57 protein-coding genes and 3 pseudogenes are annotated in these 52,401 nt (G+C 70.5%); 23 read left to right on the top strand and 37 right to left on the bottom strand.

What is annotated here, in order from left to right; all coding sequences use genetic code 11:
* Positions 1–612 precede the first annotated feature (612 nt).
* Entirely contained in the window at positions 613–801 is a 189-nt protein-coding gene (locus AB0P35_RS32010; protein WP_363517870.1) for a hypothetical protein, read from the bottom strand.
* 164 nt (positions 802–965) lie between these two features.
* On the opposite strand from AB0P35_RS32010, the gene AB0P35_RS32005 reads away from it, so the two are divergent.
* Positions 966–1,280: a helix-turn-helix domain-containing protein gene (locus AB0P35_RS32005; protein ID WP_363517867.1), complete on the top strand. Its 315-nt coding sequence runs from the start codon at positions 966–968 to the stop codon at positions 1,278–1,280.
* Positions 1,277–2,224, top strand: coding sequence for an integrase core domain-containing protein (locus AB0P35_RS32000; RefSeq protein WP_363517864.1), 948 nt, complete (start codon positions 1,277–1,279; stop codon positions 2,222–2,224). The genes AB0P35_RS32005 and AB0P35_RS32000 overlap by 4 nt, the downstream gene beginning before the upstream one ends.
* A gap of 15 nt (positions 2,225–2,239) precedes the next feature.
* Here the strand turns inward: AB0P35_RS32000 and AB0P35_RS31995 are convergent, their stop codons facing one another.
* The 3 genes from AB0P35_RS31995 to AB0P35_RS31985 are packed head-to-tail and all read right to left on the bottom strand — an operon-like array spanning position 2,240 to position 3,760.
* Positions 2,240–2,608 carry an MFS transporter gene (locus tag AB0P35_RS31995; RefSeq protein ID WP_363517882.1) on the bottom strand — a complete coding sequence of 123 codons (369 nt, stop codon included), beginning with the start codon at positions 2,606–2,608 and terminating at the stop codon, positions 2,240–2,242.
* Positions 2,609–2,615: 7 nt separating this feature from the next.
* Positions 2,616–2,909: an MFS transporter gene (locus AB0P35_RS31990; RefSeq protein WP_363517879.1), complete on the bottom strand. Its 294-nt coding sequence runs from the start codon at positions 2,907–2,909 to the stop codon at positions 2,616–2,618.
* 5 nt (positions 2,910–2,914) lie between these two features.
* Entirely contained in the window at positions 2,915–3,760 is an 846-nt protein-coding gene (locus AB0P35_RS31985; protein ID WP_363517861.1) for an SGNH/GDSL hydrolase family protein, read from the bottom strand.
* Positions 3,761–4,302: 542 nt separating this feature from the next.
* Here AB0P35_RS31985 and AB0P35_RS31980 point away from each other — a divergent pair.
* Positions 4,303–4,581, top strand: coding sequence for a hypothetical protein (locus AB0P35_RS31980; protein ID WP_363517858.1), 279 nt, complete (start codon positions 4,303–4,305; stop codon positions 4,579–4,581).
* A 58-nt stretch (positions 4,582–4,639) separates the two neighbouring features.
* On the opposite strand, the gene AB0P35_RS31975 is transcribed toward AB0P35_RS31980, so the two are convergent.
* The 7 genes from AB0P35_RS31975 to AB0P35_RS31945 form a co-directional block, all read right to left on the bottom strand.
* Positions 4,640–4,984, bottom strand: coding sequence for a hypothetical protein (locus tag AB0P35_RS31975; RefSeq protein WP_363517855.1), 345 nt, complete (start codon positions 4,982–4,984; stop codon positions 4,640–4,642).
* A complete protein-coding gene (locus tag AB0P35_RS31970; RefSeq protein ID WP_363517852.1) occupies positions 4,948–5,655 on the bottom strand; it encodes an ATP-binding protein in 708 nt (235 codons plus the stop codon). Before AB0P35_RS31970 ends, AB0P35_RS31975 begins: the two co-directional genes overlap by 37 nt.
* Positions 5,649–6,515: a hypothetical protein gene (locus AB0P35_RS31965; protein WP_363517849.1), complete on the bottom strand. Its 867-nt coding sequence runs from the start codon at positions 6,513–6,515 to the stop codon at positions 5,649–5,651. Before AB0P35_RS31965 ends, AB0P35_RS31970 begins: the two co-directional genes overlap by 7 nt.
* A 24-nt stretch (positions 6,516–6,539) precedes the next feature.
* Positions 6,540–7,943, bottom strand: a complete 1,404-nt coding sequence (locus AB0P35_RS31960; RefSeq protein ID WP_363517846.1) for a hypothetical protein — start codon at positions 7,941–7,943, stop codon at positions 6,540–6,542.
* 578 nt (positions 7,944–8,521) lie between these two features.
* A complete protein-coding gene (locus tag AB0P35_RS31955) occupies positions 8,522–9,316 on the bottom strand; it encodes a transposase (protein ID WP_363517843.1) in 795 nt (264 codons plus the stop codon).
* 18 nt (positions 9,317–9,334) lie between these two features.
* Positions 9,335–9,718, bottom strand: coding sequence for a hypothetical protein (locus AB0P35_RS31950; RefSeq protein WP_363517840.1), 384 nt, complete (start codon positions 9,716–9,718; stop codon positions 9,335–9,337).
* Between the two features lie 102 nt (positions 9,719–9,820).
* Complete coding sequence (locus AB0P35_RS31945) at positions 9,821–10,216, bottom strand: transposase (RefSeq protein WP_363517837.1); 396 nt, start codon at positions 10,214–10,216, stop codon at positions 9,821–9,823.
* 410 nt (positions 10,217–10,626) lie between these two features.
* On the opposite strand from AB0P35_RS31945, the gene AB0P35_RS31940 reads away from it, so the two are divergent.
* The 3 genes and pseudogenes from AB0P35_RS31940 to AB0P35_RS31930 all read left to right on the top strand — a co-directional run bounded on the left by AB0P35_RS31940 (position 10,627) and on the right by AB0P35_RS31930 (position 12,441).
* Complete coding sequence (locus AB0P35_RS31940) at positions 10,627–11,550, top strand: site-specific integrase (RefSeq protein ID WP_363517834.1); 924 nt, start codon at positions 10,627–10,629, stop codon at positions 11,548–11,550.
* Positions 11,537–11,872 (top strand): annotated as a pseudogene (locus AB0P35_RS31935) (cupin domain-containing protein); the annotation flags it as partial. The gene AB0P35_RS31940 and the pseudogene AB0P35_RS31935, both read left to right, overlap by 14 nt.
* A gap of 251 nt (positions 11,873–12,123) precedes the next feature.
* Complete coding sequence (locus tag AB0P35_RS31930) at positions 12,124–12,441, top strand: DUF6087 family protein (RefSeq protein WP_363517831.1); 318 nt, start codon at positions 12,124–12,126, stop codon at positions 12,439–12,441.
* Between the two features lie 247 nt (positions 12,442–12,688).
* Here the strand turns inward: AB0P35_RS31930 and AB0P35_RS31925 are convergent, their stop codons facing one another.
* On the bottom strand, positions 12,689–12,949 hold the full coding sequence (locus tag AB0P35_RS31925; protein WP_095878543.1) for a winged helix-turn-helix domain-containing protein: 261 nt from the start codon (positions 12,947–12,949) through the stop codon (positions 12,689–12,691).
* Between the two features lie 225 nt (positions 12,950–13,174).
* Between AB0P35_RS31925 and AB0P35_RS31920 the strand changes: the two genes are divergently transcribed.
* Positions 13,175–14,029, top strand: coding sequence for an ATP-binding protein (locus AB0P35_RS31920; protein WP_363517827.1), 855 nt, complete (start codon positions 13,175–13,177; stop codon positions 14,027–14,029).
* A 174-nt stretch (positions 14,030–14,203) separates the two neighbouring features.
* Here AB0P35_RS31920 and AB0P35_RS31915 read toward each other — a convergent pair whose 3' ends face one another.
* Together AB0P35_RS31915 and AB0P35_RS31910 are read right to left on the bottom strand one after the other, a co-directional pair.
* Positions 14,204–14,752, bottom strand: coding sequence for a Uma2 family endonuclease (locus AB0P35_RS31915; protein ID WP_363517824.1), 549 nt, complete (start codon positions 14,750–14,752; stop codon positions 14,204–14,206).
* A 274-nt stretch (positions 14,753–15,026) separates the two neighbouring features.
* Positions 15,027–15,596: a Uma2 family endonuclease gene (locus tag AB0P35_RS31910; protein WP_363517821.1), complete on the bottom strand. Its 570-nt coding sequence runs from the start codon at positions 15,594–15,596 to the stop codon at positions 15,027–15,029.
* Between the two features lie 655 nt (positions 15,597–16,251).
* On the opposite strand from AB0P35_RS31910, the pseudogene AB0P35_RS31905 reads away from it, so the two are divergent.
* Positions 16,252–16,995: pseudogene (locus tag AB0P35_RS31905) on the top strand (transposase); the annotation flags it as partial.
* A 59-nt stretch (positions 16,996–17,054) separates the two neighbouring features.
* Positions 17,055–17,315, top strand: coding sequence for a hypothetical protein (locus tag AB0P35_RS31900; protein ID WP_363517818.1), 261 nt, complete (start codon positions 17,055–17,057; stop codon positions 17,313–17,315).
* Here the strand turns inward: AB0P35_RS31900 and AB0P35_RS31895 are convergent.
* Together AB0P35_RS31895 and AB0P35_RS31890 are read right to left on the bottom strand one after the other, a co-directional pair.
* On the bottom strand, positions 17,263–18,147 hold the full coding sequence (locus AB0P35_RS31895; RefSeq protein ID WP_363517815.1) for a zeta toxin family protein: 885 nt from the start codon (positions 18,145–18,147) through the stop codon (positions 17,263–17,265). The two genes, AB0P35_RS31900 and AB0P35_RS31895, sit on opposite strands and share 53 nt — an antisense overlap.
* 700 nt (positions 18,148–18,847) lie before the next feature.
* A complete protein-coding gene (locus tag AB0P35_RS31890; RefSeq protein WP_363517812.1) occupies positions 18,848–19,069 on the bottom strand; it encodes a hypothetical protein in 222 nt (73 codons plus the stop codon).
* A 315-nt stretch (positions 19,070–19,384) separates the two neighbouring features.
* Between AB0P35_RS31890 and AB0P35_RS31885 the strand changes: the two genes are divergently transcribed.
* The 4 genes and pseudogenes from AB0P35_RS31885 to AB0P35_RS31870 form a co-directional block, all read left to right on the top strand.
* Complete coding sequence (locus AB0P35_RS31885; protein WP_363517809.1) at positions 19,385–20,266, top strand: hypothetical protein; 882 nt, start codon at positions 19,385–19,387, stop codon at positions 20,264–20,266.
* Positions 20,267–20,356: 90 nt separating this feature from the next.
* Positions 20,357–21,355: a diaminopimelate epimerase gene (gene dapF / locus AB0P35_RS31880; RefSeq protein WP_363517806.1), complete on the top strand. Its 999-nt coding sequence runs from the start codon at positions 20,357–20,359 to the stop codon at positions 21,353–21,355.
* A gap of 73 nt (positions 21,356–21,428) precedes the next feature.
* Positions 21,429–22,490 (top strand): fatty acid desaturase, encoded by a 1,062-nt coding sequence (locus tag AB0P35_RS31875; protein WP_363517803.1) that lies wholly within the window; start codon positions 21,429–21,431, stop codon positions 22,488–22,490.
* A 339-nt stretch (positions 22,491–22,829) separates the two neighbouring features.
* Positions 22,830–22,955: pseudogene (locus AB0P35_RS31870) on the top strand (hypothetical protein); the annotation flags it as partial.
* Between the two features lie 79 nt (positions 22,956–23,034).
* Here the strand turns inward: AB0P35_RS31870 and AB0P35_RS31865 are convergent.
* Positions 23,035–23,304 carry a hypothetical protein gene (locus AB0P35_RS31865; RefSeq protein ID WP_363517800.1) on the bottom strand — a complete coding sequence of 90 codons (270 nt, stop codon included), beginning with the start codon at positions 23,302–23,304 and terminating at the stop codon, positions 23,035–23,037.
* 741 nt (positions 23,305–24,045) lie between these two features.
* On the opposite strand from AB0P35_RS31865, the gene AB0P35_RS31860 reads away from it, so the two are divergent.
* Positions 24,046–24,495, top strand: coding sequence for a hypothetical protein (locus tag AB0P35_RS31860; protein WP_363517797.1), 450 nt, complete (start codon positions 24,046–24,048; stop codon positions 24,493–24,495).
* Between the two features lie 226 nt (positions 24,496–24,721).
* On the opposite strand, the gene AB0P35_RS31855 is transcribed toward AB0P35_RS31860, so the two are convergent.
* Positions 24,722–26,692: a DUF2637 domain-containing protein gene (locus AB0P35_RS31855; RefSeq protein WP_363517794.1), complete on the bottom strand. Its 1,971-nt coding sequence runs from the start codon at positions 26,690–26,692 to the stop codon at positions 24,722–24,724.
* A 66-nt stretch (positions 26,693–26,758) separates the two neighbouring features.
* On the opposite strand from AB0P35_RS31855, the gene AB0P35_RS31850 reads away from it, so the two are divergent.
* The 3 genes from AB0P35_RS31850 (at position 26,759) to AB0P35_RS31840 (ending at position 29,109) form a co-directional block, all read left to right on the top strand.
* Positions 26,759–27,157 carry a hypothetical protein gene (locus AB0P35_RS31850; RefSeq protein ID WP_363517791.1) on the top strand — a complete coding sequence of 133 codons (399 nt, stop codon included), beginning with the start codon at positions 26,759–26,761 and terminating at the stop codon, positions 27,155–27,157.
* Between the two features lie 132 nt (positions 27,158–27,289).
* Positions 27,290–28,264, top strand: a complete 975-nt coding sequence (locus AB0P35_RS31845; protein WP_363517788.1) for a hypothetical protein — start codon at positions 27,290–27,292, stop codon at positions 28,262–28,264.
* 242 nt (positions 28,265–28,506) lie between these two features.
* Positions 28,507–29,109, top strand: a complete 603-nt coding sequence (locus AB0P35_RS31840; RefSeq protein ID WP_363517785.1) for a hypothetical protein — start codon at positions 28,507–28,509, stop codon at positions 29,107–29,109.
* Positions 29,110–29,379: 270 nt separating this feature from the next.
* Here the strand turns inward: AB0P35_RS31840 and AB0P35_RS31835 are convergent, their stop codons facing one another.
* The 13 genes from AB0P35_RS31835 to AB0P35_RS31775 form a co-directional block, all read right to left on the bottom strand.
* Positions 29,380–29,622 (bottom strand): hypothetical protein, encoded by a 243-nt coding sequence (locus AB0P35_RS31835; RefSeq protein ID WP_363517782.1) that lies wholly within the window; start codon positions 29,620–29,622, stop codon positions 29,380–29,382.
* A gap of 269 nt (positions 29,623–29,891) precedes the next feature.
* Positions 29,892–33,683 carry a LysM peptidoglycan-binding domain-containing protein gene (locus tag AB0P35_RS31830; RefSeq protein ID WP_363517779.1) on the bottom strand — a complete coding sequence of 1,264 codons (3,792 nt, stop codon included), beginning with the start codon at positions 33,681–33,683 and terminating at the stop codon, positions 29,892–29,894.
* A 34-nt stretch (positions 33,684–33,717) separates the two neighbouring features.
* Positions 33,718–34,713 carry a hypothetical protein gene (locus tag AB0P35_RS31825; protein ID WP_363517776.1) on the bottom strand — a complete coding sequence of 332 codons (996 nt, stop codon included), beginning with the start codon at positions 34,711–34,713 and terminating at the stop codon, positions 33,718–33,720.
* On the bottom strand, positions 34,695–35,363 hold the full coding sequence (locus AB0P35_RS31820; RefSeq protein WP_363517773.1) for a hypothetical protein: 669 nt from the start codon (positions 35,361–35,363) through the stop codon (positions 34,695–34,697). Before AB0P35_RS31820 ends, AB0P35_RS31825 begins: the two co-directional genes overlap by 19 nt.
* A gap of 26 nt (positions 35,364–35,389) precedes the next feature.
* Positions 35,390–35,827 (bottom strand): pilus assembly protein TadG-related protein, encoded by a 438-nt coding sequence (locus AB0P35_RS31815; RefSeq protein ID WP_363517770.1) that lies wholly within the window; start codon positions 35,825–35,827, stop codon positions 35,390–35,392.
* Positions 35,827–36,264: a TadE/TadG family type IV pilus assembly protein gene (locus AB0P35_RS31810; RefSeq protein ID WP_363517767.1), complete on the bottom strand. Its 438-nt coding sequence runs from the start codon at positions 36,262–36,264 to the stop codon at positions 35,827–35,829. The genes AB0P35_RS31815 and AB0P35_RS31810 overlap by 1 nt, the downstream gene beginning before the upstream one ends.
* Entirely contained in the window at positions 36,254–36,691 is a 438-nt protein-coding gene (locus AB0P35_RS31805; protein ID WP_363517764.1) for a TadE family protein, read from the bottom strand. Before AB0P35_RS31805 ends, AB0P35_RS31810 begins: the two co-directional genes overlap by 11 nt.
* Before the next feature lie 38 nt (positions 36,692–36,729).
* Positions 36,730–36,993: a hypothetical protein gene (locus AB0P35_RS31800; protein ID WP_363517761.1), complete on the bottom strand. Its 264-nt coding sequence runs from the start codon at positions 36,991–36,993 to the stop codon at positions 36,730–36,732.
* A 107-nt stretch (positions 36,994–37,100) separates the two neighbouring features.
* On the bottom strand, positions 37,101–38,033 hold the full coding sequence (locus tag AB0P35_RS31795) for a type II secretion system F family protein (protein WP_363517758.1): 933 nt from the start codon (positions 38,031–38,033) through the stop codon (positions 37,101–37,103).
* Positions 38,030–38,905, bottom strand: coding sequence for a type II secretion system F family protein (locus AB0P35_RS31790; RefSeq protein ID WP_363517876.1), 876 nt, complete (start codon positions 38,903–38,905; stop codon positions 38,030–38,032). The genes AB0P35_RS31795 and AB0P35_RS31790 overlap by 4 nt, the downstream gene beginning before the upstream one ends.
* Positions 38,905–40,242 carry an ATPase, T2SS/T4P/T4SS family gene (locus AB0P35_RS31785; RefSeq protein ID WP_363517755.1) on the bottom strand — a complete coding sequence of 446 codons (1,338 nt, stop codon included), beginning with the start codon at positions 40,240–40,242 and terminating at the stop codon, positions 38,905–38,907. Before AB0P35_RS31785 ends, AB0P35_RS31790 begins: the two co-directional genes overlap by 1 nt.
* A complete protein-coding gene (locus tag AB0P35_RS31780) occupies positions 40,239–41,057 on the bottom strand; it encodes a hypothetical protein (protein ID WP_363517752.1) in 819 nt (272 codons plus the stop codon). Before AB0P35_RS31780 ends, AB0P35_RS31785 begins: the two co-directional genes overlap by 4 nt.
* A 21-nt stretch (positions 41,058–41,078) precedes the next feature.
* Positions 41,079–41,612 (bottom strand): hypothetical protein, encoded by a 534-nt coding sequence (locus tag AB0P35_RS31775; protein WP_363517749.1) that lies wholly within the window; start codon positions 41,610–41,612, stop codon positions 41,079–41,081.
* Positions 41,613–42,600: 988 nt separating this feature from the next.
* On the opposite strand from AB0P35_RS31775, the gene AB0P35_RS31770 reads away from it, so the two are divergent.
* The gene (locus AB0P35_RS31770) at positions 42,601–43,248 is read left to right on the top strand and encodes a hypothetical protein (protein WP_363517746.1); all 648 of its coding nucleotides are present in this window, start codon (positions 42,601–42,603) and stop codon (positions 43,246–43,248) included.
* Here the strand turns inward: AB0P35_RS31770 and AB0P35_RS31765 are convergent.
* Entirely contained in the window at positions 43,185–44,537 is a 1,353-nt protein-coding gene (locus tag AB0P35_RS31765) for a helix-turn-helix transcriptional regulator (RefSeq protein WP_363517743.1), read from the bottom strand. The two genes, AB0P35_RS31770 and AB0P35_RS31765, sit on opposite strands and share 64 nt — an antisense overlap.
* 267 nt (positions 44,538–44,804) lie before the next feature.
* Between AB0P35_RS31765 and AB0P35_RS31760 the strand changes: the two genes are divergently transcribed.
* Both AB0P35_RS31760 and AB0P35_RS31755 read left to right on the top strand, forming a co-directional pair.
* Positions 44,805–44,963 (top strand): hypothetical protein, encoded by a 159-nt coding sequence (locus AB0P35_RS31760; protein WP_363517740.1) that lies wholly within the window; start codon positions 44,805–44,807, stop codon positions 44,961–44,963.
* Positions 44,964–45,045: 82 nt separating this feature from the next.
* Positions 45,046–46,626 (top strand): asparagine synthase-related protein, encoded by a 1,581-nt coding sequence (locus AB0P35_RS31755; protein ID WP_363517737.1) that lies wholly within the window; start codon positions 45,046–45,048, stop codon positions 46,624–46,626.
* Positions 46,627–46,677: 51 nt separating this feature from the next.
* Here the strand turns inward: AB0P35_RS31755 and AB0P35_RS31750 are convergent, their stop codons facing one another.
* The gene (locus AB0P35_RS31750) at positions 46,678–47,211 is read right to left on the bottom strand and encodes a GNAT family N-acetyltransferase (protein ID WP_363517734.1); all 534 of its coding nucleotides are present in this window, start codon (positions 47,209–47,211) and stop codon (positions 46,678–46,680) included.
* Positions 47,212–47,348: 137 nt separating this feature from the next.
* On the opposite strand from AB0P35_RS31750, the gene AB0P35_RS31745 reads away from it, so the two are divergent.
* A protein-coding gene (locus AB0P35_RS31745) for an IS5 family transposase (RefSeq protein ID WP_363517873.1) occupies positions 47,349–48,145 on the top strand; the annotation gives its coding sequence in 2 pieces (ribosomal slippage) (positions 47,349–47,694 and positions 47,694–48,145; 798 coding nt in all).
* A 465-nt stretch (positions 48,146–48,610) separates the two neighbouring features.
* Here the strand turns inward: AB0P35_RS31745 and AB0P35_RS31740 are convergent.
* The 4 genes from AB0P35_RS31740 to AB0P35_RS31725 all read right to left on the bottom strand — a co-directional run bounded on the left by AB0P35_RS31740 (position 48,611) and on the right by AB0P35_RS31725 (position 50,287).
* Positions 48,611–48,910 carry a hypothetical protein gene (locus tag AB0P35_RS31740; protein WP_363517731.1) on the bottom strand — a complete coding sequence of 100 codons (300 nt, stop codon included), beginning with the start codon at positions 48,908–48,910 and terminating at the stop codon, positions 48,611–48,613.
* Positions 48,911–48,983: 73 nt separating this feature from the next.
* The gene (locus AB0P35_RS31735) at positions 48,984–49,223 is read right to left on the bottom strand and encodes a type II toxin-antitoxin system HicA family toxin (protein ID WP_363517728.1); all 240 of its coding nucleotides are present in this window, start codon (positions 49,221–49,223) and stop codon (positions 48,984–48,986) included.
* Positions 49,224–49,241: 18 nt separating this feature from the next.
* On the bottom strand, positions 49,242–49,796 hold the full coding sequence (locus AB0P35_RS31730) for a hypothetical protein (protein WP_363517725.1): 555 nt from the start codon (positions 49,794–49,796) through the stop codon (positions 49,242–49,244).
* The gene (locus tag AB0P35_RS31725) at positions 49,796–50,287 is read right to left on the bottom strand and encodes a hypothetical protein (RefSeq protein ID WP_363517722.1); all 492 of its coding nucleotides are present in this window, start codon (positions 50,285–50,287) and stop codon (positions 49,796–49,798) included. Before AB0P35_RS31725 ends, AB0P35_RS31730 begins: the two co-directional genes overlap by 1 nt.
* A gap of 674 nt (positions 50,288–50,961) precedes the next feature.
* On the opposite strand from AB0P35_RS31725, the gene AB0P35_RS31720 reads away from it, so the two are divergent.
* A complete protein-coding gene (locus AB0P35_RS31720; protein ID WP_363517719.1) occupies positions 50,962–51,351 on the top strand; it encodes a hypothetical protein in 390 nt (129 codons plus the stop codon).
* 431 nt (positions 51,352–51,782) lie between these two features.
* Complete coding sequence (locus tag AB0P35_RS31715; protein WP_363517716.1) at positions 51,783–52,349, top strand: lytic polysaccharide monooxygenase auxiliary activity family 9 protein; 567 nt, start codon at positions 51,783–51,785, stop codon at positions 52,347–52,349.
* Positions 52,350–52,401 lie beyond the last annotated feature (52 nt).

Here is a 52,401-nt window from a genome sequence, read left to right as displayed (position 1 = left end):
CCGGGCCCTCGGCATGCCCACCGTCCGACGGCAACCCCACGACCTTCAACCTGGAGATCACCCCAGATCAGCCGACGCGAAGCGAAACACGGAGGTTAGGGCGTTTCTGCAGGTAGGGGCGGGTGCCAGGCCACTTTGAGGGTGTACTGCACGTGACCGGGAGTGCGTGGCTGGTCTCGCTTCTTGGTTTCGAAGGTGTTCTTGGGCGGCTTCTTGACTCGGTCGCACTGTCGGTCGCGTCGGGCTGGGAGGAGGCCGTCCAAGAGCTCGCGGACGACCTCGCTTCGCGCTGCCACCAGCGTGATGGCGTCCGCGGCCGCTTGGCTGGCGACCTTCAGCCGGGCGAGCTGCACGGTCACGGTGAAGGAGATTCGGTCGGGGTCGATGTCGCCGCACTGTGCGGCGGAGGCGGGCCGGCCTTCAGGTGGACCGTCACGGTGTACTGGATGATCCTCACGGTGTGGCCCTCGGGCGGCTGGGCCAGGGTGCGGCCGGCAGCCCGTGCCTGGCCGTGTCGGACGGTCTCCTTCGGAGTCGGCATGACCGAGATGAACGAGCCGTCGGGTAGGACCCGCAGGGGCACGAATACCTGGTTGCCCTTGATCCGCCAGGTCAGGTGAGCGCCCGTCGAGCGGGCGTGGCCCACAGTTCGTAGCCGTTGAAGCTGCGGTCGGCCAGCAGGAGCATGTCCGGCTGAAGGCTGGCGACGAGCTGACGGGCGAATGCGTGCTCACTGGCCCGCGCCACCCCGTCGAAGGCGCCGTCGACCAGGCCGTGGGTGCCGCATTCGGCCAGCACCATCAGCCTGATCTGAGGGTTTCCGCTCTGGTTGACGCCACCGCGGCCGGTGAACCCGAACGCCGCGGCGTTCTCCGGGGTATCGGCACGTCCAGCTGTCGCGCGTCAGACTTTGTGGCAGGGCTCGTTTCTTGCGGGTCCTGCTGCTTGAAGGAGTCTGATCGATCATGGTGAGGCCACCGGCGCTGCCGCCGGAGGAGAAGGTCCGGATCGTGCTGTCGATCCTGGCCGGTGAGATGACCGTTGCCGAGGCCGCGCGCCGGGCGAAGGTGTCCGAGCAGTCGATCGGGACCTGGAAGCGCCAGTTCCTGGAGTCCGGCCGGGCCGGCCTCGCGGGCAAGTCCGGCCCCAGCACCCGGGAACAGCAACTCGAAGCCCAGGTCGCCGACTTGACCCAGGCGCTGGGTGAGGCCGCGGTCGAGCTGCGGGTGTGGAAGAAGTCCGCGGAGGGCCGGCTGGGCCCTTCGAGGACCTCGAGGTGATCCGCACCGGGGCGGGCATGCCGACCGCGAGGTTCTGCCGGCTCATCGGCGTGCCCGAGCGGACCTGGCGTCGCCACCAGGCCCGCGCCCAACAGGGCGCGCAGGCCAGAGGACCGTGGCCGCGCCCGACCCGCGAGAGCGTCCGGGAGACCGCCCGCCGGCACGCGCTCGCGCACCCGGCCTGGGGCCACCGCAAGGTGTGGGCGATGTGCCGGCACGACGGCCACCGCGTCTCCCAGGCGACCGTGCTGCGGCTGCTGCGGGACGAGGGCCTGCTGCTGGAGGCGAACTACCAGCGGGAACGGCGCCGGCTCGCCGCCCGCCGCAAGGCCGCCTTCGCGACCGAGCCGACCGGCCCGAACCAGGTCTGGCAGCTCGACTTCTCCGAGTTCGAGACCGCCTCGGGCGGCACCTGGCGGCTCGCGGGCTGCCGGGACTACTGGTCGAAGTACGAGCTGGGCTGGCACGTGTCGCCCACCGCGAACCAGCACGACGCCATCGCCGCGATCGAACTCGCCATCAAGGAAGCGGAGTTGCTGGCCGGAAAGCCGCTGGCCGAGCTCGCCCCGCGCGACGCGAACGGGACCGTGAAGCCGCTGGTCACGATCGTCACCGACAACGGCGGACCGTTCCGCTCGTTCCGGTTCGAGGCGTTCATCGCCACCCGACCGGAGCTGCGACACGTCCGCACCCGGGTCCGCACGCCCGGGCAGAACGGCTCACGCGAGCGCGGCTTCGGCTCGCTCAAGTACGAGAAGCTGTTCCTCGAGGAGATCCCCGACGCCCTCGACCTCGTCCGGCACGCCGAGGACTACCCGCGCGACTACAACACCGTCCGACCGCACGAGGCACTCGCCTGGAACCGGCCCCACGACGTCCACACCGGCGCCGCGGACCCGCTCGTCCCCAACTTTCCCGAACCCGAAAACCTGCCAACTGCTTGACGCGGGACACACCCATCAGGGCGAAGGCCCCGGTGCTTCCGTCAATGCATAAATCGCGGCCGCAATGCCCGCGGCCCAACAGAGTTGCCCCCGTGAGCAGAGCCTACCCGTGCGCTCGGCGAAATCTGGCAGCACTTTCATTCCGACGATCAGGCTGGCCGTACTGACAGGAACGCTGATCCAGAACGCGCAGGCCCAGCCGGAGATACCGACGAGAAGTCCCCCGATCACGGGCCCCAATGCCAGGCTGAGCGACGACATGCCTCCCCACACGGCGAGGGCGCTGGTGCGCTCCTCGGTTCTGGCGAAGACATGTCGAAGGATCGGCAGGCAGCCGGGAGCGATCAAGGCAGCGCCGGCTCCCCGCACGATCCGCGCAGTGATCAGCCATTCAAGGCCGGGCGTAAGTGCGCAGCAGGCGGATCCTGCCGTGAAAAGCCAAGCCGGCCAGGAACACCTTCTTGGAACCGAAACGGTTCCCCAGCGCAGCGCCGGCCAGCAGCAGCGCGGCATAGGCCAGGCTGTAGGCCTCCACCACCCATTGCAACCCCGTCAGCCCGGTGTGTAGCTGCGCGCCGATGCTGGGCAGTGCCACGGCGACAGTGACCGTGTCGAGCATTGTCATCGACGAACCGGCACTCAGGACGGCCAGGATGAGGTACTTGCGGTGTGGTCGAGGAGTCATCATCGTTACTTGTGCGTGGCGGTGCCGAGCGCGTTGGCGAAGGCTTCGGCGATGGCCTGGTAGCCGGCATCGTTGGGGTGGATGTCCGGCCCGGTGGGCGGGGGGGTGCAGGCCCAGGTCAGTTGGCAGACCGTGGCGACGTTGCGCGGGAGTTCGCCGACGCCGGGCACGGGGACGGGGGTGGTGTCGTGGGTGGCGAAGCCCGACGCGACGGGGGTCACCAGGAATCCCGCCCGGCTGTAGACGGTGCGCAGCAGAGTGTTGGCGATGTCGGCGCCCTGGAGGGAGGCCCTGGCTGCTGACTGTCCTTCGGGGCCCAGGAGTGAGGCCGCCAGGAAGGGGTCGTAGTAGTCCATTGCGGCGAAGCGGACGTCGGCGGCCGGGTCGGCGACCCGCAGCCTGGCCGTGATCACGGGCAGGTTCGCGGCGATGTCACGCAGGCCGCTCTGCGCGCACGTCGCGTCGATGCTGCTGGCGTTCTTGGCGCAGCGGAGGATGTCGTTGGCGCCGATGTCGAGCGTGACCAGTCGGACTGAGCCGCGGTGCGTGGCAAGGAAGTTGACGGCGGCGTCGATCTGCGAAGCGGCTCCGCCGTAGTGGCAGATCCCGCCCGACAGCATGGTCGTCGTGCTCTCGCCGGAGCAGCCGAGCTTGACCAGCTGCAGGCGGGGACGGACGTGCTGCTGCGCGGTGTACAGGCGATCCACGTATCCGCGGTCGGTCGCAATGAGATTCCCGTCGCTGGTGGGTTGCGCGCCGACGGACAGGGAGTCTCCCAGCGCGAGGTAGTACTCGGGTGCCGGCGGCGGGATCGGGCAGGCGAAGACGCTTGAGGCACCGATGGTCGCCATGACCGCGATCGACGCTGCCGCCGATACCAGCAGCCTTCGGAACTTTGGTACACGCATAGATGTACGCCCATCTTGAGGATTCGAAAGCGCCTATGAGCCTATGAATCCAGGACGGTGCTCGGCAGGCCCAAGAAATCCTGGGCCCCTCTGGGGCCGCCGGGCGGGAGCCGCTCTCGTCCGCGGCGCGGCGGGCGCCGCCGGTCGAGCCGTGCGTCAGACCAGCTGCTCCCATGCCAGGCCGTGGCGGCGGAAGAAGCGGGTGCGGACAGCCGCCGGTGCCTGCTCCCAGATGCCGCCAGGCCGCCGGTGCCTGCCTCCCTGTCAGTCCGGCCCACCCCGGCTCACTCACCACGCTCTGCGACGCCCCGGGACAGCTCCTGCATCCCCAGACAGCACCCAACGGGCAGGCCCCGTACTCTCCGGGCCCGGCCGGGGCGCCGCAGGCGCACCTCCCCACCCCTGACCGGATAGCGTGTTGGGCTGCTGAGCGGTCCGCCCTGCTCGGGGATCCTTCATCCGCCCATCCGCTCCTCCAGCCGCCTTTGGACAGCCGCCGCACCCGGGTACGCCCGGACTCCGCCGGGTACGTGCGCGCCGCGGGCAACGACTACCTGGTGGGCGCGTGGGGAGCGCGGCGCAGGCTCACCGTGGAGGTCACCGATGCCGAGGTGGTGATCTGCAGCGGCGGCTACCACACCGGTGGCTTTCACACCGTCGTCTACGCCCGGTCCTGGGCCGAGGAGGCGCAGATCACGGTTCCGTTGTGCCACGAGCTGGTGGAGCACGGCAGCGGCGTGCGCAGGGAAGTGGACGGCCCGTGAGTACGGGGCGAGGCCGGCCCGGCGACCGAGCCGGCCGAGGGCATGGGCGGGCGGGTGTTCATCGTCGTCTGGCCGGTTGGCGGACCGGTCGGTGGTGTTGTTCGGCGATGTGGTCGAGGGTGATCGCGTCCAACGAGGTCTTGGTGATCTTTTCGGTGCCGTCGAGGATGGCGGTGATCGCGGCCTGGCGGATGAGGCGGGAGAGGCTGCCGATCCGGCCGGCGGTGCGCTGGTGGAGGTAGGGGGCCAGGCGTCGTAGGGAGCCGGGCCGGTGTGCGGCGAGGCCGAGGGCGTTCTCGAACGCGGCGACGGTGGACCCGAACGGGGTCTGGTGGCCGACGCGGGCGGGCAGGGGATCGCAGTCGATCAGCGAGGCACGCCCGGCCAGCTGCGCGCCGCGCACGCCGCTGGACAGCGGGGTGTCGGTGACGTCGACGCCGGCGTAGACGAAGGTGGCGGGCAGGCGTTCGGTGAGGTCCTTGAGAAGTCGGCAGCTTCCGCCCCGTTGGTGGTGCGGGGGTTGAGGCGGTGGATCTCGTCCACGAGGACCAGGCGCACCCCCAGGCTGATGTACATGCTGCAGACGGTGGCGGTGAGTAGCGCCTGGGTCATGCGGGGGCCGACCGGCAGGCCGACGAAGCGGGCGAACTCGGCGGCCAGGTTCTTGGCGCTCGCGCCGGGCGGCACCAAGATGTACGCGACCGGAGCCTGCCCGGGGACAGGACCGTGGGACAGGGACCTGTGGTGCAGCTCGTAGGTGCGGCCCACTTCTTGCAGGGCGGTGCTCTTGCCGGTGGTGGGCGGCCCGGTGACGATCAGCCCCGGGCGGGCGGTGCCCTCCTGATGGCGCCCGAGCAGCGTGAGGGCACGCAGACTGGTGGTGATCTTGTCGAGGGCAGGGGTGCGTACGACGACGAACCGGGAGTGGTAAGCCAGGCGCTGGTCGGCGGGGCGCCTGGGCGCGTCGGGCGCGGGCGGTGCAGGTCGTTTGCTGTCGACGAAGCGTTTCCATTCCTCCCAGGTGGTGGGCGTGGCGGTACCTGCCTGGGGCGGAGCTTGAGATGGGGTCACCACTGCTGAGCCTCCTCGGCCGCGTCGAACAGCCCGAAGCCGGCGTCCACGGCATCGGCGTCGTCGTCCAGGCGGGGACCGGCGGTGTCGAGGCCTTCCTCGTCATCCTTGCCGCCCGGGTTCAGGCTTCCCGGGGGCGGCGTTGGCGTCCGCCACTGCGCGTCGGCGTCGAACAGTGCTTCGGGGGTCTCTTCTTCCCCGGTCGCTGCCCCTGCCCGCGAAACGCTGGCCCGTCGTGGCCGTGGAACGGTGTGCTTGTCACCGCCCGATTGCTGCCCGGGGCCGGAGTTGCCTGGGACCGTGGTCTGCTTCTGCCGCCTCGTCCTTTTGCGCTGCCTGGCCCGTCCGTCGGGGTCCTCCCCGAGGCCGGGTCCGGCAGGCCCGTGGGTGTCGTGGGGGAGGGCGGCGGGTGCCTGACGGGTGACCAGGGCGTGTTCGCGCGGCCTTGCGGTGCCGCCTCGGGCTCGGCGCAGGAGGTCGTCGAGGGCCTGGGCGAGGTCGGCCTCGTGCCGGTCGCGCTCCCCACGGCGGGCGACGGTGTCCTTGAGGTGCTGCCACAGCTGGTCGCCGAAGGGTTGGTGGGCGTGGTCGGCGTGGATCCACGGGATCGGCGTGAAGTCGCCGTCGCCGAGGCGGATCCAGACCTGGCGGGCGTCGTGGGGGTTGTGGTGGACCTCCCACCGGCCCTGCTGCGCCGTGATGCCGGAGGGCCGGCCGCGGTAGTCGCCCAGCACGTGGTGGTCGTAGGTGCGGTGGTTCAGGCGGATACCGCGCCCGGTGATGGGCTTCCACACCACGGGCAGCAGTTCGACCCAGTTGTCGCCGCTCAGCGGGAGCGGCACGTACCCGGCGGCGCCGAGCATCGCGCCCCCACATCTCGTTCGGGGTCAGGGCGCAGGCGGGCATCGACGGGTGCCGCAGCCCCTCGGCGGGGCGGTTCTGCCGCTCGGTGGCGATCCACTGGTCGAGCATGTCCTGCAGTTGGGCGACGCTCCACAGGGCTTCGCGCTGGCTGTCAGATCCGCAGCGGGTGACGTCGGAGCCGGTGTGGCCAGCGACGTGCTGGCAGAAGAGGGTGTTGATGGATCCGAAGGCGCGCTCGACGTGGCCCTTGGCGGCGGGGCGCCGGGGCGGGGTGGGGTGGGGTGCACGCTGATGCCCAGGCTCTCGCAGGCGGCCAGGAACGCGGACGAGAGAAAGATCCGGCCGCGGTCAACGACCACGGTCTCCGGCACCACGACCGGCCGGGCGGCGGCAGCCTCCAGACGCGGGTCCGCTTCCAGGAGGTCCCCGTACGGCACAGGCGCGCGGGACATCGCCAGCGCGGGGGGCCAGCCCGGGCGCAGCGGGTGCGGGACGGCCATCTCGGCGAGCAGCAGCGCGGCGTCGACGGACTTGGTGCCGGCCGGGCGCAGAACGGCGGCCAGGATGGAGCGGGTGGCGACATCCAGCGCGATGGTCAGCTCCGGGCGGCCGGCGGTGCCGTCGGCGAAGACGGCCATAACGTCCAGCCGGGTGGAGTCGAGCATGACCTGCTCGCCCGGCCGCAGCGCCACCGCCGGAGTGAAAGGCCGCCCCGATGAGGCGGGGGCGGTGCGCGCCGGCCGGCCGGGCAGCTCGGCGGGATCGGCCAACGCTTTCACCAGCCGGTAGAACGTCGCCTGCGCCGGCAGTGTCACCGCCCCGGGCCCGTGCCGGTCGTCCAGCACCTGCCTCGTGAGCCGCATCAGCCCCTTCGCCGTGCCCTTGGACCGGCCACGCTGCAGTCGTAGCGCCTCCAGCACCGCAGCGACGACGTTCTCGTCGCTGCGCCTGGTGCGACTGGCGGGCTTGGTGGTGCGATGGTCGACCAGCCCCCACAGCCCCTGGCGCCGGTAGTTCAACCGCATCCGTTGCACTGTGCTCGCCGCCACGTGGCCCCACCCCAGGCCCGTGAGCTCATCGGCCTTGGCATGCTCCCGCTGCGCGAGCGTGGGCGAGAGCGGGTCGTGCTGCGGCTGCGGCACCCCCGCCGCTCCCTCCCCGCCGGTGAGTCTGTACTCGACCTCCTGGATGTGCCGCTGCCAGGCCAGCGCCTTCCCCTGCTCGCGCACCGGCACCGTCTGGAACAGCCCCCACTGCGGCACCCCCACCTGCGGCCGCGCGCTGGTCACCGCGAAGTCCGGCGCCGCCACCAGGTGCCCGGCCAGCACCGTCGCGACCTCTCCCCGCTCGCCGGCCAGGCGCACCAGCTGCCCCGCTACCCCGACCACCTGCCAGGCGCGTCCGTCGAAGACGATGTGCGCGCCCACCGCCAGCACCCGGCGGCCCGACCCGCCGTTCACGCCGCCACCGCCCGGCTCACCACGGTCCCGGAGTCCAGCGGCCGCTCCTCCAACCCAGCGGTGAGGACGCCGGACCACAGCAGATGGAAGGCCATCGGCCCCGCCCGCAACGGCCCGCTCGAGCAGCCCTCGGCGCGGGAACCTCGGCGGGCGCGTTCGTGGCGGGCTCCGACACAGAGGGCTCACCGGCTCCAGAGCCGACCTCACCTGCTTCCGAAGTCCGCCGCACGGACAGAAGCTCGCCGACGCGCTGCCTGGCGATCAGCCACTCGCGCCAGGCCGTCTCCGCTTCCGCGAGCTCGGCGAGCACCCGGTCGGCCACCTCCCGAAGCTCTTCCACGCGCTCCCGCGCGGCCAGTTCCCGTTCCTCGAGAAGACCCACGACCGACGCCATCCCGGCACCTCCACCAGCGAGACAACCCAACGGCCCGAGCATGCCTCGCCCATGCCGACGTCATGCCTGAGCTGCGGAAACACGCCGATCAAGTTCGGTACAACAACGGCTTCTCAGCTTGACTCTGTCGGGGATCTTGGTTGCTTCCGCGTCAGCTGACGGCGCGCCAGGAACGTAGGCGCGGGATGCCCTGCTGGTCGAGGTAGTCCTGGAAGGCTGTCGGTGGTCGTGGGGGCACGTTTTCGCTGACTGGCTGCTTGCTGAGGCGTTCGATATTGACGGCGATGGCAGTGAGCACGTGCTGTAGGTGTGCCTTGGCCTGCCCGCGGTAGCGGCAGTGGCGTATGCCGTGGCCGTGGGCGAATTCGCAGATGGTGCCCTCGATGCCGGAGCGGACCGCATATCGCTTGTGCCAGGTCGGATCCTGCTGGTCGGCGCGGTTACGCACCTGCAATTCGAACAGCTCACGCGGAGGGAAGCCCACGGAGCGGTGGGCGTCGCGGGAGCTGGTGCACTTGGCCCGGACCGGACAGGGCCGGCACTGGCTCTTGGTGAAGCGGGCGATGATCAGTGGGGCAGCGGTCGGTGAGGAGGTCGGGTAGGGGCCATGCCAGCCGGCGCTGACCTGGCCCTGGGGGCAGGTGACCTCCTTGCGGTCGAAGTCGATCCGGAAGTCGTCGCGGGCGAAGCCCTCGCCGCGGCCGTGCTGGCGGGTGGGGTTGCCCGGCAGCGGTCCGACGACGGTGACACGGTGTTCGCGCATCGCCTGTTCCAGGTGGGGCAGGGAGGTGTAGCCGCCGTCGACCAGGTGCTGGTCGGGCAGCAGGCTCCGGCGTTCCAGCCGGGTGTGGATCGCGGGCAGGACCTCGGTGTCGGCGCTGGTGGCGGGCATGGTGGCCACGTCGGTGATGACGTTCGCTCCGTCGCCGGAGCAGGTCTCGGTCACATGGGCGAGGAAGCCCGTCTAGCGGGTGACCTGTCCGCGGCGTGCGTAGCGGGCTGTCGGGTCGTAGGGCGAGACGATCCGGTGAGCTGAGGGCGGCAGGCCGCTCTCGTCGTCCTCGTTGCGCCAGCGCAGGCGCCCGGCGGGATCCCAGTAGTAGTTCTGCATCAGGATCTGCCGAAGGATCTCGACTCGGGGCCTGCGCAGCAGGGACGGGTGGTTGCGGTCGAGGTGTTCGAGCAGGCGGCGGGCGTCTTCGCCGGTGGTGTTGATCCTGGTCATGGGCCGGGTGGGGTTCTTGCCCAGGCGCACCGGTCGGCCGTAGCGGCGGCCCCAGTCCTCGCCGACCAGGCCGTCCAGCGCGTGGCCGGCGATGCGGGCGAGGTCTTCCAGGGCCGCGCGCACGGCCTCGGTGACCAGTTCGAGGCGGGTCAGGTCTCGGACGGTGGCCAGGACATGGGTGGAGTCGGTGCGTTGGGTGGTGCGCTCACGGACCAGGCCGGCCTCTTACAGCCGGGCCAGCGTGAGGTCGAGGAGGCGGTCCGCCCGGCCGTCCCGCAGCAGGCGGTCGCGGAAGTCGGTCAGCACGCTGTGGTGGAAGCCGGGGTCGTCGAGTTCGAGGCCGAGCGCGTACTTGAAGTCGATACGGCAGCGCACGGCCTCGGCGGCATCGCGGTCGGACAGGCCCAGCAGGAACTGCAGCACGCTGACCGTGGCCAACTGCGCGGGCGAGAGCCCCGGACGTCCGTCGCGCGGGTACCAGTCGGCGAAGTCCTCGTCCCGCCACAGGCCGTCGAGACGGTCACGCACCCACATCGCCGTCGTGCCAGCAGGGTTGCTGGCCCTCGCCATCTGCGCCGTCAATACCGGGACCTCGGCGCCCGGACGGGGACGGACCGACATCTCGCACTCCTCGGAAATCTCGTGGTCATCGTGCACCCGCGAGACTGGCGCACCACCGTGATCACCTGCAGCCGAACGCCAAGATCCCCGACAGAGTCAAGCTCAGAAGCCAAGGCCGTACTCACCCTCGAGCTTCAACGCTGAAGACGCTCACTGCCCGCTGTAGGCCTGTGGTCTCAAATGCGAGCCTGGGTCTGCGTTGGGATCGAACTGCCCCCGCTAGGTTCCTTGATCCGGTGATGGATGCATTCGAGCTGCAGAAGTTCTGCGACCGTCCTGACGGCGAAGTCACCTTGCGGGGGCGAATCGGAGTGTGCGGAGGGCTGAAGGGCCGCGCCGGTTCGGTCCTCTGAGGGGAGGACTGCTGTGCTGGCATCCCAGTACTTTCGGCATTGCGGGGAGGGTGTGCGGTGCCAACCGGGAAACTGCTGACCGTTCGGTCGGCGGCCGACGTCTTCCTGGACTCGTTTGCCAGCCCGAGCACCGCGCGGAGCTACGGTATCGCTGTGGGCAGGGCTGCTGAGAGGCTCGGCGAGGCCCGGCCATTGGCATCGGTTCTGGACGACGAGATCGGCGAGGCTCTGGAGCTGCTCTGGGGCGCAGCGGCGGTGAACACCTGGAACGCGCGGCGGGCAGCGGTGCTTTCCTGGCTTTCCTGGTGCGGAGATCGCGGCTTCGATGGACCTGCGGTGCCGGCCTGGGCGAAGCGGCGCACCGTTCCGGACTCCAACACCCCTGCCCGCTCGCGGATCGCGATCGACCGTCTCATCGGCAGACGGGAGATCCATCTGCGGGAGAGGACCCTGTGGTGGATGCTCTACGAGACCGCCGCCCGGGCCGAGGAGATCTTGTCCGTGAACATCGAGGACCTGGACCTGCCCGGTCGTTGCGGCTCGGTGAGGGCGAACAGCGCCCGCCAGGACTTCGTGCTGGAGACCGTGCACTGGGGCGCTGGCACGGCGAGCCTGCTGTCCCGGCTGTTGACGGGACGCACGCGCGGGCCGGTGTTCGTCACCCACCGGCGAGCCGGCCCGGGCAAACTAGTGAACCCCCGAGACATCTGTCCGGACACCGAACTCACCCGGCTCTCATACGGCAGGGCCCGGGCCTTGCTGGACGAGCATACGTCGGTGAGCGGGCCGGGAACCGGCTGGGACCTGCACGAGTGGCGGCACTCCTCCCTGAGTCACCTTGGCGAGGCAGGGGCGAGCCTGTCGGAGCTGAAAGCGAAGTCCCGGCACAGGAGCATCCAGAACGTCCGCCGCTATTTCAAATCCGCCCCCGAGGCGATCAGCGGGGCTGCCGGCCCGCTCGCGTCTGGTGACGGCCACTGATGAGTTGCCCGCGGTCACCGACCGGTGCGGTGGTCACCCGGCGGGCTGGCCGCCAGCCAGCTGCGTTCCTCGGCGTAGCCTTCAGCGTCTTCAGGGCGAGGGAGCCAAGATCTGGCGCCTCCACCCGCCGCTCGTCATCGACCCGCTGGACCGACACCGCTGGACCGCCGTCGGTTTCACCCCGGAGCAGCTGGACCAGGTCCACGACCAGGTCCGCACCGTGGTCCTGCGCGCCGGCCAGGTGCTGTTCATCCCCCGCGGCTGGGTCCACTTCGGCCACACCACCGCCGGACACTCCCTGCACATCACCCTCGGCGTGCAACTCTTCACCCAGCACTGGCTGCTCCGGCAGCTCATCGACCAGGCCGCCGAGGACCCGGAGCTGCGCGCCGCACTGCCACCCGAGCTCAGCTCGTACGCCGTGGAGGACCTCGTGGCCCGCGGCCGGTCGGCGCTGCTGCGGTACTCGGTGGCCTCGACCTGTCTGAGGCCGGCCGGTATACATGGCGCAACAGCGCGCCGTGGTGGGCGTCGGCCGCTAACCTCACGTGTGGAGGTCTCGCCTGCGAGAGGATGCCTGCACGTGCTCTTCCCCGACGAGGAACGGCTGGACTGGTATACCAGCCGCGTCGGCCTGAGGCCGCCAGTAGGCACCCGGGACGCACTCGTGATCGCGACGAGGACAGTGTCAGGGGACACCCGCTGTTCGGCGACGTGCCGCGGATGGTCGTCGAGTGGGACGGCCGGACCTGGCAGCCGGTGGCAGTCGCCGACAACTACGCCGCCGCCTACGAGATGATCACGCAGCCCGGCCGCCCCCCACTCTTCCCACAGCCCCACACCCCGGTGCCGCTGCTCCGGGCCGGCACCGGCCGACACCGCAGGAAGTAGGAAGATCCCCGCACGCGGTGGCGTGTGGGGATCTTCGGCTCAGCAGGCCTGCGGGCTCCAGGCCCAGCGGCCGCCCGAGGCGGTGCTCCCAGTCCTGTGTGAGGAGGTCGTCCACCGGCAGGCGGTGGACGAGGCTGGCCATGGAGATCCTCCACCGCTTTGTGTCGTCGAGCTCGCACCGGGCGTCCGCCCGGTTCTGACGCTCGGTCTGCTGCGATGCCGTGAGCTGGAGTTTCGAAGCCGCGCCCTACTCCGTGGTTCGCTCCACGACGTAAGTTCCCTTCGCCGGTAGGGTGACGACGAGGCCTCGCTCGCGTAGCTCTCGCACCGCTCGTCGCGCCGTCAGGTAGGCCACCCCGTATTGAGCCGCGAGATCCCGTTCCGCGGGGAGCATCGCCCCCGGCGCCAGCCGACCTGACACGATCTGCTGCGCGATGTCGTCGGCCACCTGCGCGTACACGTAAGCGGGGCGTGTCGGGTCGACGACGTGGCTGCGGTCTTCGTCCATCCTTTGAGCGTGATGCGGTGTGCTGCATCACGCTCCACTGGAGAGCTGTGCATTGCCATACACTGCTATATATAGCAGTGTATGGCGTACGGTTTCGGCGGCCGCCGGCGGCCGAGGGGCGCAGGGTGTAGATGACTGGGAAGGGGGCGACGTGAACGGAACGGAAGCACCCACGAGAGGAGCCGCCGCCATTCGCTGTTGTTGGCATGTGGTGATGGGCTGGACGTGCTTCTCACCGATGGCGCAGCCGAGCAGAACGGATTCGGATCGGTGACCGAGGCCCTACTCTCGCGCGCCGGGACGGCTGTTGACCGGGAGGTTTGGGTGCCGTGCCACCCTCGATCAGCGGGCGTTGCCCGTGTGGAGCTGGATCACTTTCTCGCTGGCGTCGAGGGCGGTGAGCAGTACCTGGAGGATGGTGGATTGGTGCTGTCCGAGTTGGTCGCCAACGCTGTCCGGCATGCTGGCATGGCGCCGGACGCGCACATCCTCATCCGGCTCGCGCTGGTCTTGGGAATGCTGCGGATCGAGGTGCACGATGGCTGCGATCGGCTGCCGGCCATGCGTGCCGCAGATGGTCGGGGCGAGGGCGGTCGCGGGCTGTGGATGGTCGAGCAACTGTCGGCCGGATGGGGATGCGAGCCCCGTATGGGCGGAGCCGGCAAGTCGGTCTGGTGTCTCGTGGCGCCGGTTGGCCAGGGCGATGACGCGGGACTCAGCGACCGGACGGGGGAGGGCAGCGGTGTGATCACCGGCGGGGGCCTGATGGGCGTGGGTGCCTGGGATGGGCCCGTGGCGGCCGAGATCGAGAACGTGACTTCTCCGGCGATGTTCGACCAGCTGCCCGACGCCGTGTCAGCGCTCTGGGAGGCTGTGCGCAGACTGCCGATGGGGAGCACGCAGTTCGAGGCGTACAGGTACTTCTTCACCCGTGCCGATGCGGTCGAGCGCGTCAGTGAGTTCATCCGGCGCGACGGCGAACTGAGTCTTTCGCTCAAGATGGACGGGCGGTTGTGCCGAGTGCGGATATGGCCACGTCTGCCCGGCGGTGTCCGTGAGACCGCCATGCTTCGTGCGTAGGTCATTCGGTGTGGAGAGGCGGCTGGTCGAGACCGGCCGCCTCCCGCGTTTCCTCCGGCCGGGTCTGCCGCAGCCCGTCGTGTGTACTACCTGTCGGATACCCAGGTCCTGCGGTCACTGTGATCCGCCCCTGTGAGGGGCCCTGGTCCGACTTGGTCGGATGAGAGCCGGGGATCACCTGTAGGGAAGGAGGACGGAGGTGTCCAGGGTGAACCCGAAGGGTTGCGGGATGTGGATGGTCTCGCCGAAGTCGGCGTCTTCCCTGGCACGGTAGCGGCCGTTCTCGGCTTCGCTGAACAGGGTGACGGTCTTCTGGGAAGGGTCGACGATCAGGTACAGAGGGATCCCCATCAGAGGGTAGTCCCGCGGCTTGCCCACCCAGTCGTTCTCAGGGCTGGAGCGGGAGACGACCTCCACTGCGATCAGTGCGGAGTCAGCTGGGAGCTCGTTGTTGTCGCCCTCTGATACGTCCTCGGGAAGGACGGCCAGGTCAGGGGTACGGGACTTGCGGACCTGTGGGGATGCCAGGCCGCTGTTCTGGCTTGCGAAGCATCCCGAAGGGATGTAATTGACGAACTGTCGCGCCACATGGTCGAGGTTGCGTTGGTGAATGGCGGACGGGGCAGCCTGCATGATGATGACTTCGCCGGAGAACTCGACCTTGACGTTCTCGGGGGCGATCCGGCGGACTTCCTCGATCAGTGCGAGGTGGTTCGGGTCCATGGTGCTCTCCAGGGTAGGCGCCCACAGTGCAGAAGACCGACAGCAGACAGAGGCGGAGCGCTTGGTGGGGGTTCGGATGACTGTCGTGCCCAGCGGAGCCCGTGGCCGCTAGGGCATCGGCTGTTTCGGTGCCTACGACAGGGGCCCGTCGTCTGGATGATTTGCGGCCGGTGAACGTTGCGGACCACCGGCACTGCGGTCGATGCCGGGGGCATCCCGATACAGGTGGGGTGCCCGGTGGATGCTTTGGCAAGTAGCTGTTGCGGGCCGGCGGTCACTTCGCGTTCGGGTAGCGTCTGAAGTCGGCGGTGTCGACGGTCCAGTCCAGGACGGGAACCGGATCGCCGAAGGTGTGGTCGTAGCGGCGGTGGTACTGCGGTCCGTCGGGGGAGGGGCCAGGTTCGGTGTGGACCTGGATCCGCCCGTCGTTCGGGTCCACCAGGAGGTAGGCGGGGATTCCCATCGCGGGGTAGTCGCGCATCTTGTCGACGTAGTCGCTCGTCCGGTGCGACGGAGACACGATCTCCGCGACGAGCCGGACGTCGGCGGGGTGCAGGGGATCCATGGTGTCTTCCTCGAAGGCTTCGAAGTCCACGACGAGGACGTCGGGGCGGCGTAGCCGTCCTAGGACCGGGTCCTCGACGTCGCCAGCCGTGAGGGCGGCGAGCGTTGGGGGGATCTGCTGCTCGAGCTGGTGGCGGATCTTGAACGCAAGGAGATCGTGCGCCCTGGAGGGGGACATCATCATCACGATCTGATCCGCGCCGATTTCCAGGCTCTTGGCCTCGTCGGGCATGACCTTGGCCAGCTCGTCGGCGATGGCGCGCATCCGCTTGTAGTCCATGCATGTCAGCCTATCGGCGGTCCGACCGGGTGAAGGGCTGGGAACTGGCGCGGGCACGACCTCGTGCTCTGCGTGTGAGGTCTGCTCCTGGTGGTTGCGGCGGGTGACTGGCCGGCGGCGGGCCCGGTTCCGACGGCGGGACGAGCCCAGCGAGGACGAGGGCGTACTACCGTCTGGTCGGCCGGTTCTGCACGCGCCTGTGCGCCGGTGTTCTCGGGAGCGGGCGACCGCATGTCCTGTCCGCGTTCGCGGGTCGAGCCACCGGCTCCGCCCGGTGTCCCCTCCGATGGGGCCCACGTGGTTGCCCGAAGTCGGCGTCTCCCCGTCGTCCGGGCCGAAGGCCGATGCCGACGCGAATTCCAGGACCACCGCATCCTGCAGGCCCGCGCGCTCCACCAGCGCCACCAGCTCCCGGGCCCCTGCTCGTTGATCAGCCTTTTGGACCATTCGGGCCACCACGGCGAGCCCAACCCGATGTCCCTCGAACACCTCGCCCGCCCGAGGCCCCTTGACTAGCTTGATCTTTAAGCAATCGCCTCGAACGAGCCGTCGTACTTGATCACTCGTATCGGTATCCGCCGCACACGGAAGCGGCGTTCGTCTGATCATGTGCTCCGACCAAGGAACACACACGATCAGTACGAAGGCCGTGGGGATGAGGCTGCTGCAGGACGGTGTCCGACAGGACGCGTTCGCTGAACTGCCACGCTTCCGGGGGGAGTTCTACGACTGTTTGATCCGGCGAGGGGATGCCCTGTTCGAGCTGGCCGATGCAGTGCTGTGCGCCGACGGGCCGGTCCGGTCACTGGTGGAACTCTCGCTGGTGGGCGAGCACCGGCGAGGCCACGGCGGGCTCTACGACGCCCTGGCTCGTGGTCGCCTGGACGCCGATGGGCTGCGGCGGGCGCTGGCAGCAGTGCCGCTGCCCCGCGCGGCGGACGGCCGGCTCGTCCTGGCCGTCGATAGCACCTGCTAGCTGCGGCCCGACGCCCACGCCTCGTCGGAGCGGATCCTGTGCCACACCTACGGACGGGGCAAGGACCAGCACATCGCCGTCCCGGGCTGGCCCTACTCGGTCATCACCGCACTTGAGCCCGGCCGCAGCTCCTGGACCGCGCCACTGGACGCGATCCGGTTGACGCCAGGAGACGACGCAGCCCAGGTCACCGCACGGCAACTGCGCGACCTGATCGAGCGGCTGATCTCGGTCGGACAATGGCAGGCCGGTGACCCGGACCTGCTCGTCGTCGCGGACGCCGGCTACGGCGCGCCCCGCCTGGCCTTTCTCTTGAAGGACCTGCCCGTTCAGATCCTGGCCCGGATGCGCTCGGACCGCGTCCTGCGCAGGGCCTGCCCGCCGCGGCCGCCCGGGACCATGGGCCGACCGCCCCGCCACGGCGCTGCGGCCAGCGGCGCCGCCTTGGCCGAGACCGTTCGAAGTCCTTGAGGTGGTTCGCCGTGCACATTCCCCCGCCCCCGTCGTTCCCAGAAGACGAGGCCGCGAAGGAAGCGGTGGGTGCCGTCATCGCCTGGTACGGCCGCCAACTTCTGGATGCGCGGCGCGCCGGAGACCAGCAACGCCTAGAGGAGCTGACCGGGCAGATGCAGGCCTGCGCCGAGGACCGGCGCCGGCTGGTTGACGCGGCGCCCGAGGAGATCGAGCGCATCAAGGGCCTGTATGCCGAGCGGCTGAGGAACCTGGAGGTCGGCGGCAGCTGAGGCCTGCGGCGGGCTTGAGGGCCGGTGAGGGGATCGGCTGGGGACGGGCGGTCACGCGCGCGGGCAGCGCGGTCGCAGTGGCGGGCGCGTCGAGCCGGCGCGGCTGCAGAGCAGCGGGCATGAGCGGGACGGCCAAGGCCCCGATGGCGGTCAGGTCGTCGCGGTACTGGGGCATCACGGCGTGCAGGGCGCGCTGGACGGCCCAGAACGCGGCCGCCTCCTGGTCGGTGTAGGGGCGCGCCTGCTCCGCGAGCAGGGCCAGCGCCGCCGCCGGGTACCCGGGCCGCATGCGGGTCGGCTGGCTGCGGTACAGGCCCGTGGTGTCGCGGCGCATCACGGTGATCTGGTCGACCACGGCCAGTTCCTCAGCGGCCTCCACGACGTCGGGCACGTGGAAGTGGGCGTCGTGGCCGGCGGCAGTGGTGAAGCGGGCGGGCAGGCCCAGTCGGCTGACTTCGGCGTAGCGCTGGGCGGTGCCCTGCCGGGAGTCGGCCGCGCGCACGGCCAGGACGAGCAGCTCCACCCGGTACCCGGCCCGCCGGTAGGCCTGCGCGTCGGCGGCGAACCGGTCGGCGCCGGCCGGGGTGGGCTCGATGACGAGGTTCCCGCGCCGCTCGCGCACGTAGGCCTCGGCCCGCTCCTGCCAGGCCCGGTAGTCGGCGCGGATCCTCTCCGAGGCCCGGCGCGGATCGGTGCGCAGGAGCTGCAGATAGTCCGGGTGCAGGGTCTTGAAGTCGCCGCCGGCCAGGTGAACCGGGCTGCGCAGAGACCTGTGGGCCAGGCGGGCGGCCCTCGTCTTGCCGCTGCCGGGCTGCCCGGCGATGTAGACCACGACGGGCGGTCCTGGGCGGTGACCGGCTCCAGCATGGACGGCACGATCACCGCTTCGAAGACGAACTCATGCTCGTCCGCCGACAGCCGGTGGTAGTCCACCCCCGGGGGCTGACGGAGTGGTTGGGCGATGCGGCGCACCGGTTCGGCCAGCGCCGCGGCCCGCTCGGCGTCGCGGCTCACGGCCAGCGCCCAGTCCATGGGGACCCGGGGGTGGTGCACGCGCCGCTCGCAGGCGGCCAGCTGCTGGCGGAACCGGCCGGTCTCAGCAGCACCCCACGGGCGGGTGCGCTCGGCGAGGACCGCCTGGGCCGCGCGCGCCGGGCGGACCCAGTGCCCGCTGGCGTCGAAGAGCGCGGCGAACCCGAACAAGCCGATCAACAGGGGCAAGCGGAACTCCGCGCCGCCCAGGCCGATCATCCCGCCGAGCACGCCAATGCCCGCTCCGGCACCGAACACCAAGGGCATCACGTGCATCGAACGCTGCGGTACGAGGCCCGTGTCGATCGTCATGACACGCATCCTCGCGGATCGCTCCCATCGCCTGCTATGGCAAGTCCTACAAGGACGGGGCCGCCCCCAGACGTGCAGGTCGAGCTTCTCCGCGATCCGCCCGAGAAGCTCGACCGACTCCGTGGTCAGCCCCCTCAGAATCTGAACAGAACAACTTGACAGGAACAGCACGGCCCTCCTGCCTCACATCAGGGCTGGCCTGCTTGCCCGCGCCCGCTACTGGCAGCGCTCCTGTGGTGCTGTTCGAGGTCTCCCTCGAGCGCCGCTGCGCACAGAACGCCGCCCGAGAACGCGTCGTACCCGACCACGTCCTGGTCGACCAGGAGCGCCTGGAGCCCACCGCGGCGCAGCTGCTCGGCTTCGCCCACGTCGACCACGTCCGGGGCGCCGGCCCGGTCCACCTCGAACATGACCGCCTTGACACACCGCCACCCAGACCGCGCCGCGCCCCCCGCTGCGCACCTGCGCAGCCCTGGCGCAACGCTCACCGGTCCGTGCGCAGTGCCGCTGCGAGGCTCCCTGCGCACCTGCGCATGCCCGTGTGAAGGGCTGAACTGATTTCGTGTCACGTCGCCCTGCCCGCCGGCGAGTTGCCGTGGCTTGCTTTGCGCAGGTCAGAGGTGGCCGCCTTGTCCCGGTGGGTCGCGGTCCGGGATCATGCAGGGGTTGAGGGGCTACATGAGGGGGACGTCGAGCACATGACTACTGCTGCACCACGCCGGGACATGACCACCCAGGTCGCCGACCTACTGGCCTCGCCCGTACTGAACGCGGTGATCGGCATCATCGGCGTAGCGACCCCGCTCATCGGCTGGGCCAGCAGCGCGGTGAGCCTCAAGGCTGTCGTCGTGGTGGAAGCCGTGCTGGTGCTGCTGCTTGTGGTCAACCACATCTGGATGCGGCAGGTCTACATCCACCTGCGGCGCGCCAACAACCGAGACATGTCGGACGCCAAGTACTTTGACCTGGTGCGCAGCCAGCTGGAACAGGAACTGATCGCAGACTTCGGCGAGATCGCGGACGGCCACCTGCAGGTGTATGCCACCGAGGTTCCCCGCCTGTCGGTGCTGCTGTTCCAGGTACTGATCGACTCCAGGTCCGAGCCCAAGCGGGTTCTAGCCGCGGACCTGACGACCAACCCGAACCTGCTCACACAGCGCCGGGAGTACCTGGCGGTCAACCGGCGCCTCATCGAGGCGGGCGGCACGATTCAGCGCCTGTTCATCTGCTGGGCGCGCGACCTGATGCGCGAGGACTACGCGCGCTCCCTGCTCCAGCTGATCGACCACCATCGCTCGCTTGGCGTCACCTGTGGCATCGCGGTCCGCGACCGGCTGCGCGCGGACCAGGCGATCGACTTCGTGGTGGTCTCGCGGGCCGCCGTGCTCGTGGAGGAGGACCAGGGCGACGCTGACTACACCCGCGGCCGTTCCTCGGTGTACTTCAAGCAGGTCGACCGGTGGACCGGCCGGTTCGAGTCGATCTGGGGCCACGGTGCCGGCGCCGCCCCCTTCACACTACAGTCCTACGAGTCCGCCGCCCGTCCGATGCTGGATGCCGGCACCTGGGAGCAGAGCCGGGCCACCGAGGCCGTCGACAAGCTCTGAAGCCCGCCGCCCCGTCGGGGGTGATCAACGTCTCGGTACGATGACTGCACGAGCCGGTCGGCAGGGCCGGCGCGAGGCGGAGAGCGGCCCATGTCCCATCTTTCGATTGTCAAGACCCACGGGTCGCGCAACGACATCTTCGTGATCGACGGCGCCCCGGAGGACCACTTCGCCTCCGCCGACATCGCCCGAGCCGTGACGAAGCTCTGCGACCGCAAGACGGGCCTCGGCTCCGACGGCGTCTACTTCGTCGCCGACCACGGCGACGGCACCGCAGACGCCTGGTTCTTCAACCCTGACGGCTCCCAGGCCCTGCTGTGCGGCAACGGCATGCGTTGCGCCGGCCGGCTGCTCCTGGACCGCCACGCCGCAGACAGCTACGTGGTCAACACCGGCCCGTACGCCTTCACCATCCGCAGCGCGGACTTCACCCCGCAGGGCGTGCGACAGGTTTCGGTCGAGCTTCCGCCGGCGAACTTCCTGCCCTCGGATGCGATCGTGGCCGACGTCGCCTCGCCGCTCATCGGCAAGATGCTGCCGGCTTTCCACCCGTCGCTGACGGTGTCCGCGGTGGCGATGCCGAACTCGCACCTGGTCTCCATCATCGACGCCTACGACAAGAGCGACCTGGTCGCGACCGGCACCCGCGTCGCCGACACCCCGGAGGCGTTCCCCATCGGAGCGAACGTCTCCTTCGTCATGCCGATCGGCGAAGGCGAAGCGTTCGTGCGGACCTTCGAGCGGGGCGCAGGCCTGACCCCCTCGTGCGGATCGGGCAACTCGGCCTCCCGCGCGGTCCTGTCCCAGCTGAACCTGGCCGACCCGGACCAGCCGGTCGTGGTGCGCAACGCCGGTGGACCTGCCCGCAGCTGGCTGCAGGAGCGCGAAGGCGGCTGGCAGCCGGTCCTGGAAGGCAACGCCACCATCGTCTACCGCGTCGAGACGGATACGGACGCCCTGCTGGCTGACGGACCGCTGGACATGGTGGTCGGGGAGGCATATGGCGCCGAAATTGACGCGTTCGACCTGCTGTACCAGGACAATCTGAAGGCACTGCAAGCAGCCGGAGTCAGCCCGGACCAGCTCTGATGTCATCGTCCCAGCACCCTTCGGGCCCGGGGCCGCGCAGAGCGCGAGGCCGGGCCCGAGGGGGAGTTGGGACATGCTTACGTTTTTAACGATCATTGCCGCCGCCATTGCGGTGCGCCAGGCGGACCGCTGGTGGTTCAGCCCCCGGCGCGGCCACGCACCCACCGCCACACGCCGGGACCTGGTGGCCCTGCAACGAGCCCGGGCGAACAACGTCACGCCGGTGCTGCTGATGGCCGGGCACTGGGTGGAGATGGCCGGCTGGTGGATGGTGGCCGCGCACAGCGGAGCGGTCGGCTGGGCGGTGGAAGCGCTCGCGGTGGCCGTGAAGTTCCGCCACCTCCAGGAGGTCAGCCACTTCGCCGTCCACGGCGTCCTCACCCGATCCCCGCGCCTGAGCACTCTCCTGGCCGAGGCCCTGGTCCATGTTCCGATGGGCCTGGGGCCGGTTCCGGTGCGACGTGAGCGGCACGTGCGCCAGCACCACCCGAATGCGACCGTCGCCGGAGTGGACCCCAACCTGGTCGACCTAGAGCAGGCCGGCTTGGTGCCCGGTGCCGGAGGCTGGCGGTTCGCTCGGGGCCTTGTCTTCCCGCTCACCCCGGCCGGCCTCGCGGCCACCTGCCGTTCCCTGGCCGCCAACCTCGCGCCCCGCGCCGGTTGGTGGCGCCTTCCCGCGTTTGGCGCGGCCGCGGCCACCGCGTTCCTCGCCGGCGGCTGGCCCGCCGTGCTGTTCGCCTTCGTGCTGCCCCGCCTGCTGCTCTACCCGCAGCTCGCCTGGATGTCCCTGATCGTCGAGCACCGCTGGTTCGACGCCGAGCCCGTCTCGGGCAGCCCCGCCGCGGTGGAAGCCGCCCGCTGCCTGCGCCTGTACCCGCAGAGCGCCGCACTCGCTCTGCTCGCGCGCGGCACCTGGCTGCCCTACGGCGACCTGTTCCACTACGCGCACTCGGCGCACCCCGCGGTGCGCTGGAACTACCTGCCGACGCTGGAGCGCATCATCGGACTGCCCCACTACACGCCGTCCGGGCTGCTGGCCGGCTCCTCCGCCGTGATCGGCCACCATCGGCAGGCGCTGCGCGAACCGGCATCCGCTGCGCCATCGCCCGCCCGCCGTTCCCCGGCCGCCGTCTGAGAGACCTCCCTGCCGGACCCGAGTACTCACGCAACCGCCCCCTGGCCACCGGGCCAGGGGGCGGTTGTGCTGTCCGGCCCGTGTGGGCCGGTTCGCTCAGAGGCCGGCGAGCTCCGGCTCCCGGTTGCGCACGCCGTCGAGGAAGCAGTCCCATTCGAAGGCCGTGAAGACGTGCGGCCGCACACCGCCGTGCAGATCGTGCAGGACGACGGCGTCACCGGTGACGTCGATCCGGATCCGGTCGGTCGTCAGCGGCACCGCGCCGAGTAAAGAGCCACCTTCCGGGAGGCTGCCTTCCAGGGCCTCTCCGGGTTCACCAACGCCACCTTCCACCACAGCGCAGACTTCGCCATGGCCACTCTCAAGGACGGCGCCTACTTTGAAGACGCCACCTTCCACCTCGACGCCACCTTCACCCACGCCAGCTTCCGCAAGACCGCCTACTTCGATCAGGCCACCTTTGCCGATCGCGCCCGGTTCGACGGCTCCCACTTCCACGGACCGGCCAGCTTCCAAGCAGCGACCTTCGCCTCAACCGCCGGATTCACCTCGACCACTTCGCCCACCAGGCGGTGTTCAACAGCGCGGTGTTCTCCCGGACCGTCGCGTTCAGCGCCACCACCTTCACGGGCGACGCCCACTTCAACAAGACCCGCTTCGCCGACAGCGCCTGGTTCGGCGCAACAGCCTTCACTGCCAACGCCAACTTCGAGAGTGCCACCTTCGAGGGAATCCAGTACCTGGGCCCGATGACCTGCGCCTCCATGCTCAGCTTCACCAGCGCGCGGTTCACCGACCCGCAGACCACGATCATGGCCGCCGCCCGGCAGGTCGCCTGCAGCGTGACCTCCTTCGAAGGCTCCGCGACGCTGCGCCTGCGCTACGCCGAACTCCACTGCGCACTCGCCACGCTGACCGCCTCCACCGCCGTGCAGACCTGGCCCGCTCCCTTCACCACGCCGGAAGGCGACCCCCTCGACGAAAGCCTTCTGGCGACTGGAGGCGCCTCGCCCGGCGTGCAGCTCGTTACCTTGGAAGGGGTGGACACCACCCACCTGGCGCTCACCGATGTCCTGGAGCTCAGCGAGGCGCTGCGCCGCCACGACGAGCGCTTCCTTCTCCAGCTGGAGCGCGCGGAGCGCGAGGCGACGGAGCCCTTGCCCGCCAGGCCTTGGACGACGTCCTCCGTGCCGCCGACGGCCTGGCCGCGCGCCACCGCGAGCTTGCCCGAGCGGATCCTGATCGCCATCCGACCCAGGCCACCACCCCCGGCGAGAGCGTCCCGCCGCCCCTTCTTTCACCCCGGGGCGAAACTGCGGCTCCCGCCGACGCGTCCCCGGCGGCGGGCACGCCGGTGCCCACGGCCGTGCCCGTGCCGGCGCCGGTGGCCGACGGCTCCGGCCCCGCGGACCGGCCCCGCGCCGGTAGCACCCCGGGTGAAACTCCTCCGCTCTCGGACCCCGTGCAGGACCGCTCGCAGGCCTCGCCGGCGCCCGTTCCTCCCCGGGGGGAAACGCAGCCCTCCGGGGCGCGTCCGATCGCCGCGGCGCCCGTTGTGCCCCGGGGCGAAACCCCGCCATCCGGCGGCGAGCGGCTGCGCGAGCTCGTCGGCCAGCGCCTCGCCCAGCAGCAGACCGCACCCCGGCCTGCACCCGTCCCGCCCACCCTGGCTGCGCCGCAGCGGCCCACCGCGGCGCCCGTCCCGGCCGACCCGATGCACCGTCGGCTGCCCCCGAGTGACGTGCGCGTCGCCCTCGATCCGGGACTGTTCGGTGACTGGTGGGCGCTGGCCGGCTGGACGGTCAACCCGGACGTCTACCTCGTGACGGGCGAGGGGCCCCAGATTGGCTGGGCCGAGCGCGGCCTGACCGGCATCGGCGACTGCTGGGTGGCCGTGTACGAGGGCTACTTCATCGGCGACGTCCGTACCCAGGAAGCGATGCTCCACGACACCCCCGAGCAAGCCGCGTTCACCGTCCACACCGCCTACCTGCAGAACCTCTGACATGCGCCGCCCTTCCGGCGCCCGGCCCCGACCCCAGCGATGGCGGCGACCAGGCCGCCGACCACCTGCCGGCACCGCGCGCCGCACCGCGCACCGCCCGCCGCGCTGAGGAGAGCCGCGCCCCAGTGCCTGCTGCGTCTGGAGGATGGCGGTCGCTCTCGGAGGACGCCAGCACGCCGTTCGACTTCGGAGAGCGTCACTCGCATGAGCCCTGGGCGCCGGGCAGCTACGACCTGGCGCCGGAGGCGGCGAGCTCTCCCGTTGCGTGCCCTCCGGGGCGGGTCACGATGGGGCCGAGCTCGTCCTCAAGCTCCTTGTAGACCGTGCGCGCGCTGCCCTCGTGGGCGTATCCGGCAAGCCTGGCGAGCGTTCCGCGGGACAGCTCCCGTCCTTCGCGCTGGTACTGCTCGTAGATCAGACGAGCCCGATCCTTCTTCGAGAGGGGCCTGCCGTTGACCTGCTGCTCCCCTCGCGGCTCGCCCTCCGGCTCCGAGCCCACCGGTACAGGCTCCGATGTGTCGACGGGCGGACCCTGCGGGCCGTCCAGCGGTTGCGGCTGCTCGGCGCGGAGGTGCACCGAGCTGCTGCGCTGGATTGGAGCGAACGGCGTCATCTTCTCGGCATTCGCCACTGGGACAGGCTGCGGCAGCGGCTCGTGTATCTCCGCCGCTGTCGAAAGGGGAGCCGCCGTGAGTGACTGGATCACCTGCAGCAAGCCTCCCGGGTCGGTGCCCGGGTCGCGCTCGTACTCGGCGCGGAGCACCGCTGCGGCCGGCGCCCCGTCATCCAGCGACCCTGAGGCGGCCAGCTCCTGCCACCCGGGATGGACCGGATTGACGTCTCGATCCGGCAGCGCGGAGAAGAATTCATGCCCGGCCGCGGAGGACGACCCCACCGCCACCGCCCCTGCCTCCCACCGCGCGTGCTGAGCGTCGGCATCATCTGCGGTGGGCAACGGGCTACCCGCCGCCGGGGGGTTGACGTCCTCAGCAAGCGGGGCATCAGCGGCCGGACCACCTCCTCCCGCGGCGATCACCACCCCTGCGTCGGGCTCCTGGCTGGCCGACGCCGAGGTGATCGAGGTCAGACCCGCCGAGGGTGTGGGATCCACGGGGCTCGACGCGGCACTCACAGGAATCCGCTCCACCACCGTCTTCTCCACCGGCAGCGCCTCCGCAGGTCGCTCGACCGAGGGCAGCTCAGGAGCATCGACGAGGACCTGACGGATCGTCTCGGTCCAGATGCCGTAGCCGGCCATCCTCAAGGGCCGGAGCGCCTCAATCGGGGTCGCGGACCGCCACTTGCGGCCATACCGGATGCGCAGCTCCTTCCGGTACAGCACCCGGGCGCGCTCCAGGCGCACGACCTCGTCGTAGGAACGGATCTCCCACAGCTTCATCCGTCGCCACATGCGGAAGGTGCCCACCGGCGACAGCACCCAGCGCCACCACCGGATCGAGTCCATGTGCCGGTCGTCGGCGAGATCAGCGGTACGGCGCACCACGTGGCGAGCCGCTTCCACCACGATCACGAAGAGGACCGGGATCAGCGCGTGCATGGTCGTGCCCACGGGGTCCGGCCAGCTGACCGCGGCGTTGAAGGCGATGGTGCCGGCCGTCAGCATCCACGCGATCATGCGCAGGGGCCAGAAGGCCATCTTCTTCCACGTCAGGTAGACGTCCAGCGCGAGGATGACCGCGATTCCGACGTCCACGCCGACCGGGAAGGCATACGAAAACCAGGAGAATCCCTTCTCCTCCGCCAGGCGGCGTACCGCCGTGTAGCTCCCGGTGAAGCCGATGCCCGCGATCACGCCGGACCCGGCCACGATGGCGCCCAGCAGGGCCTTCTCGCCCCGGCGTGGTTTCTGTGCCGCGCGCCCGGCACGGGCGCTCGGTGAAGTGGTGAGCTCCAACGGCTCGGTACGGTGCTCCAGTCCCCCTGAGCTGGGCTCCATGAGCTCCCTGTCCTCCCTGTGGTCAGTGCGCACGAGGCGCCTGTCGCCCTCCATAGATGGCGCGGTCGGGCCCGGTGTGACCGCCGAGCGATGACGAATTCTGAACGGTACGTCGCGGATCAGTGTATGGACACGGGTTTCCGAATAGTCGTTCCTTTCCGCTTCGCTACTGGGCCTGACCTGCCCATCTGCTCTGGCATGGAAGATCCACCATTCAGGCACCCGATCGACGGCGGCCACAGTTCGATCCAGCCGCGCCCACCCTGCGGAGCGCCAAGTGGCCCATCTTGGACAGGAGACGACCACGTGCCCACGGCCCTGGCTGTATCCCTCACCGCGCTGCTCGGCCTGCCGGCCGGCGCGGCCGCCCGGCGCGCCGCGCTCGCCTACACCGTCCCCACCGGCCAGCCGCCGTGCACCAGCTGCCCGCACTGCCGGGCGCCAATCACCCCTCTCGCGGTCCGCACCGCCCTGGGCCGCTGCCGCTCGTGCGATCAACGTCTGGGAGCCCACGCTCTTTTGCCGGAGCTTCTGACCGCGGTGATGTGGGCTCTGGTCATCGCGGCCCTCGGCTTCTCCTGGACCGCCGTCGCGCTGCTGTGGCTCTCGGCCTGCGGTGTTGCTCTCGCGCTCGCCGACTGGACGGACCATCTGCTCCCGGACCGACCGGTCCTCGACATCCTCCTGCTCCGCACGGCTTTCTGACGCCCCTGCAACGAGCAGGCGCGGCGTCGCCCCCGCGCTGTCGGCACGCTGAGATGTCAGTCCCGTGTAGAAGAATGGACCTGCGACGGGCCGGATCGGCCGCGCCGACCTACCCACATAGGGGGAACCTCGATGACCGGTCGCCCCGACCGCGCGCCCGCCGAGATCGCGTTCGCACCGGATGTCCCCGCCGGGGTGAGGCGCGCCGTCGAGCACGCTGCCAGGACCCGGCCGCAGGTCCTCAAGGCCGCCGAACCGCCGCTGCCCACCTTCGACCGGAACGCTCTCGCTCGCGGCCTGCGCGCCACCGGTTTCCTGGCCGTCGGCGTCACGGTTCTGGCACCCGTCAGCTACGGCATCCTCATCGCCACCCAGCGGCACGCGGCGCAGCTGCCCGGCGTCGGGACTGGGCACACCACCTCCGCCGGTGGGTTCGGCGTCGGCTTCCTATGTGTCCTGGGTGCGCTCGCGGCGGCCGGCGTTGTCCTCTCCTGGCGGGCCGCGCGCCCGAACGCCCAAGAGGTCGCCGACGCCAAGGCGATCGGGGCGGCTGCGGGCCGGTATGTCCTGCCCGGGGGCCTGTCGGACGAGGCCGTTGAGTTGCTCTACCGCGCGCAGCGGGCCACGGCACGCGTCCTGGCCACGGCCGTCCACTGCGACGGGCTGCTCGATGACCAGCGCAACCAGGTGGTGCTGCCCGCGCAGGTCTGGGAGCTCGCCCAGCACCTCGCCGAGCACAGCGACCTCGCCGGCCGGCAGCCCGAGCAGGCGGCGGGTGGGCGCGTCGTGCCGCTTCTCAAGGCGCACCGGGCCGCCCTCGCGGCGAGCCTGGCCGGGCTGGAGCGCCGCGTGACGGTCTTGGAGGACTATGCGGAGCAGGCTGTGCTGGCCGACCGGCGCTACGTGGAGCTGCAGCAGGTCGAGCAGCTGGAGCGCAGCGGGGCGGGCGTTCTCGATCTGCTCGCCCGTACGGCGGCCGACGACCTGGCCGTCGCCGAGGTGGAGGGGATGACGGTGCAGGCCGCCGTCCTCGCGGAGGCCTTCACCACTGCGCTGCAGCAGGCCAAGGACGCCGCCGTCGTGGCCATGCCCGCCAAGAGCGCCTGACCGCCGGTCCCTGCCCGGACCCTTTGGGTACGGCCCACGAGGCGTCAGCCGCCGCACACGGCACCGCGCACGCGGGGAACAGCCGTGCCCACTGCAGGCGGGTCCGCGGCGTAAGCCCAGCAGGGCCGTACTCGATCCCGTGGGTCCTCCGCAGGGCCCGGTGCCGACCTGAAGAGGCGGGCGGCGTTGTCGCTGCGGGCTGGCATGATGCGGTCGTCGAACAGAGTGGCCAGGAGGAATGCGTGTACGACAATCCGGTGCTCTTCGCGAGCGCCACCTTGTGGTTCCTGCCCTTGCCGTACCTGCTGGCGGGAGCCCTGGTCCGGCTGATCGGCGGACCGGACCACCAGTACCGCACCAACATGGCCATCGCGGCCGGCTCCCTCGCTGCGGCGTGGTCGGCCGCCGTCCTGCTGCCGGCCCTCGTCGGCACCCCCTGGACCTTCAACGGCACGACCCTCGCCGGCCTTCTCGTCGGCGCGGCCGGCTGTACGGCGATCACCACCTGGCTGGTGCGCAGCACCCTCGGCGACCGGCGCGCCGCCGCGGCCCTCACCCCGCTCGCGGACCGGGCCACGGCGCTGTGGGTCGAGGCGCGCCCCTACGCCAAGTCCCACCACACGAAGGTGATCGGCCCGGCCCTGGACGAGGTCCGGGCGGCGATCGCCGAGAAGGACGGCCGGGACGCGGCCCGGATCCTGCGCGCCGTCGTCGGCACGACCCGCGCCGCACTGACCGAGTCCCCGGGCCGCGGCCATGGCGCCCCTGCCGCCACGCTCACCACGGAAGCCGAGCAGCTCATGGCCGACATCGAAGCCTTCATCGATATCCACGGCGCCCACTGAAGCGATTCGACGTATCCGCGGGCCGGCCCAGGCGGGGCCGGACCGCGGCCGTGTTCTCAGCCCGGGCGCACCGACAGGTGCTCGGCGACCAGGCGCCACAGCGCGCCCGCGGCCCACGCCCCAGTGCCGGACAGCAGACGCCCGATCACCAGGCCGCTGATCCGCGACGGATCCGCCCATGCCGGGACGGGCCGCCCACCGGACCGCGCCGGCCCGGCTGTACGGGGCCCGGCCCTTGAAGGCGGGACAGCACCGGGAGCGCGAGCCGAGTCACCGGGCCCGGGCGCTGGCGCCGTCACGCAGGGCTTGGGTGAAGGCGGGGGCCAGGGCCCGGATGCGGGCCTCGGGGACATCCGCGGCCAGTGCCTGCACGGCCATGTCTACCCCGCGGGATCCAGGGCGCCCGAACAGGTCGGCCAGCAGGTCCAGCCCCTCGTCGGTGATCGCGCCAACGCGCTTGCTGGCGCGCAGACGAGCGGCGTCGGCCGCGGCCTGGCGCGGAAGAGTTTCCAATAGCAGAGGTTTCCACTCTGAGGAAACCTGGCTCAAGTGGATACATGTCTGATCTGGCAGGGTTTCCCGAGCTGGGAAACCGGGATGATCGGCTACTCGGATCCGCCGTCCGCGGTGCGCCGAGGGTCCTTCACCAGCGGTCGGGCGCAGGATCAGCTGCTCGAGACGCTGCTGCAACGACCCAGCACCGACCACTGACAACACTCCGCGACAGCACCAGGCCGGGACTGAGGAAACGCCAGCCCCGGCCTGCCCGCGGCGGTATTCGATCAAGCGGTTGCGGTGCGGCGTCCCTTCAGCAGTGTCTCGAGCAGTTCGACGGTCTCTTCCTCCGGGTCGACGCCGAGCTCCTCGTTCAGGTCGTGCAGCCGGCGCGCGGCGCGCTCCAGGCTCTCGCGGTCCCCGGAGGCTGCGTGGACCTCGAAGAGGTCGCGGTAGAGCAGCTCGCTCTCCGGGATGGCCTCCAGGCCGCGGGCCGCGGCCATCGCGGCCGCTCGATAGTCCCGCTCGGCCAGGCGCCGCTGGGCGAGCTCGTGTGCGGCGTCCTCGATTGCGGAAATCATCTCCTGGACCCAGGCCTCGTTCCAGGTGTACTTGGTGGCCAAGGTGCCCGCGAAGGGCCTGCCGTGCACCAGGGCGAGCGCCTGGGCGAGCGCGATGTCCGCGTCCAGGCCGCTGCCGTGGTGGCCGGCCCGGTACAGCTCCTGGAACTGCGCCCAGTCGCAGGTCACCGCTGGGTCCAGCCCGTACAGGTCTTCGGTGATGCGGGGCAGGTAGGGGCTGCCGTCCGGCCGGTCACCGAGCCACCGGCGGGCCCGCGACATCAAGGTGTTGCGCGCCTGGTTGTCCACCCGGGTCCCCGGCCACATGGCCTCGTCGAACTCCAGACGGCTGCTGCCGGGGTTGAGGACGAGCCAGGCTGCCACTTCGGTGAGCTGGCGCCGCCGCGAGTCCTGCTTGCCGTCGCGCAGGCCGAGGACCTCGACGCGCCCCAGCAGCCGGACGTACGGGATGGACGGCTCCGCGGCGTCGGCGGTGAGCGCGGCCAGGACCGCAGTGGAGTTGTGCAAGCGGTGGCTGACCCGCGCGTTCGCACCAACCGGGGCCGACCTCGGGACGGTGACCGGCCGCGCCTCGGCATCGACCACGGCGTCGTCCTCCACCCCTTCCTCCGATGTCTGCTGTTCGCCGACCTGCCCGGTGTCCCGGACTCCGTGCTGTTCCTCTTCTTGCTCTTCGCCCTGCCCGTCGTCAGCGTCCTGGGCGTAGCGGGCGATCAGCGCGTCGAGGTCCTCCTCGTCCTCACCCCAGTTCGGATCCTCGTCCTCTTCGTTGTCGGCCAGGCCGAAGACATCCTCCTCGGGGTCCGCGTCCTCTTCCCGGTCGGCTTCGTCCGCGCTGGCGGCGCTGATCGCGGCTGCGGCGCGGGCGCCCTGCTCCTGCTCGTCCTCCTCGGCGACCAGGTCCAGGTCCTGTGGCTCCCGGGAGGAGCCGGCGGCGCCTGCGGCCGCGGGGGGCAGGCCCGGGAGGGCCGGAGCCACGGCGGTGTTCTTGGCCAGCGCGACCGGCACGGTGACGGTGCCCGAAATCGTGGACGGCCCGAGCGCGACGGCCGGGGAGCCGACGGCGTAGGTGACCTGGGCGGCGAGCGCGGATCCGGTTGCGGCGACAGCCCCAACGGGCACCGGCTCCTCGCCCATCTCCGCGTCCTGGTCGGCGTCTTCCTCGGTTGGTTCGGCGGCCGCCGTGGTGGTGTCCGGGCGGGTCCAGGCCGGAGCGGGGAGCGTGTCACGTCGCTCGGCGGTAGCCAGGACGTCCACCAGATGCCGGTAGGCGTCCGGCTCGATGCGCTGGAGGACCACGGTGAAGGGGAGGCCATCGATCTCGATCTCGAGGCCGGCCTCGGCCGGGATGCGCCAGCTGGTCTCCACCGGCAGGTCGGTGCGGTTGCCCGCGATGACGCCGATCGACGTCCTCGGCTGCGCACCGAGGACGTCGACCAGCTGCTCCGCCTGCGGTGCGGCCAGCTCGTCGGTGCTGATCAGGATGTGCGGGGTCCATGCGTCGCCGGCGGCCGGGTCGCTGACGCGGGCAGCCCGCAGGGAGGGGTGCCCGCCGTCTTCGAGGGCCTGGCGCTGGAACGCGTCCTGGGAGGCGAGCGTGGCCAGGGCCTCGGGCAACGTCTCGTAGTAGTCAGCGTGCGTGGGGTAGAGCTCGGCGAGCTCTTCGCCGACGCCGGCAAGGAGCAGGAGACGGTCGTCGGCGAGCTTGCTGTTGGCCAGCTCGACGGTGAAGGCACGCAGCACCGCGAGGACGTCGCCGTCGGATCCGTCCAGGGAGAGCAGGCCCATGGTCTCCAGGTCGACCAGGACCGGGTCGCCTTCGGGGGTGTGGCCGAGGCTGACCAGGGTCGGGTAGGGGGCCGGGGTGCGGGCGGCTTCCTCAGCGCTCAGCAGTGCGGTGCTGCGGGTGGAGGAGCCGCAGCGCCACAGCGCCGTGTCCTCCTCGGCGGCGGTGAACGGGGCGATCGGTGCGGCCGGGGCAGCCAGATACAGCTCGACGGCGTCCCCGCTGACCCGTACGGCCTCAAGCCGCGGGACCTCCTGGCCCAAGTGGGCGGCGCGGGCGGCCATCGACCGCAGTGAGCGGTCCAACAGGGCCAGCCCGGTCGGGTTGGTGGTCGCGCGCAGCTGTCGCTCCAGGGCTGCGGACTCGCCGGCGGGCATGGGGATGCGGCGGGTGGGCTTGCGGCGGCGCTGCTGCAGGAGACGGCGGAAGCCGATGCTGGCCAGGACGCCGGCGGCGAGGATCGCGCCGCCGGCGGCCAGGGTGCGCACGGTGCCGTTGCTGTCGGCGGCCGCGGCCTGGGCGTGCTCGGGTTCTGCGGTCGGCTGCGTGGTGGCCGAGCTCTGCGCGGGACCGGCTTCCGGGGCAGCCGCGGGGCTCTCTGCGGACGGGGGGAGCTGTTCGGCCGGGGCCGGAGCCGCCGTTGTGGTGGTCGACGGTGCGGGCTGCTCGACGGGCGAGGTCGGCTTCGGCGAGGCCGTGGCGTCCGCGGCGGGCGTCTGATCAGGAGAGGTTGTGGCCGGCGGCGTGGCGGTCGCCGGCGCGGGGATCACGATCTTCTCGCCGGGGAACAACTCGTCCGGGTCGCTCAGGTGCGATCCGTCGGGCTGCACTAGGTCCTTCGTGGCCTCCAACAGCAGCGGGTACTTGTCGCCGTCCCCGAGCTCGCGTTCGGCGATGCCGGACAGGGTGTCGCCCTTGGCCACGGTGACCAGGCGCTCGCCTGCCCCGCCAGCGGTCTGGGCGGTCGGGCGGTGCAGGTCGTCCCCGACGGCGTCGGCCGGAAGCAGGAGCGTCCAGCCTGGGCGGATCCGGCTGTCGGAACCGAGCGTTCCCCCGTCGGGTTGAGGGCGTCCCTCGTTCAGCTTCTGGATCTCCGACCAGCGGGTGCCGTCACCCAAGTGCTGCTCCGCGATGCGCCACAGGCTGTCGCGGTGGCCCTCGGACGGTGCCTTGACGACGTAGGTGGGGAGGGGCTGCGCGGAGGTGGACGCTGTGGTCGGTGCCGCGGCGGTCACCGCGGTTGATGCCTGCTGCGGGACGGCGGCAGCCGTTGCGGCTGCTCGCGGCGCCGCGGCTGCGGAGGCGGGGGCGGCGGTCGCGGTGCCCACGGTGAGAGCACCGGCGCTGACCAGCAGCATGGTAGCCACCAGCTGCCGCGCCAGAGCCTGGTTGACGCCCGCGGCCGGGACCCGCATGGGCAGACGCCCGATCCCGGAGACCGCAGCCCGGATCTCGACGGCCACACAGATCGCGAACTGCGCCCAGGCGAGCCAGCAGACCACCGCGATCACGTTGATGATCACGGTGATGCTTACCGACTGGTTCAGGCTGTCCCAGGTCGGCATCGTGCTGGGCAGAGGGTTGCCGATGAAAGTGAGCAGCCCCCACGGGATTGCCGCCAAGATGGCGAGCAGCGCGATGCCGGCCAGCGCTGCGCGCACCAGATCGCCAACGGTCCGGGCGGCCTTCCTGGCCGACGTCGTCTTTCTCATGGGTGATTCCTCTTCCTATCGGTCCAGACCGTGGTCAGCCAGTGACCACGGTCTGGATCTCCCGAACGACCACGTCCTGAGGAGCACCACCGGTCACGCCGTCCGGAAGCGGGTTGGCCGGAGAGGCGTTCGGGTTCTTGGATGGAGTCCACGTCACCTTCCACGTCACCTGCGCGGTGAGCGGATAGCTCCCGCCCCGGCTGGAGCGCTGGTAGGTGACGTTGCAGGCGGCACCGGAGGAGTCCACCTGGTAGCCGCCGCCGCTCTTGGTGAACGGATAGGTGCACATGGCGGGGGAGGCGTCGCTGGTGCCCGCGTCGATCCGCAGCGACACCGGCACCGCCAGTGTCGACGCCGCGATGCTGACACCCTGGTAGTCGAGGGATGCCGTCACGGACACCGGCTGGATCGGCTGCTCGAACGAGACGTAGGTCGGCAGGTTCACCGTCTGTCGGTCTGGGGCGGGCGACAGTTTCACGCTCGGCGGCGGGAGCTTCGTCGCGCCGTACGCCAGCCTGGAGAGCATCAGCGGCGTGACCGCGAGCATCCCCGCCGGCGGGTTGCCCGTGGGCACCCAGACAATGCCCGCCTTCTGTGTACACGGCGCGGATTCCGGCAGATCCCAGGCCTTCTTCGTCTTCACCATGCCCCACCAGCGGCCGTCCTGGCCTCGGTGGAAGTCCTGGTCGGCCTTCAACGCGTCGTATTGGGCCTTCGCCGTGGCTCCCATGGCGCCAGACAGACTGGCGAGGATCTGCTGAAAGACGGTGTCGAACTCCTCGGGGGTGTACTGCGGTTCGTACCAGCAGGCCGGCGGGTCCCACGATCCGCCGACCGACGTGAGGTGCTTCCCATCCTTCCCGGACTCGCTCACCCGGATCTCGACGTGTGACTCGATCGAGGCGATCGTGGGGGCGCCGCCGCCCCAGCCGGTTCCGAGGTCCGCCCGTGCCGACGGCACGGCGGTGGCCGCTACGGCGAACGCCGCGACGGCCACCCCAATACCCCTGGTCAGCTTGCGCTCTGGCACCGTGTGGATCCCTTCTCCGCCTGCGCGGCCGACACCTGCCACACGCCCTTGTCGGTCAGCGTCAGGGTGGTCGTCCAGTCCGTGTAGTCGTTGATGCTCGGTGTGCTGGTCAGGACCTTCCCGCTGGCCTTGTCCTTGGGGAAGGCCTTCGACTGGTCCTCGCAGTACGCGGCGACCACTGTCTTCGGGTCCTTCACGTCGAGGGTCAGCGCGTAGTAGCGGTCCGCCCCGCTGATGGTCTGGTTGCGGGAGCTGAGCTGCTGGACAGCCTGGTTCATGTACGCGCCGGCCGTGCCGGTGTAGGCGTACACCATGGCCGGGCGGTTGATGTCGCCGGTGGCTTCGGCTTCGTTGAAGGCCCGCAGGGCGTACGACAGGCCGTCGGCGGCCTGCTTCTTGATGGCGTCGTCGCCGGGCCTGAACTGGATGGCCACCGTGTAGTCAGCGGGCAGCGTGATCTCGGGGGCGCCAGCCGACTGCGTCGGTGTCGGGCTGAGTGAGGAGGTGGGGGAGCTGCTCGGTGGTGCGGTCTGGGCGCCGGAGATGTCTCCGCTGTCGGTGCTCTTCGAACTGCTGCACCCAGCCGCGGCTGCCATGGCCAGCACGGCACAGCACATGGCCGCGGTGCGGCGGTTGGTGGTGGATCGCATGGTGTGTCTCCTGTCCCCGAATGTGCTCATGGTTCCTGCACAGCCCGCGCAGTCGCGGTACCACGCACCGTAATTGACGTTTGGCCAAGCAAACGCATCAAGATCGGCTGGTAGGTCAGCTGTACCTCGACCGTGACGGTGTTTCCTCCGCTGGAGGTACAGGTCGCGCTCGCACCCGCCTGGGCGGCGAAGGACTGGGCGTAGCCGCTGCACGCTGGGTTGGCGGGCACGCTGAGGTTTCCGGCGCGCAGCGAGGCAGGGTCGATCTGGTTGGCGGTGTAGCGTGCGGCCTGCTCTGCGATGTCGGCGGCCTTCTCCCGCTGGTGGATCGCCAGGCCTCCGTCGATCACGAAGGACGCGAAGAGCATGAACAGCATGGCGCCGAAGATCAGGTAGAGGGCTCCGCTGCCTTCGTCGCTGCGTAGGCGGGCGGCCTTGAGCCGTTGCAGGATCTTGGTGGTCATCAGGATGTCCGCCGGTAGGTGTCGATGGGCGCGGTGGCGGTGCTGGTCACCCGCCGGTTGGCGTTGATCCCGAGCCAGGCCAGGCCGCGGACGTCGCAGCTGATGGTCACCGTGAACATGCCTCCGGCTCGCCAGTCCCCGGACGGGTTGACCTGTATGTCCCCGTTCGCGCAGACGCCGGCTGCGCTCGCGCGGGCGGCGCGGGCCGCCTCGGCGGTGGCGGTCTGGTAGTTGCGCTGCAGCGCCCCGGCGCGGGCGGCGTCCCGGGCCGCGCCGTCCAGGGAGCTGCGGCTCTGCACCATGAGGCCGAAGCCGACCAGCAGCAGGGCCATGAGCAGGATCAGGGGCGTGGCGATGACCAACTCGACGGTGCTGATTCCGTCGTCGGCGCGCAGCCGTTGCGCCAGGCGGCGCGGGAGGGTCCTGTCAGCCGGCATCGGGCACGAACCTCTCCACGGGGCCCTCGCTGGTCGCGGTCGCGGTCAGGCTCAGCCAGGGGATGACGTTGACCACCTGCACTCGGACGGTGACCTTGACCTGATTGGGCCCGGTGCTCTCCGGCACGACATCCGGGTTGCGGGTGAGGGCCGGGCCGAGCGAGGCGATTCGGTTGAGCGCCACGGTGCGTGCCCGGTCCTGCCAGCCGCCTGGGTCGGCGTCGGCGGTGGCCCGGGCCTCCCTGGCCGCGGCTTGTGCCGCGGCCAGGGCGACCTGGTCCGCGAAGAAGAACAGAGCGAACTGCACGAGGAGGAAGAGGAGCCCGAAGATGATCGGCGTGCCGATCACGAACTCCACCGTGCTCATGCCGGAGTCGCGGCCTTGAGCACGTCGGTGCTCGATCAGCCGGCGAAGGCGGCGCATCATCGGTTCCCCTCCCTTTCACCTTCCCTGCCGTCCGATGGTCAGCTGCAGCCGCCGTTGTTGGTGGAGTTCGCACCGGTGATGCAGTTGCCCACGCTGGTCGCCTTTGTGGTGAAGGCGCCGCTGAGAATGACGGCGACGGCGACCAGGATCGCGATGAGGATCGCGATGCCGATGACCATCTCGACGGTGGAGAAGCCGGCGTCCTTCTGTTCGCGTGTGGCGGCCACGCGGCCGCGGATCCACGTGGTGGCCAGGGTGAGGTCCGGGTTCCAGCCGGTCATGCGGTCGAGAACGTCGTTCATGGTGAAGATTCCCCTCGATGGTTGATGCCCGGCGAGATACGGGGCGGAGGATCGGGCCGCGGTACTGCCGCGCGGCCGAGGTGGCCTGTCGGTGCACAGGACGTGGTTCACAGGGACGCCACCCGCACCAGGCCCGGGTAGATCAGGAAGATCATGAACCCGGCGACCAGCGACAGCTGCGCGATGAGCATCGTCTGCGACTGAGCGCCGGCCTTGCCTTCGGCCTCGGACAGCTCCCGGTCGGCCAGGGTCTTGGCGGTGGCCATCAGCGAGCTGCGGATGCGCGCGCCGTCGTCCGCCGCGAGGGCGATCCGGACGGCCAGGTCCCGCAGTTCGGGGACGGCGATCTCCTGCCCGAGCCGGTCGAGTGCCTGCCAGTGGGTCAGGTTCGCCATCCGCGCGCCCTGCAGTTCGCGGCGGAGGCGCAGCATGGGCTCGCTGTCGGTGATTTCGGTGGCCGTCTTGAGTGCCTCGGGCAGGCCGCGGCCGCCGGCGAGACTGTTGGCCACGAGGGTGGTGAACGAGCCCAGGACGTGGGTGAAGTCGGCGCGTGCCTTCTTCGCGTCGCCGCGGATCTCGATGTCGGGCAGGAAGAAGAACAGCACGGCAAATGCCAGCGCGAGCCACAGCGGCAGCGTCAGGTTGCTGGCGAAGCCCGCAGCCCACAGGGCGACGAACACCACGGGTCCGAAGAGCAGCCCGAGCAGGCTCACCAGGATCTTCGTCGCCATGAACGACTCGAACGAGCGGTCAAGGATCGACAGATCCGCGCGAAGCGCCGGGAACTCCCAGCCCTGGCGTGCGCACAACCGGGAGGCCCGGAGCCCTATGACCTCCCGGATCTGCGCCGTCCGGGCGGTGCGGCCCGCCGTCGGCGCCGGCAGCGCCTGGCCTCCCAGGGGGAGCCGGGCCCGGGCGTCGACGCGAAGCACTGTGGCAGCGGCAGTGGGCCGGCTCGGGAACAGGGCACGGACGAGGACGAAGCCGCCCAGGCCGAAGCCGGCGCCGTACAGGAGCGGCCACAGCAGTTCGAGATTCACGCCGTACCTCCTGCTTGGGTCTTGACGAGGAACCGGTTGGGGGCGGGCACCCGTGACAGACGCTGCAGCCAGACCAGGCCGAACGCGAACAGGCCGAACACGACGGCGAGCACCGCTTGGCCCTGCGCGGTGCCGAACGACTCGGTGTAGGCGGGGTTGAACACTCGGAGCCCGACCACCACGGCGACGATGACGATCACCACGATCTGCACACTGCGGCGGGTGCCGGCGCGGCTGGCGAAGATGCGGTTGCGCATCGCGACCTTGGCGCGGGCGTCGTTGGCCAGGTCGGTCAGCACCTCGCGCAGGCCTTCGCCGCGCAGGCCCGAGGCCTGGATCAGCGCGGCGATCACCATGTCCGCGCCGCCGTCGTCGAGGTCGGCCGCCAAGCGGTGCAAGGCCTCACTCATCGGCATGCGGGAGCGGATCCGGTCATCAAGGGCCAGCAGGTGAGGGCGCAGGGTCACGCCGGCCGTCCGCGCCGAGGCGCTGATGGCCTGCTCCAGCCCGGCCGCGCTGGCGATCGTGTCGCGCAGGCCCTCCGTCCACGTCGCCAGGGCCTCGACCCGAGCCAGAGCCGCACGCTCCGCGGCTGCTCCGCCGAACATGGTCGACCAGAACAGCACCAGGAGGGCAGCGGCCACGGCGGCGACCGGCCAGCGCATCACCACGAGCACGACCAGGCCCACGACCAACGCAACGCCGACGCGCCGGCGCAGGAACTGCGCGATCTGCTGGGAGGCAGGCGTGGTGGTCATCGCCTTGCGGCGCCATCCCACGAGCGCGGCGACGAAGAGCACGATCCCGCAGCCGGCCCCGCCGCCGGCGAGCAACGCGAGGAGGAAGTCGGGGGAGAGGTATCCGCCGCTCATCACCACCTGCCCGGGAAGTCGAAGCTGCCCACCTCGAAGCCCTGCCGCGCCAGCCGCGCACGGGTGCGATCGGTCAGCGGGGCGCTCGGCACGACGTTGTCGTTCTCGTCCAGCGCGTAGATCTCCGAGGAGGCGACCCGGCCGTCGGCGTACCCGCTCACTTCGCGGATCGAGGTGACCCGGCGCCGCTGGAGGCCGGTGGTGGGGTCGAGGTCGCGGTCGACGAACACCACCAGCTTCAGCGCGTTGGCGACGAGCAGCTGCGAGGCGTCGATCGGCATCCGCTCGACTGCCTGGATCGCGTAGGTGCTGATCTTCTGGAAGACGTCCGCGGAGCTGTTGGCGTGGATGGTGCTCAACGACCCGTCGTTGCCCTGCGACATCGCATTGAGCATCGCGACGACCTCGTCACCCAGGACCTCGCCGACGATCACGCGCTGGGGGTTCGAGCGCAGCGAGCGGCGGACCAGGTCCGCCATCGACACGTAGCCCTGGCCCTCCGCGTTGGCCAGTCGTTCCTCCAGCGCGAGCACGTTGGGGTGCAGGTCGGTGAGCTCGTGCAGGCCGAGCTCCAGAGACCGCTCGATGGTGATCAGGCGCTCCCGCGGGTCGATCTCGTTGGCGACCGCCTGGAGGAGGGTCGTCTTACCGGCGTTGACCTCGCCCGCGATCATGATGTTCAGCCGGGCGCGCACGGCCGCGGTCAGGAAGGCCACGATCTCCGGGGTCAGCGTGCCGTTGGCCCGCAGGTCGGACAGCCGGGCCACGCGCAGGCGCTTGCGGCGCACCGACAGGCCCGGCCGGTGCGCCACGCTCATGACCGCCGACAGGCGGGAGCCGTCCGGGAGCCGGAGGTCGAGCTGGGGGTTGGCAGCGTCGAAGGGACGGCTGCTGAGGCCCGAGGTCGCTGCGAGAACCCGGATCTGCTCGATCATGTCGGCGTCCGACTCGGCGATCGGGCCGACCTTCTCCTGGGACCCGTCGGCAAAGCTGACGAAGACCTCGTCGAAGCCGTTCGCGTCGATGTTCTCGACATCGAGGTTCTCCAGCCACGGCTGGAGCCGGCCCGCGCCGTGCAGGGCGGCCGCGACCGCGGTGGTGAGCCACTCCTCCTCGTCCAGGGAGACGGGCACCTGTCCGCTGTTGATGCGCTCGGCCGACAACGCCTGCAGCTCGTCCGCGATGATGTCGAGGGAGAGCGCGCGCAGGTCGGCGTCGGACAGCTGCCGGTCGCCGACCTCCAGAGCCCGGCGGCGCTGCTGCAGCACCTGACCCGTCCGCTCCCGCAGCACCTTCACCAGGCCGTAGTCGACGGCCGATTCCACGGTGGTGGTCATCGGGCTGCTCCTTCCAGGTCCTCGCGAGCGGGGACGGCTTCAGCGGTGCGGCCGAGACCGAACCGGTTCTCCAGGCCGGCCACGATGCCGCGCACCGACCCGACCAGCTGCGTCTTGTGGGTGCGACCGCGTCGCCGTCCGGCCAGCTGCTCGGCCGCGTCCGGGTCGAACGCCACGACGCCGGCCACCTGAGCGGGCGTCCCGCCGCTGGCCAGGACCCGGGTCGCCGTGTCCACGGCCTGGGCCTGCTTGCGCAGCGGGGCCACCAGCAGTACGCCGATGGGAGCGCCGCGGCGCCCACCCGCGGACATCTGCTGGTGGACGGTGGCCGCCCTTGCCCGGACATGGGCGAGATCTTCGGCGTTGGCGCGCGACACCAGCAGGATCAGCGAGGCATGGCGCAGCAGCGCCGAAGCGGGAGCACCGGGGTAGAGGCGCCCTATGTCCGCGATGACATCGGTCGTGCCGGGGGCGGCCAGCACACGGCCGAGCTTGTCCCAGTGCTCGCCCCACGCCGCTCCCTGCTCGGGACGGGACAGGCCGAGGAGGACCTGCTGCTCACCGGGAAGGTGCTGCGTGTGCTCGCGGACCACGTCGGGACTCAGGACGCCGCGGGCCGGCAGGGCCAGGGAGAACATCCCCTTGTTCGGGTCCAGGACATCCCCGTTCGGGGCGACCTGCCGGTACACCAGGTCGGAGCCGAGCGGGTCGAGTTCGGCCAGGAGGGACTGGCGGGGCCATACCCCGGCCATGGCGAGCGCGGTAGTGCTCGCTCCAGGGGCGCCCTTGGCGGACGCGATGAGAATCAGCGACATGTCGGTCTCCGTGCAGCCTTACTACGGGGCAGAGGCGATGAGGACCAAGCCGACTTCGCCGGACGAGGCGGCCTGGATGACACTCCCCGAGGAGGCGGCGGGCACCAGCACGGACAGCGAGAGCGCGGAGCTGACATCGCCATTCGCCGGCCTGAACACCTCGCGCACCGTGGCGGAGCCGACCAGCTCGACCGCTCCGGAGACGCCCTGAGCGCCGGAGGTGCTGGTGGAGGTCGAGCCCTTCGCGGCCGCGTCCCGGCCCACCCACATCACCCGAACCCGGTCGCCGGCCTTCAGACCCGGTGGGAACTGGCCCGACTTCAAGGAGAGGCCGACTACTGACTGGTCGCCGGCGAGGCCCGCGGCGTCGGTCAGCATCGGGCCGGTCAGAAGCGTGCCGGCCGGGATCTCGACCGCAGCCGAGTACTTGTTCGTGAGGATGCCTCGCTGCTCCCAGGGCACGAACTTCAGGTTGCTGTCCTTGGCGACCTGGACCTCGGTCAGCGCGTCAGCGGGAATCTTCTGGCCGGGCATGACTCGCTTGGTGATCTCCACGGCGGAGACCCGCTCGCCGGCCTGGCGGAGCAGGACGGCGAACCCCAGGGAGCATGCGAGTACGACCAGCAGGGCCAGGACTGCTACTCCCGGCCGCCGCTCGCGGGGCTGGGTCGGGATCCTGTTCGCAGGAGCGGGTGTCCCCTGCTGGGGGAGGGCTGCGCCCCCCGCCTTCTCCGCCGTGTCGGCGGAATTCCCCGTTTTCCTCATACTCATCCTCAAACCGCTGATCGGCTGTCCGTTATCCGGCCGGGCGTGCCTTTAGGCGGATTAGAGTTCGCATCCGCGGCGTGGCCGGCGAGATTTCTGATAGTCGCTCCGCGTCATCGCGGGGCAGTTCCCCCTACACCTCAACAGAGAGTGATCGAGACGGGTTACTCTGCGCGAAATCCCCCCAGATCAACTCGATGTCCGAGTTGTACGCATATGCGGGCATGTGGTGGCCACCCCATGTGCATCATGAGTACCGCAGGGTCACCATACGAAAGTTTGGGCCCTCGGCGCAGTCGATTTCGGCCGCTGCCGGACATGCCGCGGACGCGGCCGCTGACAAAGAGGGCCTATATTTACAAATCGGACATCCATCCTTGGTGGAAAATCACCCAATATTTCGCCTACCTGCCGACAAGCCGCCAGGAGCGCCTACCGGTTCACCAGGGGGCATGAACTTTTGGTGCCCTGCTGCGAAATCCGGGACAGCAATAGCACCAAACTGCACCGGGGGCCGGATCGCCGGTGCGCGCGCCGGAACGAGCGTCCTCTGAGCGTCCGCCAGCTATGCGCCGTCCTCGGCGCCGCGGACCTCACCGCCGCGAGACCATCGACAGTTGTCCGAAGTGTTCATGGCGGCACCGTAGTAGTCGGCGCTGACGTGCGGTAAGTGTCAATCCCTTTCTGGTACACGGCATGCTGGCACATCGGCCGGGGGCCGCCGCCTGGCGCTCAGGTCTGCCCGCGGGCCCGCCAGCCAGCCGAGCACCACGAGTGCGTGCGCCGGGCCACCCTGCTGCCCGCGCTTCAAGCCGCTGTATCCCGGCATCGCCGAGAACGCCCCGGCGTGCCCCCGGAGCGGGACCACGTCTACCCGACAGAGGGTCGGCCTCCGCTACGCCTGCATGGTCAAGAACTCGGGCCGGACGCCACTGTCACGATCAGCGGGCAGTTCGCCCCTGAGGGCCCGAACCTCAGCTTCTTCCGCGAGGGCTTGACTCTGACCCTGGAGACTGGCCAGAGCGAGACGCTGGAGTTCGAGGCGTACCGGCCACTGTCGGACTGGATTCGCCAGTACGAGGAGCGGGAAGCCGGTGGGGCAGGCACGGTCGACCTGGAGGCCGCAGTCCGATGGGACGACGGCCACGGCGAAGGACTGCTCGGGTCGGTCCGTGTCCTCCTCCCGTGCAACGGCTTGGAACCTGTGCCGGCCAAGGGCGACAGCTGGCGGTTCCGGCACCCCAGGCTGAACCAAATCCACGAGTCGTGGCCGCCCACCCGCGTCGTCGAGAGCATCCTGCTGCGCTACTTCGAGTCCAAGCGCCAGAACCAGGAGTTCGGCATCGTTCCGACGCCCCGTACTCAGGTGGCTGCGCCGGTCCTTCGCGCGAACTCCCTGATCCCCGGCAGCGGCGCAGGGGAGTAGAGCAGGTCGGCAGTCAGCGCGCGCAGTGCCGGGCGCCGCACCTCTTCCGGGGCGGCCTGCTCGACGAGGCGCAGCGCGGCGAAGGTGCGGCGCGGGTCTCCGAGCCGGTGCCACATCCGGGCCGTGTCGCTGCCGAGGCGGGCGCGGCGCTCGGCGGTCGGCATCGCCGCAGCGGTGAGGCGTGCGGCGTATGGCACGCCCTCGTCCGGGGTGCCGAGGGCGTTGTGCACGCCGATCCAGTAGAGGTCGCGCTGCGCGGCGGTCGCGTCGACGGTGAACAGCGCCACCGGCGGTGCTCCGGCCGGGAGCCGGCGGATCGCCTCGTCGGCGCCGGCCATGAGGTCGAGGGCGTCGCTGCGGCGCCGGTCGCACGCGGCGGTGTACGCCGCGGTGAACAGCAGGGTCGCCGCGACGGCCTGCGGTGCGGCGCCGTGCCGGTCGGCGAGGTCCGCGGCGGTGCGGCGCAGCAGGTCGACGGCTGCGGCGGGCCGACCGGAGCGGCGCATGGTGATGGCCAGGACCCGGGCGGCCTCGCCGATGATGACCGGGCTGCCGCCGGCGCGGGCCGCGGTCAGCGCGCGGTCGGCTGTGGCCCAGGCGATGTCGGAGTGCTGCTTGACGGCGAGCTCGGTCGCGAGGACGTAGGCGCGGGCGACGGTGGAGTGCGCCCGCTCCCGGGCGGCGCCAACCGCCGCGTCGCGGCTGGCCTCGGCAGCGCCGATGAGTCCGGGCAGGGCCTGGCCGAGGTGGCCGTAGCGGGCCGCGGTGAAGTCGCCCCGGGCGGCGGCCAGGTGCTGCTCCACGACGGCCGCCGACGCCGGGCTGATGGCGTCCGGGGCGTATAGGGCGCGCTCCAGTGCGGCGGCCAGGTCCTCGCCCGATGCCGGGGCGGCCGCTGCCGCTGCAGGGGTGGGGATGATGGCGGCGGCTGCGGTGCCCGCCATGCCGGCCAGCAGTTCTCTACGTCGCACGGGGACCTCCTGCTGAGCGTGCATCACACCGTCGGCCACCCTAGCCGTCGGACTGGCCGCGGGGGAGCAGCTCGGGGAGGCGCGCCGCTGCGCCGGGACCGGGACGACACCCAAGCGCTGCGGCGGCAGGCCCAGGGCCTCCGCGATGCGCAGCAGGGTCTCCGGCGCCGGCCGGAGCGAGCCGGCCTCGACGCGGCTCATCGTGGAAGCGGAGTATCCGCACTTCGCTCCGAGGTCTTGCTGCGTCATCCGGGCTTCTGCCCGGGCGCCCCGGATCACTGCTCCGATCTCCCGGCCATCGGCCGTTGGCACCGCCATCTGTCCTCCAACTCGGGAGTGTGGCAACGCTCCTGACGGTACACCTGGAGCGACAGGCCGTGCACAGCGTGTGCGTGTTCTGCATGCCGTTTGCAGGTTGACCTTGGGCCCTGCCGCGTGCGGGACCCGAGCGGTTACCTGGTGACGCGCCGGCCAACCAGTGGCACACCCCGGGTCGGCGCCGGCACCGGCAACCTGCTGGTGCCGGGCCTCCCTCGCCGTTCTGGTGAGGGAGGCCGTCCAAGCCCAGGTGAAGGGAACAGGCCTGTGATCATCACCGACGAGCGGATGCTGCTGGAGGCCGCCGGCCGGATCTTCGGCGACGAGCCGGCGTACGAGGTCATGGACACCACCGACCGGTACTCGTACAAGAAGATCGCTGGGTCCAGCGACTCGGTCCAGACGTACGACACCACGGCTGTCTGACAGTCCCTCGTCCGGCCGCAGCGGCATCTCCGCTGCGGCCGGGCCGCGTCCATCCTGACCGGCGCACGAAGGGCCGACTGCCATGTTTCACTTTCGCATCACCCACGACGACAACCTCCCCGGCCGGGACTGGATCTGGCGCGCCAGCCGCTGGCAGTGCGGGACGTCCTGGATCGAGCCGTACCGTCACGTCCTGACCGAGCAGGCCGCCCTCACCGACGGAACCCGCACCCTGTTCACCTCCGTCGCCAGGAGGAGCAGCGAGCGTCCGGCTCGACCCGAGGTGGTCACCGTCTCACCCGACGCCTACGACAAGGCCTTCCGAGAGCTGCGCGAGCTTCGAGACGACTGGACCGCCGTGCAGGTCGAACCCGGCCGGGCCATCCAGGTCACGACCGGCACCGCCTGCACCTCCCCCCAATACCTCGCCGCTGACGCCGGTGTCCTGCACGGCTCCTGGGACTTGGCGAGCCTTCGCGACCAGCAGCACCCGGACCGGCTCGACCACCTCGCCATCACCCGGCATCTCGCCCTGCGCGCCCGGTACTCGGCGGCGACCTTCTGGCAGGACGTCCGGCTCCTGACCGAGCGGGCAACAGCCCACTTCGCGGCGGACGGGTCACTGGCCATCCAGTTCCCCGATCCTGCGGAGCACACCCGGGCCCGCTCGCTCCAGAAGGGCAAGGACCCGATCCCGCTGTTCGCCGACCTGCTGGAGCGGGCCGTCACGCGCCTGCCGTGGACCGGCTCCAAGACCGCGGTACAGCTGTCCGGCGGCATGGACTCCACCACGGTCGCCCTGGCCATGCGCACGACACCGCAGGGGGCCGGCGTGACCGCGGGAACGGTCATCCTCGACGCCGAGCGTGGCGCCCAGCAGACCGAGCGCCTGCAGCTGGTCCTGGAGCACATCGCGTCCGGCTGGTCGAGCCTGACCGTGCAGGCCGCCAACCACCTGCCGTACGGGCCGGCCTCCCGGTTCAGCCGCCCCGTGTGGGTCTCGCCGACCACCGACATCTACGCCGACGCCCTCGACGCCCTCTCGGGCCGGTTCTCCGAGGCGGGCATCAAGGCGGTGTTCACGGGCATCGGCGGAGACGAGCTGATGGCCATCACGGCGGCCGAGGACACCGGCGGCTGGGGAGGGTTCGAGCCGGCCGATACTCCGCCGTGGCTCGGCCGCACAGCCCAGGCCCTCCTGCCGGACATCGACAAGGCGATCACCCCGGCCGCGGTCGTGCCCGAGACCACGCTGATGGCGAAGGCGGTCTGCGGCCCGGCATTCCTGCGCCACGGCCTGTGGCCGGCCCACCCGCTCACCGATCCGGCGCTGGTGCGGTTCTGCGAGTGGCTACCGCTGAAATGGCGGCAGGACAAGCAGCTGATGCGGGTGATCCTCGCCCGCACCGGCATGCCGTCCCAGGTGGCCCGGCCGCCGATCGTGGAGAACTTCCAGCAGATCATCACCGAGGCAATGCGCCGCTACGGGGTGCCCCGCGCCCGCCAGATCCTGGCCGACGGCTCCCCGCTGATCGACGCCGGACTAATCGACCCCGACGGCCTCGGCCAGGTCGCCGCCCGACTGGAGGCTGGTACCCCGGCCGCGAGTGACCACGAAGTCGTCTTCGCGCTGCTGGCCGACTCCGCACTCACCCGCCGCTGAACACGCCAGAGGGCCCGCAGCAACGTTCTGCTGCGGGCCCTCGGCGCGCTGCTACAGGCCGCGGCCAGCCATCAGGTCGGCCAGCTCCGGTACCGCTGCGGCTTCGCGCTGGAGGAAGAAGACCTTCGCCCCACGCCGGTCCACGACACGCAGCAGGTCCCAGCCCTGCGCCTCCTGGTAGTAGCGGGCGAGCTGCTCCTGCCCCGTGCCGCGGCGGACCCAGGTAAGGCCCCGCTCGGCGGCCCGGTTCAGCGCCCACCAGGCGATCAACCGGCCGATGCGGTGCGGGTTCGGCACGGTGAACGTGGTGGCGAGGAAGAGCGTCGGCTCGGCGCGCTCCTCGTCGCTGAACGCGAACGGGGGCAGCGCGTCGTTGCCGTAGGTGGAGGTGCAGCCGACGACGCCGTCGGTCTCGTGCTCGAGCACCCACACGGGGAAAGCCGGGTTCCCCGCCTGCGAGCCGTACTCGTCGGCCGTGTCCGCGCACTCGCCCAGCCCACGCGCGGACAGCCACGCGGAGCGGGACCGCACCATCTCGGCGATCGGCTTGGAGTCGGAGGCCGTCGCCTCGCGCATCTGGTACATCAGTTCTCTCCTCCCAGGCACACCCGGGGTCAGGGTAGACCGGTGACGTATCTCCGGCCGTGGGTTTGGGAATCGGCTCACCTGCAGGGGCGACTCGGAAGTCATCTCATTTGGACTTGTAGGCTGTCCGCGTGACGATCGTGGAGCGCTTGGTGCCGGACGAGTTGTGGGAGTTGTTCCAGCGAGTGGTGCCGGCGGCGCCGACCCGGCCGCAGGGCGGTGGCCGGCGCCGGCACGGGGACCGGGAAGTGCTGGCCGCGATCGTGTTCGTGGCCACCTCGGGCTGCACGTGGGCGCAGTTGCCGCCCTGTTTCGGGCCGTCCGGACCGACCGCGCACCGCCGTTTCACGGAGTGGACCGCGGCCCGGGTGTGGGCCAAGCGCTACCGGCTGGTCCTGGACGAACTCGGCGCCCGGGGCGAGCTGGACTGGTCCAGGTGCGCGGTCGACTCGGTGAACATGCGCGCCACGAAAAAAGGGACCTGACGGGTCCGAATCCTGTCGATCGGGGCAAGTTCGGGTCGAAGATCCATTTGCTCACTGAACGCACCGGTCTGCCCATCTCGCTCGCGATCTCCGGCGCCAACCTGCACGACAGCCAGGCCCTGATCCCGCTCGTCGAGGCGATCCCACCGATCCGCTCCCGCCGCGGACCCCGACGCCGCCGGCCCGGCAAGCTCCACGGCGACAAAGCCTACGACCACCGATTCATCCGCTCCTACCTGCGACGACGACAGATCACCCACCGCATCGCCCGCCGCGGCATCGAGTCCTCGACCCGCCTCGGCCGACACCGCTGGGTCATCGAACGAACCGTCGCCTGGCTCGGCGGCTTCCGCCGGCTCCACCGCCGCTACGAACGCAAAGCCCATCACTTCGCGGCCTTCGCCACCATCGCCGCCGCCCTCATCTGCCACCGCAGAATCACCAAATGAGATGACTTCTCAGTCAGGTAGCCGCAGGCTCAAGCCCACGGTGGTCCGAGCGGTCCTCCCAGTCCAAAGCGAGGAGGACGAGCACCGACAGGCGGTGGCCGAAGCGTTTTGCCTGCCAACTGTCGGGGTGCAGCTTCAGCCCGCCGCGGTGCTGCGCAGGTTGGCCCGCCGCTGGTGCTGCTAGGGGCTGGCGTCGGATGTCACTCTGCCACCGGTAAGGCCGTCTACCGTTGCCACCCCCAAATACACACCTGCCGTACGGGGCCCATGCTGTCGCAGCTTGCTACCCAGGCTTCCTGACATACGGCAGCGAAGTCGCCTACTTCGAATGGCCCCGCACCGCACCTTCAGGGCAATGAAGTCGTCGAAATGACTGCCGGCCGGACCCGTGGGTGGGTCTGGCCAGCGGCGGGTGAGCGCAGGTTGTCGGGGCGTGGCCGCGGCGGACGCGGTGCTGCAGGGGGGTCAGTTCGCTGTCTGGGCGTTGCGCCGCTCCTGCTCGGCTTCGGTGACGACTTCCAGGCCGACGACGCGGCGGTCGCCGAGTTCGGGCGGCGCAGCGGACAGGAGCAGGTCGACGGCGGCCTGGGCGGCCTCGACCGGGTTGGCCGCGGCCACGCTGAGGATGACGGCGAAGTTGCCGTTGCCGGTGGTCGTGGTGTTGGCCGCGTGTGCGGACAGTGTGGCGAGCACTTCGTCGTGGGTGTCGTCGGAGACGTTGGTCGCGTCGAGCTCGACCAGGACGCTCCAGTCCTGAGTGGTCATCGTGGTCCTCCTGGTCGGGCGGTTTGGTGCAGGGGGTGGGGGCCCGCCGGTGTCCCGGCGGGCCCGTGGTGGTTCAGCGCTTCCAGACGAACCCGGCCTTGCGGAGCACGGCGATGGTGTTCAGCCAGGAGCGGTGATCGGAAGGAGTGCCCGCCAGGGTGGCGATCCGCCGCCCGTCCAGGCGAACGATCAGGTGACCGCTCTTGGAGGGAGTGACCTCGAACCCTTGCTTCTCCAGGGCCTTCGTCAGATCCCGCACTTCCTTCTTCACTTGCTGCCTCCGCAGTTCCCCGTGGGCGTCCGCCGCCTTCACGGGAACCACTTTACAGCTCTAATGCTCATCTTGCAATGTCTTTGGATCTTTCTTTGTCGCTCGTCTCACGCCGCGCCCGCCCATGCCGGGCTGGTTGACGATGTAGTCGTACACCGTCCTGCGGAGCCACATGTCCTCGTAGACCTCCGGCCTGAGGCCGTCGCCCTCGCGGCGGTCCGCCACCGGGATCTGCCCGCGGCTGCGGTAGGACTGCATGGTCCCGCGGGCGATCGGCTTGCCGCGGTTGAACTCCCCCAGGAGGGTGCGGAAGTCGTCCAGGTCGAGCAGGTCCCCGAGACTGCCCTGCGGGAGCCGGCGCAGCGCCGCCTCCCTGGCGGCATCTTCTCCTTCGTGGGTAGCCAGCCACAGCTGGTTCTCGTGGTTGAGTACCCAGTTGTCCACCGCCGCCTCGTCGAACTGCTCCGCTTCGCGCCCGCGGCCGGCCCCTGCGGCTGCTGGGGCCTGTGCGGCCGGGAAGCCGGGTCGGGTGATCCAGCCCGTGACGACGTTGGCTCCGACGCCGTATTTCGCCCGGATGTCCTGGCGGGTGACGAAGCTGCGTGCGCCGGCCATCAGGACTCCTCCCGTCCGGCCGCGGTCACCGCGACGCGCGTGGCCGACAGCTGCCGGCTCGCGTAGATGCGCTCGCGGACGGTGGACCAGTACCAGCCCACGAAGTCGACGGCCGGCTCCGCGCCGTCCTCTGGCCGGCGGTCCGCCGCGGGGACGAAGCCGCGCGCCTCGTAGGTGCGGATGGTCGTCGGTGGCACTGCCCGCTCGCCCTCCGGCAGGTTCGGCCGTAGGTGGGCCATCATCTCGCCGAAGCGCCTGGCGTCGAGCAGCTCCTTCTCCGGGAGCTCGGGCAGGCCGAGCGGGTTCTCGTTCCCCTCGCGGCGCTGGGCATAGGCCCAGGCGCCGGGATTGTTCAGCCGCATCCACCGGTCGACCAGGGCCGGATCCCAGCGACCCTTCTTCGCAGCCTCCGGGAACGTCTCGTCCTTTGACCAGCGCCGAGCAGCCTGCTCCGCGACGTCGTACCGCGCCGCGATCGCACGTAGGGGCATCGGTAGCGGAGCGTGCTCTTGAGTCATTCGACGTCTCCAGGTTCGGCCGGGAGGGGAATCCCGCAGGGGCGGGCGCGCCATGAACCTTACAGTCGAAAATGCCTTTCTGCAATGCGCGGTGCGGTCGGGGCCGGTGGCGCGATCAGCCCGCGCTGTCCGTTGTCATCCAACCCAGTCGTCGTCTCAACAAAGTCAGGCGACTGGGGTTCTGTCTCATTCAAGGGCCCATGGTGACCCAGTCGCGGGCCCAGCGCGCACGGTCTGCGCAGAACTTTCCGGGCATGTAGTGCTGAGTCATCGAGCCCTTTCAGGGCGGCCACCGATCGGGTGACGGAATCGCCGTGGCACCTAGTAGCGCAACCGAGCACGATTCACGCCGGTTCGGGCGGTCGTCAACGGCGGACATGGCCTCACCTTGCCCGAGTGACAGCTGAAAGGGCTCATCGCTTTGTCCCTGGCGTTCCGGCGCGCGGTCGAGTGCCAGCCGCCGGCGCCGGGGGCTGACGCTCGGGCCCGACCACTGCGGTTGGTGCGAACGCATCGGCTGCTGTGGCAAGACCTTCCGCAACGGGTGATGGTGAGGAGAGCGCCCAGGCGGGCCGACGCTTCCGCCTCGGTCGTGGGCTGACCACCTCGTTGGGTTTGCTCACCTCACCAAGACAGGAAGGTGGCGTATGGCCGATACAGCTTCGGTAGCACTGATCAGCGGAGCGGCGAGCCTGCTCGGCGCGGTGGCAGGCGGGTGGTTCGGCGTGCGTCAAGCCAAGCACACCAGCGGGGCCACCATCATGGTGGAGGAACTGGAGCGCGCCGCGGCATGGCAGGTGCATAGGCGCGAAAAGTACGCGGCCCTGCTTGAGACGGTGCATCGAGTGGGTGCTGACGACCTCGATGTCGGCACGAAACTCTCCGAGGCCTTGCTCGTCGCGAACCAACCGCTCCGGGGCAAGCTGCTGAGCTTCGCGGGACCGAAGGACCTACGCGAGCAACTGCAGGACAGAGCCAAATACGCGGAGCTCGTCGAGGTGATGACCGCCGACGTCCGGAACCGAACAGACAGCTGAGCGCCAAGGAACTGCTTGGCCTACCGGGGACGCGGCCGCCGGTTGTCAGCGAAAGCTGGTCGGCGCGGGACCTGACCTGCGGCGACTACGTTGAAGAGAAAGAACCGCCGTCGCCTGCCTTCGTTGAGACGACGACTGGGTCGGATGACAACGGACGCGCGCTGCCTGACCTGTGACAGCGAAGGTGGGCGGGGTGCCGCCGTAGTTGGATCGACAGTCATTCATGACATCGAAGATGGACTGGTCGGACTCGGGCCAGCGCGGTAGGTGCCTTGAGGTGCCTGAGCATCTCGCGCTTGGTGTCCAGAGCAGATGCTCTTGCGTTGATCGCGGCAGCCTGCGCCGCGAGTTCGTGGGTCGAATACCGGCTCGCCAGAGGCCAGGCTGTAGCGTTTAGTACGTAAGCGTACGCGTAGCGTGAGGAGCTTCTTATGGACATCATGCACGGAGCAGTCAGCTCTCCTCCCTCCCGGGCCCAGCTCTACCTGGAGAGCTGGCAGGCCAACGGCCTGGAGGCCGGCAAGTTCTTCCCCGCCGCGCAGGCGGGACTGGCCGATCCCTTCGCCCCGGACGACATCCGCAACGTCCAGCCGCCGGCGGACGGGAAGATCGCCAGCGCCGGGAAGGACTTCGCCGCCCCCCTGGACGCGGTCGACACCGACTGGAAGAAGCACCAGGTCACCTCCGGTCAGAACCTGGAGATCACCTGGGGGTTCCACGCGGAGCACAAGACCCGCCGCTTCAACTACTTCCTCACCAAGAACGGCTGGGACCCCAACCAGCCCCTGACGCGCGCCCAGTTCGAGCCCAAGCCCTTCCACAGCGTCCAGCTCGCCGAGCAGCCCTACTGGGAGCACCAGCTCAACCCGGGCAATCCCGTCACCCACACCCTGCGCCTGCCCCAGCGCAACGCCGGCCACCAGGTCCTGCTCGCCGTGTGGGAGGTCGCCGACACCGGCAACGCCTTCTACCAGGTCATCGACCTCCAGTGCACGTAGAACAACCGCGCCTCCGCATGACCAGCGCCGGCCCCGCCACCACGGCAGGGCC

This window comes from Kitasatospora sp. NPDC085879 (assembly GCF_040686255.1).
Taxonomy (GTDB): domain Bacteria; phylum Actinomycetota; class Actinomycetes; order Streptomycetales; family Streptomycetaceae; genus Kitasatospora.
Note: the sequence above shows the minus strand (reverse complement) of the source record. Positions and strands in the feature narration are given on the sequence as shown.

Bases quoted from the DNA above. Each gene is read 5' to 3' on its own strand.
- AB0P35_RS32010 (WP_363517870.1), bottom strand. From the start codon at position 801: ATGGTGCTGGCCGAATGCGGCACCCACGGCCTGGTCGACGGCGCCTTC.
- AB0P35_RS32005 (WP_363517867.1), top strand. From the start codon at position 966: ATGGTGAGGCCACCGGCGCTGCCGCCGGAGGAGAAGGTCCGGATCGTG.
- AB0P35_RS31990 (WP_363517879.1), bottom strand. From the start codon at position 2,909: ATGACTCCTCGACCACACCGCAAGTACCTCATCCTGGCCGTCCTGAGT.
- AB0P35_RS31985 (WP_363517861.1), bottom strand. From the start codon at position 3,760: ATGGCGACCATCGGTGCCTCAAGCGTCTTCGCCTGCCCGATCCCGCCG.
- AB0P35_RS31965 (WP_363517849.1), bottom strand. From the start codon at position 6,515: ATGCTCGGCGCCGCCGGGTACGTGCCGCTCCCGCTGAGCGGCGACAAC.
- AB0P35_RS31945 (WP_363517837.1), bottom strand. From the start codon at position 10,216: ATGTCGGTCCGTCCCCGTCCGGGCGCCGAGGTCCCGGTATTGACGGCG.
- AB0P35_RS31930 (WP_363517831.1), top strand. From the start codon at position 12,124: ATGCCTGCACGTGCTCTTCCCCGACGAGGAACGGCTGGACTGGTATAC.
- AB0P35_RS31925 (WP_095878543.1), bottom strand. From the start codon at position 12,949: ATGGACGAAGACCGCAGCCACGTCGTCGACCCGACACGCCCCGCTTAC.
- AB0P35_RS31915 (WP_363517824.1), bottom strand. From the start codon at position 14,752: ATGGACCCGAACCACCTCGCACTGATCGAGGAAGTCCGCCGGATCGCC.
- AB0P35_RS31910 (WP_363517821.1), bottom strand. From the start codon at position 15,596: ATGGACTACAAGCGGATGCGCGCCATCGCCGACGAGCTGGCCAAGGTC.
- AB0P35_RS31890 (WP_363517812.1), bottom strand. From the start codon at position 19,069: ATGTTCGAGGTGGACCGGGCCGGCGCCCCGGACGTGGTCGACGTGGGC.
- AB0P35_RS31885 (WP_363517809.1), top strand. From the start codon at position 19,385: ATGACCACCCAGGTCGCCGACCTACTGGCCTCGCCCGTACTGAACGCG.
- dapF (WP_363517806.1), top strand. From the start codon at position 20,357: ATGTCCCATCTTTCGATTGTCAAGACCCACGGGTCGCGCAACGACATC.
- AB0P35_RS31875 (WP_363517803.1), top strand. From the start codon at position 21,429: ATGCTTACGTTTTTAACGATCATTGCCGCCGCCATTGCGGTGCGCCAG.
- AB0P35_RS31865 (WP_363517800.1), bottom strand. From the start codon at position 23,304: ATGATCGTGGTCTGCGGGTCGGTGAACCGCGCGCTGGTGAAGCTGAGC.
- AB0P35_RS31845 (WP_363517788.1), top strand. From the start codon at position 27,290: ATGACCGGTCGCCCCGACCGCGCGCCCGCCGAGATCGCGTTCGCACCG.
- AB0P35_RS31830 (WP_363517779.1), bottom strand. From the start codon at position 33,683: ATGAGAAAGACGACGTCGGCCAGGAAGGCCGCCCGGACCGTTGGCGAT.
- AB0P35_RS31820 (WP_363517773.1), bottom strand. From the start codon at position 35,363: ATGCGATCCACCACCAACCGCCGCACCGCGGCCATGTGCTGTGCCGTG.
- AB0P35_RS31815 (WP_363517770.1), bottom strand. From the start codon at position 35,827: ATGACCACCAAGATCCTGCAACGGCTCAAGGCCGCCCGCCTACGCAGC.
- AB0P35_RS31810 (WP_363517767.1), bottom strand. From the start codon at position 36,264: ATGCCGGCTGACAGGACCCTCCCGCGCCGCCTGGCGCAACGGCTGCGC.
- AB0P35_RS31805 (WP_363517764.1), bottom strand. From the start codon at position 36,691: ATGATGCGCCGCCTTCGCCGGCTGATCGAGCACCGACGTGCTCAAGGC.
- AB0P35_RS31800 (WP_363517761.1), bottom strand. From the start codon at position 36,993: ATGAACGACGTTCTCGACCGCATGACCGGCTGGAACCCGGACCTCACC.
- AB0P35_RS31790 (WP_363517876.1), bottom strand. From the start codon at position 38,905: ATGAGCGGCGGATACCTCTCCCCCGACTTCCTCCTCGCGTTGCTCGCC.
- AB0P35_RS31785 (WP_363517755.1), bottom strand. From the start codon at position 40,242: ATGACCACCACCGTGGAATCGGCCGTCGACTACGGCCTGGTGAAGGTG.
- AB0P35_RS31780 (WP_363517752.1), bottom strand. From the start codon at position 41,057: ATGTCGCTGATTCTCATCGCGTCCGCCAAGGGCGCCCCTGGAGCGAGC.
- AB0P35_RS31765 (WP_363517743.1), bottom strand. From the start codon at position 44,537: ATGGCGGTGCCAACGGCCGATGGCCGGGAGATCGGAGCAGTGATCCGG.
- AB0P35_RS31755 (WP_363517737.1), top strand. From the start codon at position 45,046: ATGTTTCACTTTCGCATCACCCACGACGACAACCTCCCCGGCCGGGAC.
- AB0P35_RS31750 (WP_363517734.1), bottom strand. From the start codon at position 47,211: ATGTACCAGATGCGCGAGGCGACGGCCTCCGACTCCAAGCCGATCGCC.
- AB0P35_RS31740 (WP_363517731.1), bottom strand. From the start codon at position 48,910: ATGACCACTCAGGACTGGAGCGTCCTGGTCGAGCTCGACGCGACCAAC.
- AB0P35_RS31730 (WP_363517725.1), bottom strand. From the start codon at position 49,796: ATGGCCGGCGCACGCAGCTTCGTCACCCGCCAGGACATCCGGGCGAAA.
- AB0P35_RS31725 (WP_363517722.1), bottom strand. From the start codon at position 50,287: ATGCCCCTACGTGCGATCGCGGCGCGGTACGACGTCGCGGAGCAGGCT.
- AB0P35_RS31720 (WP_363517719.1), top strand. From the start codon at position 50,962: ATGGCCGATACAGCTTCGGTAGCACTGATCAGCGGAGCGGCGAGCCTG.
- AB0P35_RS31715 (WP_363517716.1), top strand. From the start codon at position 51,783: ATGGACATCATGCACGGAGCAGTCAGCTCTCCTCCCTCCCGGGCCCAG.